Source organism: Allobosea sp. 2KB_26 (assembly GCF_052115715.1).
Classification (GTDB): domain Bacteria; phylum Pseudomonadota; class Alphaproteobacteria; order Rhizobiales; family Beijerinckiaceae; genus Allobosea.
Genome location: NZ_JBFRHE010000002.1, coordinates 57325 through 114608, shown reverse-complemented (window position 1 = coordinate 114608; position 57284 = coordinate 57325). Strand labels below are relative to the sequence as shown.

Sequence of the window (57284 nt, the reverse complement as noted above, 5' to 3'; positions counted from 1 at the left end):
GCGCTTGAGCAGGCTCGCCTCGTCGGTCAGACCATAGGCGGCGAAACCGTCGGCGATCATCCGGTTCATCATCAGCCAGACCGGGCCGCGCCAATAGCGCGTCGCATCGAAACGTCGATCGCGCGGATCGCTGCTGGCGACGGAGAAGCCGGCTGCGGCACGCGTCGCCGCGAGATGGCGCTTGAGCGCGAGCGCATCCTCCTGGCTCGCCGTGCGCGCATAGAGCGGGAGATAGGCGGCGCAGGTGACGGCCTCGCTGAGCCGCCCGCTGCGCAGGTCGAGTGACCGAAACAGCCCATCGGGACCCTTGAGCCGCGACATCGCCGTCTCGCTGCGCGCGATCCAGCCATGCAGGGCAGCGGCCTCTTCGGTGAAGCCCAGCTCTTCCGACAGTTTCAGAAGATCGCGATCGGCGCGCAGCAGGATCGATTGGATGCCGAGATCGCAGACCCGGAAGGAGAGCTTGCGCGCCACGGCCACCCCGTCCCAGTTCAGGGCCTTGGCTTCCTCGACCAGGGTCATGACCCGGTTGTAGAAATCATGTGTCGGGCGGTGGGCCGCATCGACATGGCCGAGATCCTTGCGCAGATGCGCGACATCGACCTGCGGCACGACATTGGCGAGCGGCTCGTCCCAGTCCGGCGAATTGTCCCGCCCCGATTCCCAGGGGTGGACCATGATGACGAGCCCGGTGCCGTCCGGGTCGCGGGTCTCATGCCACCAGCGATGCGAGGCAAAAAGTTTTGGGACGAGAGCCCGGATCCGCACGGCATCGCGGCCGGACAGCCCGTGCAGCACTCGCGCTGCCGTCGCTGCGACGGGGGGCTGCGAGATTCCCGACGTCAGCGGCTGGCGCTGGATGCCCCAGGCCTCGGGGCCGGGATAGTAGCCGTCAGCCGGGGCGCGGAAGACGATATGCGGCACCATGCCGTCGTCCCACTGCCCCTCGAACAGGGTTTCCAGCTCGCGCCAGGCGCGGTCGAGATCGAAGGTGGCAAAGCCGAGCGCGACGAAGGCCGAATCCCAGTTCCACTGGAACGGGTAGACACGGCCATTGGGGACGGTGAAGCCGCCACGGTCATTGCGGCGCAGCACGGCACGCGCGGCCTCATCGTGGTCGGAGGGAGGTGTGGTCGACAGCATGGCTCAGGCTCCGGGATGAGTGCGGCCCGTTTCCGGGTCGATCCAGACAATGCGGGCGGGGTCGAGCGCCAGACCGAGCGTTTCGCCCGCCGCGATCTGGGCGGCAGGGGGAGCAACGACACGGGCAAGGTCATCGCCGATCCTGCCGGTGAGCAGGAGATGCGAGCCCATCGGCTCCGCGACGCGCACGGTGAATGGCGCGCCGCCCGCGGCGTCGGTCAGCTTCGCATCCTCGCCGCGAAAGCCGAGGACGATCGGCCCGTCGACGGGCGATGCCAATGTCAGCCCGCCGAGCCGGGCCTGGCCGGAGGCGGCGACCGTGTTGACGAAATTCATCGGCGGCGAGCCGACGAAGCCACCGACGAAGCGGGTCGCCGGCCGCGAATAGACCTCGGTCGGCGCGCCGATCTGCACGATATGGCCGCCTTGCATCACCGCGATCCGATCGGCCAGGCCCATGGCCTCGGTCTGATCATGCGTGACGTAGATCGTGGTCGTTCCGGCCTCGCGCAGGACGCTGCGCAGCTCCGCCCGCATCTCCAGCCTGAGCAGCGCGTCGAGATTGGAGAGCGGCTCGTCCATCAGGAGCACGGCCGGCTCGACCGCGAGCGCGCGCGCCACCGCGACGCGCTGGCGCTGGCCGCCCGAAAGCTTGGCCGGGAAGCGCTCAAGATATTGCTCGATATGCAGGAGCTCGGCTGCCTTGCGCACCTTTGCCTCGACGCGCGCCTGGTCGGCGCCCTTCATGCGTAGACCGAAGGCGACATTCTCGAACACCGTCATATGCGGGAAGACGGCATAGTTCTGGAACACCATGGCAAGGCCGCGCTGGGCCGGCTTCAGAGACGAAACATCGCGCTCGCCGATCATGACCTTGCCCGAGCTCTGCACCTCCAGCCCGGCGATGATGCGCAGCAGCGTGGTCTTGCCGCAGCCCGAGGGGCCGAGCAGCGCGACGAATTCGCCATCCTCGACGGTGAACGAAATCTCCTGCAGGGCAACCGCATTGCCGAACTGCTTGGCGACCTTGTCGATCAGGATCCCGGCCAACGGTCTCCTCCCTATTTGCTCGAGACGCCCCACATCGCGAACAGGTATTTCCTGACCGCGAAGATGAAGAGCACCGAGGGAATGATGAGAATGAAGCCGCCGGCGAAGCGGTAATGCAGCGGCGACTCGGAGAGCACGGTCAGCAGATAGGCGGTGAGCGTGCGCTCGCGCACGGTCAGGACCGAGGCGGCGAAGACCTCGTTCCAAGAGATGACGAAGGCGAAGATCGCCACTGCTGCGATGCCGGGCAGCGCCAGCGGCAACACCACCTTGCGGAAGGCCTGCCAGCGCGTGCAGCCGAAGACCCAGGCCGCCTCCTCGTATTCGCGGGGAATGCCCATGAAGAGCGACGCGGTCACGAGAGCGGCGAAGGGCAGCGCCAGCGCCGTATGGATCAGCGAGACGCCGAAGGGCGTGTCGTAGAGCCCGACGCGGATGAAGATGACGGTCAGCGGCAGGGCCAGGATCGCCAGCGGGAAGGCGCGCGTCAGCAAGACCAGCAGGCGAAAGGCGCTCTGCCCCCGGAAGGCGAAACGCGCCAGAGCATAACCAGCGGGTGCACCGAGCAGGATCGAGAACAGCATGGTCAGCGATGCGGCGATGAGCGAATTCAGTGCGGCGTTCCAGACGCCTTCGATCCTGAGGAAGGTGGCAAGCGCCGCGAAACTGGCCTCGCCGGGCGCGAAGGCTTTCGGCCATTTGAACACGGCGAGCCGCCCGCCCATGGCGCCAAGCCCGATCAGGTAGATCGGGACCAGCACCCAGACGCAGAGCGCCAGGACGCCCGTGACATAAAGCCATTTGCGGGGCGCGCTCATCCTTGCGTCTCCGGATCGACGCGCAGCGCCTTGAGGTAGACGACCGTCGCCGCGAGCGAGATCGCCATCACGAGGACGGCATAGGCGGCGGCGACGCCGTAATTCTGGTTCTCGTTCTGCCAAGTGTAGGCTTCGCCGACGAGGATCGGGAAATTGCGCCCACCGAGGGCATAGACCACCGCAAAGACCTCGAAGGCCAGGACCGTGCGCAGGATCAGCGCCGATTGCAGGCTGGGCTTCAACAGTGGCAGCGTGATCCTGCGGAACTTGGTCCAGGGGCTCGCGCCAAAGATGTCGGCGGCCTCGCCGAACTCCTTGGGAATGAGCTGAATGCCGGCGACGAGAATGATCAGGACGATCGCGGTCGCACGCCAGATTTCGGCCAGGACGACGGCGAAGAACAGTGCAACCGGCGTCTCGCTGTTGAGATAGCCGGTCGGGCCGCTGATCACGCCGATCTGGAACAGCAGCGTGTTGAGATAGCCGGAATCCTGCAGGATCGCGAGCCAGACAAGGCCGGCGGCAAGGTCCGAGACGCCGAGCGGGATCGTCCAGATCCAGAGCACGAGCTCGCGCCCGCGCGTCATCTTCTGCAGCATCAGCCCCATAACGAGCGCGAGTGCGACCTGCAGCGGGATCACCACCGCGACGAGGGCGAAGGTGTTGCGCAGCGCGGTGGGAAAATTGAGGTCGCCGGCCATGCGGGCATAGTTGGCGAGCGAAAACCCCTGCCCGCCATCGAAGGAGAGCAGGATGGTCTGGCCGAGTGGAACCAGGAAGAAGGCTGCAAGAAAGGCGACCGAGGGCGCAATCAGCAGATAGGGCAGCCAGCGCGGCTGGAGCATGGTCGAAGGCCTCTGCAAGGCGCTCTCGGGCGGCTGCGCTTCGGCCGGGGACCGGGGCGCAGCCGTCCTGAGCTCAGGTGACCGGGCAGGCGCCCTGGCTCGGCTTGTCGGGCGCCCAGCAAGGCGCGGCGGTCTGAATCATCAGGCTGCGCAGGATCTCGGCCTGCGCATCGAGAACCGCGCGGATCGGCTCGTTGCGCAGCACGATGCGCTGGAACGTGTCGAAATAGACCTTGTTGAACTCGCCGCCCTTGTCGCCGAGGCCGATCGGCAGGAGGGCGACGATCGCGTCCTTCGCGCCTTGCGTCTTCGCCACGCCATCGGCGAGCAGCTTGACGCCTGCCGGCAGGTCGGGCGGCAGCGGCGCATCGACGACCGGGAAGAAGCCAACCTCCTGCGCCGCGGCGAGCTGTGTGGCTGGCTTCAGCAGATGCTCGATCACCGCCGCGGCCTGAGCCCGGTTCGGCGCATCCTTGGCGATGGAGAGCCCGGCAATGACCGGCATATAGGCGCGGCCCTTGGCGCCGGCCGGAGGCGGCACGACGAGATACTGGTCGGGCTCGGCCGTCAGGGCGTCCTTGACGCGGGCGATATGGTCCCAGGCGATCCAGACCTCGCCCGCCATCAGCGGCTCCTGCATGAAATTATAATTGTTGGCGTTGGGGTTCACGGTCGCCCAGAGCGCCTTGAAATCGGCCCAGCCCTTCTCGGCCGCTGCCGAGCGGAACTCGGTCACCATCGAGCCGGTATAGGAGGGCACGAGATTGCCCTGCACGAAGCGGGCGAACAAACCCTTCGGCCCGGCCGGGAAGCCGATGCGACGCTGGCCGGTCTTCTCCTGGATCGCCTTGCCCCAGGCCGCGAGCTGCTCATAGGTCAGCGCGTTGACGTCCGCGCCAGCGGGCAGGAACGGCAAGGCCGCCTTCTTGACGACGAGGACATAGGTCGCCTGCATCCAGGGGATGTATTGCTGATTGGGCGTGCCGAGCTTGCCGAGCTCCATCAGCCCGGCTGGAATGCCGCTCGCGCCGAGTTTCGCCGCGATATCGTCGACCGCGTCGAGCGAGCCTGCCGGCACGAGCGGCTGCAATTCGCCATGCAGTGCGCCCATCAGGCTGATCGTGCGCTTGCCCGCCGCCTGTTCCGCCTTCATGCGCACGGCAAATTGCGGCGGCTCCTCGACCACATAGGTGGTCTTCGGCGCCCCCTTGAGCAGGACCTCACGCACCTTCTGCGCCTCGTCGATCGGGCGCAGCTGCGTCGAGAGAAAAACCAGATCCTGCGCCTTCGCAACCGGCGCAGCGAACATGGCGCCCGCCGCGATGGCGGCGATCGCCAGATGATTGAGTGTCTTCATGGGCTCCTCCCTGTCTCGCTTCTTCTGGCTGGCATCGGACGGAGCGGCTGCGAGTGGCCTGCCCTGTCCGCCATCGGATCAGGTTCGCGTCTCCCCGAGCGAGGCGCGTGAAATGAATTCGACGGGCTTGATCTCTGTCAGATCGCGCGGGTCCGCCCCGCCGATGCGCGCCAGAGCCATTTCCGCGAGGCGGCGCCCCGTGGCGGCGATCGGCAGTTCCATCGTCGCCAGCGCCGGATCGGAAAAGGCCGCGGCGGGAATATTGTCATGGCCAATGAGCGCGATGTCGCGCCCGACGATGAGACCGCGCTCGCGGATGGCGCGCATCGCCCCCAGCGCCATGCTGTCGGTGGCACATACCAGGGCGGTGGGCTGCGCCGACTGCGCCAGAAGCAGCCCCGCCGCACGATAGCCGCCGGCCTCGTCGGCACTGCCCTCGATGATCGCGCCAAATATGCCAGCCTGGCGAAGGGCCCGCGCGAAGCCGCTGCGGCGCAGATGCGCGAAGGTGAAGGCCGAGGGCGCCGCAAGATGGCCGATCCGGCGGTGGCCGAGCGCGGCCAGGCGCAGCACGGCATCGTGGAAGGCGGCCTCGCCGTCGCCATCGACGAAGGCATAGGGCTCGGGAAAATCGCTTCGCCCCATCGCGACGAAGGGAAAGCCGACATCAGTGAGGTAGCGCAGGCGGGCATCCTCACGCCGGGTGCGGACGACAATAATGGCGTCGGTGCGGCGGCCGTCGACGAGGCGGCGATAGGTCTTGAGTTCGTCGGGTCCGGGCAGCGCGGCGATCAAGGTCAGATCATAGCCCTGCTCGGCAAGCCGTTCTCCGATCGAGCCCAGGAGCTCGAGGTAGAGCGGCTCATTGAAATGCCCCGGCCCGGCCGGGAGCACCATGGTGACGATCTCGGTCAGCCCGCGGCGTAACCGGCGGGCCGCGGAATTGGGCCGGTAACCGGCCGCTTCAGCTGCCGCCAGCACACGGTCCCGCGTGGCGAGCGCAACATCGCCATAGCCATCGAGCGCCCGTGAAACGGTCGTGATCGACAACCCCAACGTTTGCGCCAGCGCGCGCAAGGAACTCATCGGCGTCTCGGGAACCGGTTTGTGGATATTCGTCGGCATAACGCGTGATCAGGATAACGCGATCCAAAACGTTTTGGGAAGCGCAATCGAGCGTGGAATGCAGGCTTGCGCCCCCCGGCAAGATCGTCACCGCTCCCTGGCGAGCCGGTATTCCAGGTCCCTTCCGCATTCGGGCAAGAAAAATGGCGGCCTGTCGGCCGCCCGCTTTCCTCTCCAGGAGCCTCCCGGCGGATCAGCCTGGCGCATCCGAGCGCCTGGCATCGCGATCAGCGCCCCGCCCGCACTCGCCCTATCGTCGCCAGAAGGGCTTGGCGATTTCCGCCGCGACCTGTCGTCTCGTCAGGCCGATATCATTGATCAAGCGGGGGTTTTCCTGCGCCTTCCGCGCGAGCTCCCAGCGAAAGCGGATGCGCCAGCGCCAGACTGCGAGAAGGCTGCGCCGGGGCGCCGTGCTCTCATGCCCTCGCGACAGGTCTCCCGGTCGCAACGGCGTTCCGGACTGCGTTCCCGGCCGCGCCGCCTGATGCGGAACCGTCGCAAGGGTAGGAGTATCGTACATGACAACCTCGATAGGGTTCGAGGGTGCTGGACGCCCTCGGCCTGGAAGAGGTTGAAGTCTGCGGGAGGCGCGCAGGGCCGTACTTAAGCCTTCCCAAATAGTTCTCAAAAACTTGCAAACGGGCTATCGATGCGCCCTATGCAGGGATCGCGCATCGCCTTTGGTCCGTTCGTGCTTGATTCAGGTGCGGGAACGCTCCTTCGAAATGATGTCCCCGTCGCCGTGGGCCATCGCGGACTGAAACTGCTTGCCGCGCTCGCCGGACGGCCCGGCGACATCCTCGCCAAGGCCGAGCTGATGGACGCGGCGTGGCCGGCCATGGCCGTCGAGGAAGGCAATCTCACCGTCCAGATCGCGCAGTTGCGGAAGCTGCTTGGACCAGCCGCCGACGGCGGGGAATGGATCACCACGGTTCCGCGCGTCGGCTACAGCTTCACCGGCGTCACCGAACAGCTCGGAGCCGCGAAGCGAAGCCCTTTGCCGCTGCCCTTGCCTTTGCCTGGCAAACCATCGATCGCCGTGCTGCCCTTCGTGAATGTCAGCAACGATCCCGAGCAGGAATCCTTCGCGGATGGGTTGACCGAAGACCTGATCACCGACCTGTCCAGGAATTCCGGCCTGTTCGTCATCGCGCGCAACTCGGCCTTTGCCTACAAGGGAAAGGCGACTGATGTGCGCGAGATCGCGCGCGACCTTGGCGTGCACTACCTGCTGGAAGGCAGTGCCAGACGCACGGCGGGCCGCGTGCGCATCAACGCACAGCTCGTCGACGCGGCGAGCAGCAATCATCTCTGGGCGGAACGCTTCGATCGCAGCCTGGACGATATCTTTGCGGTTCAGGACGAGGTCACCGGCAAGATCGTCGAGGCCTTGCTCGGCCGGCTGCGCGCAGTGCCGCCGCGCCAGCGGCCCAAAAGTCTCGAGGCCTATGATCTCTGCGTGCGGGCACGCCGGCTGATCGATGATTCCCCGCAGACGGCGCGCGAAGCCCATCTGATGCTGATGCGCGCGGTTTCGCTCGATCCGGACTATGCCGAGGCCTATCGCTGGCTTGCCATGAACCACTGGACGGGATGGGTGCATTGGGGCGAACCGATCGAACCTGCCCGGAGCATTGCCCTGGACCTGGCACGCAAGGCTGTCGCGATCGACCCCGATGACGCTGGCTGCCACTGGGTCCTGGCCTACCTGCTGGCCTATGACCGCAACTTCGCCGAGGCGGATGCGGAATTCGCCAAGGCGATCGCGCTCGACCCGAACGAAGCCGATATCTGGGCGACCTTATCCGACCTCGCGGTCCTGGACGGCCGGGTCGAAGAGGGCCTCGAGCATATCCGCAAGGCGTTCAGGCTGAACCCGTTTCCGGCGAGCTGGTACTATCTGACGCTCGGCCAGGCGCAATATGCCGCCGGCACGTACGAAGCCGCGGTCGAGACCCTGCGCAGGGACGAGACCTATCGGACGAGCTCACGCCGCTTCCTGGCAGCAAGCCTTGCGCAACTGGGCCGGCTCGACGAGGCGCGCGCCGAGGTCGACCTGTTCCTCGTCAGCAACCCGCACTATACGACCGGCCGCTGGGCCATGACGGAGCCATTCCGCGACGCTGCGACGCTCGCGCATTTCGTCGATGGCTTCCGCAAGGCCGGACTTCCGGAGTGACGTAGCGGGCCGATGCCTTGGCCGGCGCGATCACCGGCCTGGGCCTCCGCCGTGAAAGCTGGCGAGCTACTCCTCAGAGCGCCCCGTGGCGTTGCGATCGCGCTCATATCGTCTCTTCAACGGAAACGGCGGCAACCAGGCCTCGCGCCGGATGGTCCAGCTTTCATAGGTTGGCGTCAGCTGGTCAGGGGCATCCAGGGAGCCGAGATTCACTTCGATTTCGTCGCCGCTGCGTCCGAAAATCGGCGAGCCGCAGCGGGGACAGAAGAACCGCCCGCGGTAGTCGCGTATTTCGCCATCGACCGTCACCGCGCCCTCGGGGAACACCGCGGACGCGTGAAACAGCGCGCCATGATGCTTGCGGCAGTCGAGACAGTGACAAAGGCCGACCCGGTATGGGCGTCCCGACGCCACAAACCGGACATTGCCGCAGCGGCAACCGCCCGTGAAACGGTCCATGTTGCGCCTCTTCTTCAAAATCAAGCGGTCGGAATGCGTATACCGACCAGCGCTGTCCCTGCAATTGCCCGCACCGGGCGCCCCCGGCCTCGCCACTGAAGCCGCTGCGCACGGCCTTCGCGGGATAAGTTCGCCTCAAGCCGCCCGGCTCCGCGAATTCCTCGCAAGCAAGGCTTCCTGGCGCGTCAGAAGCGCATGTCGATCCTGCCTTTGAGCGCGTGGTCTCTCGTCCGCTCACCGAGGCTTGCGGCATAGGTCAGGCCGAGGGTGGTGGTCTGGGTCGCGCGCCAGTCGAGCCCGGCCTCCAGCGCCAGCGCGTTGCGGTCGATGGCAGCGGCGAAGACGCGCGCGGGCGTCGTCCCCGTAGCGAAGGCGGTCAGCGCCTGAGGGGTCAGTTCGCCAAAGCCATGGCGCCAGCCGAGCATGGCACGGGCGAAGAACGGCGTCGGGCCAAGCTGCGCCTCGGCGCGCAGGCCAAGCGTGCTGAAGCCGAGGACCTGCTCGGAGGAGCGCAGTCCCAGCGCCGCCGCCCCGCCCTGCTCGATGCCGGCCTCGCTGGAGACGCGCAGCAGCGCGAGCTGGGCGAAGGGTTCGAGCGCGATGCCCTGCCAGGCAAAGCCATAGCCGAGCTCGGCGAAGGCCTGAGCCAGCGCGCCCGGCCGCTGCGAGCGCAGCAGATCGCCAAAACCGCGGATCGCGACCTGGCGGCGGATGTCGCTCTCGGACCAGGAATAGGCCAGGCCAGCATCGAGGCGGACGGCGCCGAAGCGGCCCCCGGCATAGAGCGCGGCATGGCCGCTCTCGATCCGGCCAGAGGACAGCCTGGCGTCGAGATCGAAGCGCGACTGGGTATAGCCGCCGGCGACGCCGACGCGCAGCGTACCGGAGTCGGTCTCGGAGAGCAGCATGTCGGCGCCGAGAATGGCGCCGCCGGTGCGGCGCGACAGCGAGGCCGCGCTGCCGTCGGCATTCGTGTTCGCCTGGCCGCCGATCGCTTCGCCCCAGAGCGCGTAGCGCGGCTCGCCCCGCGGCGCCGGCATCACGGTCGCGCTCTTGCGCCCCGGCAGATCGGCGCTGAACCCCGCGGCGATCTGCCCGCCTCCTTGCGTCAACAGCGGCCGGCGCAGGCGGGCCAGAATCGCCTCGCGAACGAGCGCGCTTTCGCCGATCGCGGCCGACACCGCCTGGGCATGCGCCTCGCCCGAGAGCAGGTCGAAGCCAGCGCGCGCCTCGGCCGCCGTCGCCGAGAGCAGCGCGTCATGGATCGGATTGCCGACGCTCAGCCGTTCGACCGCGCTCGCGATGAACCCCTGATTGCGTGTCTGCGCGACACCCGCGAACCCGGTCTGGTTGCGCGCCATCGTCAGCGTGACGGTGTTGCTGTCATAGCTCAGCGTCGGCGTCAGGAAGGCCAGGTTCGAGGTGACATTGGCGAAGCGACCGGTCACGCCCGCGCCGGCCGTCAAGATGGTGTAGTGCGTCGCCGCGGCGTAGTTGCCGGTCTCGGCCAGCACCGCAACCGTGCCGCCCGACAAGGTCGCCAGTCCCGAGGCGACGATCCGGTCGCTGCTCCCCGCCGCATTGACCTCGACCTGATAGATCGAGCCCGCCCCGAAGGCGACATTGCCTGCGACCGTCAGCGTGCCGATCGAGTTGCCGGGAGCCGCAAAGCCGCCGTTCTGAACAATGAGCCCGCCGATGGTGCCATTGCCGCCCAACGTCGCGCCATCCTGAACAGTGACGCTCGAGTTCGCCAGCGAGCCATTCACCGCAAGGCGCCCAGCCTGAACCGAGGTCGGCCCCGTCACCGGGCTGTTCCCGGTGAGGTTCAGGCTGCCGGAGCCAACCTTGGTGAAGGGACCGCTGCCGGTGAGCGGAGCGGACATGGTCTCGGCATTGCCGTTGGTGTCGACGGTAAAGCCGCCTGAATCGACGGTAATGGGGCGGTCGAGCGAGCCCGCATAGTCGAACCGGAGGACACCGCCACCGAAGGTGACAGGGCCGCTGCCGAGCGCAGCGGGAGCAGCAATGACCAGGGTTCCGCCATTCACCCGGGTCCCACCCGTGTAGGTGTTGGTCCCGGTGAGCGTCAGAGCGCCGGCGCCGTCCTTCGTGAGCGATCCGGACCCGCTGATATTGCCTGAGAAAGTGCCGTCCACGGGCTGGTTGAACACCAGGACCGCATTGTTGAGAACCGGTCCTTTGAGGCTGGTCGTATTGGCCACCAGGACGCCGCCCGAAATCGTCGTGCCGCCGGCATAGGTATTGGCGCCGGAGAGCGTCAGAGTTCCCGCGCCGAGCTTGGTCAGGCCGCCTGGGCCACCAAGTACTGCTGAAATACCGATATTGTGGCCATTGCTGTCGATGAAGGCGCCGCCAGTGCCGATCACCACATCTCCGGGAGCAAAGCCATAGCGATAATCGGCCTGAGCTGCGAGAAAATTGACCCTGTCGACGCTGGCGCGAAGGATCCCGCCGTCAAGATTGAGCGTGGCATCGCCGGTGCGCCCATCGCCAAGCCCCTTTGCCATCAGGCCGGTCGTCAGCACGCCTCGATTCCCGGCCGTACCGCTCAGGGTCACTATCCCCTGTGCCCCTGGAACCACGCCCATCCAGGTGACGGGGGCGCTGACAGCTCCGCCATTGTCGATCGTTACGGTGCCGTTGCCATACCAGCCAACGACGAGTGTATCACTGTTGGTCCATTGCGAGCCGGAGCCGCTCACGGTCACGATGCCGGTCCCGCCGGCATTGTCGCCGACCTGGCCCGCCGTGTTGCTGACGCTCCCTCCATTCAGGATATTCAGGAAACCAAAACCGGAACTGCCCACGCCGATGGAGATGGCGCCGGTGCTGGTCCATGCCGAATTTGCGTCCCGTACCGTCACCGTACCCGTGACGTTGTCGGAGCCGACGCGGGCCGTGGTGCCGAAGACCTGGCCGCCAGATTCGATGATCAGGCTGCCGCCGAGCAGATTACCAACCATGAGGTTGTTCGGGATGTTCCAGGGCGAGGGCTGGGTACCCGGTACCGTAACGACTGCGCCTTCGACCACGGTATTGAATGATTGGGCTTGAGCAGGGCCGATCAGCAGGACCAGCACCGCTGTCGAGGCTGCCGCCAGCAAGGCGGCATGCGAGGATGGTGCCTTGGGCTGCGCTGTCTGCATCGAGCCCTTGAGACCGGGCTGAACGAGAATATGGGAAGACGGGCGCATGATCTCTCCAGGCGAATCGCAGCACGCGTCAAGCGGCCTGAAGTGTCGGGGCGCGACAAGATCAAGGGCATCGCAATCCACCGGATCGACGGCCCCAGGCGGCTTTCCCTGCAGATGTGACCAGACGGCAACTGTTTCCGGAGCAACAGCGGCCCGCGAGCTCGGAATGAGCCGGACTGGCCCTCCTGCGAGCCTTTCGCGGGTGTCGTCTGAGCCGCGAGCTATCGGGCGTTTGGCGACAAGTCCGGCTCGACGCTGAAGTCCATGTCGGCGTCGTCCGGCCACCAGCTTGCAGCCGATCATTCGCAGCAGGCCTTTCCGCCCGCGATGTCCGCCTCGGCTTAGACACCCAGCGGCGAGGCGCCATCCACCACGCCAGTGAGCGCTCCAGCCCCGGTCGAATACACGACTGCGCGGGGTGTTCGCAGTCTGATTTCGCGCCCTACGACCGACGGGCCCCGGCCGAGAGGCGCACGGCCTCGGCAATCTGCGCAAACTGCTTCGCCAGCGGGCTCGTCTTGCGCCAGACCATGCCGATCGTGCGCGACGGCTGGGGATCCTTGAAGCGCGTGACTGAGACCGAAGCCGAGCGTGTCTCGACCGCGACCGCCATCTCGGGAATCACGGTGACGCCCAGGCCGGCATCGACCATCTGGACCAATGTCGACAGGGAGCTTGCGTCCAGCAGATCGCGTGGCTGCATGGCGCGTGGGGTCTTGTTGCAGAACGACAGAGCCTGCTCGCGAAAGCAATGCCCCTCCTCCAGCAGCAGCAACCGCATTTCGTGAAGATCTTCGCGATTGGGGGCTGGCTTTCCCTCATCCTCGCGCGGCCTGACCAGGACGAAGCGTTCCGTGAAGAGCGCGGCCTCGGTCAGCGAAGGCTCCGATACCGGTAGCGCCACGACCGCCATGTCGAGCCGGCCTTCATTCAGCTCCTGGACAAGTTTTGGCGTCAGCGTCTCGCGGACATGAAGGTCCAGCCCCTCATAGAGGCTGGTCAGGTCGGCGATGAGGCCCGGCAACAGATAGGGCGCGACCGTCGGGATCACGCCGATGCGCAGCCTGGCGACCAGCCCGCCGCGCGAGCTGCGCGCATAGTCTTCAAGCTCATCGACCGAGCGCAGGATGTCCTTGGTCCGAAGCGCGATCTCTTCGCCAAAACTCGTCAGCCGGACCTGGCGCCGGTCCCTTTCGAAAAGCTCGGCGCCGAGCTCTTCCTCGAAGGCCTTGATCTGCATCGACAGAGCTGGCTGGGAGATGGCGCAGCTCTCCGCCGCGCGTCCGAAGTGGCGGTGGCGGCCCAGCGCCTCGAAATAGCGCAGCTGCTTCAGTGTCAGGTTCGTCATAATCTTAGCTTATCGACGCAATCAGAAAATCAGAATTAATATAATGAAACCCTTTTGCTAAGAGGCTCCTTGCGACGACGAGGAGCAGGCAATGCCGAGACCGCCCCGCATGATCAAGACCGGTGGCGTTCCGCTCATGGCCGACCTGGCCCAGTCCAGCCGCCAGCGCCCGTCGATCGTTCCTGTTTCCAGCCACCCGGCTGGCAGGCCTGCCAGGCAGGCCATGAAAGCGGATCGCCTGCCCTGGCACCGACCCGCCCGTGATTGAGAAACGCGCAAGCAGCGTAACGTGAACTGGAGAGAATCATGAATGCGAAATCTGAGGGTGGAGCTGGGAAATGCCCGGTCGCTCACGGGACCAGCGGGACCCAGAGCCGCGACTGGTGGCCCAACCAGCTACGCGTCGACCTGCTGAGCCAGCACTCCTCAAAGTCCGATCCGCTGGACCAGGCCTTCGACTACCGCCAGGAATTCAGCAAGCTCGACTACGAAGAGCTGAAGAACGACCTGCGCAAGCTGATGACCGACTCGCAGGACTGGTGGCCTGCCGATTTCGGCCATTACGGCCCGCAATTCGTCCGCATGTCCTGGCACGCCGCCGGCACCTATCGCCTGAGCGACGGCCGTGGCGGTGCTGGCCGCGGCCAGCAGCGCTTCGCCCCGCTCAACAGCTGGCCGGACAACGTCAATATCGACAAGTCGCGCCGCCTGCTCTGGCCGATCAAGCAGAAATACGGCCAGCGGATCTCCTGGGCCGACCTGATGATCCTCACCGGCAATGTCGCGCTGGAGACGATGGGCTTCCGCACCTTCGGCTTCGCTGCCGGCCGAGCCGATAGCTGGGAGCCCGATCTCGACGTCAACTGGGGTTCCGAGACCGCCTGGCTGACGCATCGCCCGCTCGACACGTTCGATGCGCCGCTCAGCGCCACCGAGATGGGTCTGATCTACGTCAATCCGGAGGGCCCCGGCGCCAATGGCGACCCGCTTTCGGCGGCCCATTTCATCCGTGAGACCTTCGCCCGCATGGCGATGAACGACGAGGAGACCGTCGCGCTGATCGGCGGCGGCCATACCTTCGGCAAGACCCATGGCGCAGCGCCCGAATCCCACAAGGGACCGGAGCCCGAGGGCGCCGGCCTGGAGGCGCAGGGGCTGGGCTGGGCCAGCAATTACGGCACCGGCCATGGCGCCGACACTGTCGGCAGCGGCATCGAGGTCACCTGGACTCAGACGCCGGCGCAGTGGAGCAACCACTTCTTCGAGAACCTGTTCAAGTTCGAATGGGTGCAGACGCGCAGCCCCGGCGGCGCCATCCAGTGGGAGGCGAAGGACGCCGAGGACGTCATCCCCGACGCCCATGATCCGTCGAAGAAGCACAAGCCGACGATGCTGACGACCGATCTGTCGCTGCGCGTCGACCCCGTCTACGAGAAGATCTCGCGCCGCTTCCTGCAGAATCCGCAGGCCTTCGCCGAGGCCTTCGCCCGCGCCTGGTTCAAGCTGACCCATCGCGATCTCGGCCCGCGTTCGCGCTATCTCGGACCGGAAGTGCCCCGGGAAGAGCTGACCTGGCAGGATCCGGTGCCGGCCATCGAGCATCCGCTGATCAATGACGAGGATGTCGCTGCGCTGAAGGCCAAGGTCCTGGCCTCGGGCCTGAGCGTCTCCGAGCTCGTCGGCACCGCCTGGGCCTCGGCCTCGACCTTCCGCGGCGGCGACAAGCGCGGCGGCGCCAATGGCGCGCGCGTTCGCCTCGCGCCGCAGAAGGACTGGGAGGTCAACCAGCCCCTGCAGCTCGCCAATGTGCTCAAGGTCCTCAAGGGCATCCAGTCGGAGTTCAACCTGGCCGCGACCGGCGGCAAGGAGGTCTCCCTGGCCGACCTGATCGTGCTGGCGGGCAATGCCGGCGTCGAGCAGGCGGCGAAGGCTGCCGGCCAGGCCGTGACCGTGCCGTTCGCGCCGGGCCGCACCGATGCCTCGCAGGGGCAGACGGACATCCACGCCTTCAACGTGATGGAGCCGCAGGCGGATGGCTTCCGCAACTACCAGAAGGCGACCCTCAAGGTGCCGGCCGAGGTGGCCCTGATCGACAAGGCGCAGCTGCTGACGCTGACCGCGCCCGAAATGACCGTGCTGGTCGGTGGACTGCGCGCGATCAACATCAATGTCGATGGCACGAGCCACGGCGTCCTGACCGACCGGCCCGGCGCGCTGACGAACGACTTCTTCGTCAACCTGCTGGACATGGGCACGCAGTGGAAGGCGAAGCCTGAGTCCAAGGACGTCTTCGAGGGCACCGACCGCAAGAGCGGCGCCCCGAAATGGACGGGCACGCGCGTCGACCTGGTGTTCGGGTCGAACTCGGTGCTGCGCGCGCTGGCCGAGGTCTATGCCAGCTCGGACGCGCAGGCGAAGTTCGTGAAGGACTTCGTTGCGGCCTGGACCAAGGTGACGAACCTCGATCGCTTCGATCTGGTCTGATCCGGACGAAGAATACATTCAGCGGCCGCTCCCGGGCGGCCGCTGATCCTCTGCCCTTGCGCGCGAGCCAGGGTCTGCTCCTGGCTGGGGGTAAGCGAGAGCCCGGCGCCACGGACGTCCATGGGCCCCGCCCGGCCTTGCAAGATCCGGCTATTCCGGCCATCTGATGCGCCGAGTTCCCCAGCCAGACAGCATGCAGCCATGACAACCCAGACCGCCGAAAGCCGCAGCTTCGAAGCCGATGTCTCCCGCCTGCTCCACATGATGGTGCATTCGGTCTATTCGGACCGGGATGTCTTCCTGCGGGAGCTGATTTCCAACGCCGCCGATGCCAGCGAGAAGCTGCGCTACGAGGCGATCGCCAGGCCAGAGCTTCTCGGCGACGACCTGAAGCTCGCCATCACGATCGCGGCCAACCCGGAGGCCGGTACGCTCGTCATTGCCGATAACGGCATCGGCATGAGCCGCGACGAGATGATCGAGGCGCTCGGCACCATCGCCCGCTCCGGCACGCGCGGCTTCATGGAGCGCATCGCGACCGCCGAGGGCAAGGAAGGCGCGCAGCTCATCGGCCAGTTCGGCGTCGGCTTCTACTCGGCCTTCATGGTCGCGGACAAGGTCGAGGTCGTCAGCCGCCGCGCCGGCAGCGACGAGGCCTGGCTCTGGTCATCGGACGGCAAGGGCGAATTCACCGTCGCCCCCGTCGCGCTGGACGATGCCCCCCAGCGCGGCACGCGCGTGACGCTGCATCTGATGGAGGATGCCAAATCCTATGCCGAGCGCTGGACGCTGGAGCGCATCGTCAGGGATCAGTCCGGCCATGTGCCGGTGCCGATCTCGCTGATCGAGAAGCCGGGCGCGGAGGCAACCACGCTGGCCGACGGCGCGGCGCTCTGGGCCAAGCCCAAGAGCGAGATCAGCGCGCAGGACTACACGGATTTCTATCGCAGCGTCGCCGCGCAATACGACGAGCCGAGCGCGACGATCCATTTCCGGGCCGAGGGCCGCCACGAATACACCGCGCTGCTCTTCGTGCCGGGCGGGCGCCCCTTCGACCTGTTCGATGCCGATCGCAAGGGCCGCATCAAGCTCTATGTGAAGCGCGTCTTCATCACCGATGAGGCGGAGTTCCTGCCACGCTATCTGCGCTTCGTGCGCGGCATCGTCGACACCGCCGATCTGCCGCTGAACGTCTCGCGCGAGATGATCCAGGACAGCCCGCTGCTGAGCGCGATCAAGAAGGGCGTGACCAGCCGCGTCCTCTCCGAGCTGTCGAAGCTCGCCGAACAGGACGGCGATACCTTCGCCAGGATCTGGGAGAATTTCGGCGCGGTCATCAAGGAAGGGATCTACGAGGATTTCGAGCGTCGCGCCCAGTTGCTCGGCCTCGCCCGCTTCAAGACGACGGCCGCAAGCGACGGCCGGCGCAGCCTGAAGGACTATGTCGCGGCGCTCAGGGAGAACCAGACGGCGATCTACTATATCGCCGGCGACGATGCAGGCCGGATCGCGGATTCCCCGCAGCTCGAAGGTTTTCGGGCGCGCGGCATCGAGGTGCTGCTGCTGAGCGACCCCGTCGACAGCTTCTGGGTCTCGGGAGCGCCAGAATTCGAGGGCAAGCCGTTCAAGTCGGTGACGCAAGGCGCAGCCGATCTCAGCCTGATCCCCCTGCTCGACAATGCGACGCCGCCCTCTTCCGAGACGAGCGAGGCGGTTCAGGCCTTGCTCGCGGCGATGAAGGAGGTTCTCGCGGGTGAGATCGCCGATGTCAGGGCCTCCGACCGGCTGACCGACAGCGCGGTCTGCCTTGTCGCTGCGGAAGACGGCCCGGATCGTCAGTTCGAGCGGCTCTTGACCGCGGGCGGGCGCATCGAGAGCGCCAGCAAGCCGATCCTCGAGGTCAATCCGCGGCACGCGATGATCGTCGGGTTGGCCGGCGTCCGGGACGAGGCCGTGCGCAGCGATGTCGCGAACCTCCTGCTCGATACCGCCCGCGTGCTCGACGGCGAGCGCCCCACCGATGCCAAGGCGTTCTCCGAGCGCCTGAGCCGGCTGATCGCGCTTGGCCTGGCAGCCTCGTAAAGACCGCATGCAGCGTGCGTGCCCGTCCGGCACGCACGCCCTCTCGGCTCCAGACGAAGGCGCCGGCCACTATCTCCCGGATTGCTTGCAGGCGTCGAACGAAAGCCGGAGAGCTGGCGGGAGCCGATCCGGCCGCGTCGTTGAAGCGACTTTTCCCACGCAAGACCAAGGAGTTGCGGGAGAACTCTGCAACATTGAATCGTCTGGATGGGCCGGCTTCAGGCGGTGAGCATGAGCCTCAGGCGCCAGTCAGCTGCGCCTGCAGATCGGCGAAATCCGTGAACACCAGATCCGGCCATTGCGCGAGCAACGCCGCAGGGGCGTTGTAGCCGAAGGTCACTGCGCCGCAGGCCATCCCGGCCTTGCGGGCGGCCTCGATGTCGCGAAGCTCATCGCCGATCGCAATCGCGCGCTCCCGGGGGACGCCAAGCCGCTTCGCGACAGCCTTGAACTTGGCGCTCTTTCCCCAGAGCGAGGCACCGCAATCGAAGGCACTGACATGGTCCGCGGCCCTGCCCAGCGTTCGCCGGATCGTCTCCTCCGCATTGGAGCTGACGACGGCGATCCTGATGCCATGACGGGCGAGGTTTGCGAGCGCCTGTTCGACCCCGTCAAAGAGACGAACCTCGCCCTGGCTCTGCGCATTGAGCTGACGCATATGCGCGGCGATCGCGGGGAGTTTCCACAGGGGAACACCGAGATGGGCAACGATCTCGCGGCTGCCAAGGGCCCGCAGATCGTCCCTCTCCTGCTCCTGGACCTCGCGGAAGCCAAATCGCCGGGCGGTCTCGTTCAGCACCGAACAGAACCATGGAAAACTATCGGCAAGCGTGCCGTCGAAATCGAAGATGGCAAGAGAGTAGCGAGGCATGACAGCAGGGGAACGTGTGAGAGCTTTGCCGGCAATACCCTTATTGGCGGCGGTGGAGGACATTCATTCGAATGAGATGCGGCCTGTCCGGTAGCGTTTTGCTGGCGCCAAGGACAGCGGCATTTTGGGGAATGAGCCCATTTTGGGATTTTCACCGGTCAGTCGTCAGCAACATGGTCCGGCCCAGTGCGGGGTCGCGCGCTGACGCTGTGTTACGGAACTCACGATCAGGCGTGACGCAACTGGATCAGGCGGCGCGAGCCCCCGCTCTTCGAGCGTCTCGATGATGAGGTCGCGCGCATCCGATCATCGGACTTGGCAAAGATACCAGCAAGTACGCTCGCGGAGATCCGATCCGGAACAGGACGAGCGGCATTCCGGGCATGTGCGAGGATAGGATCATCTTTAAGCTTCGCCCTCGCGCAGCCGGTACTTTCCCTCCATAGTATGCAGCAACCGGATGCCGATTCGAGAGACCGTGAAGCGCGTCGCCATTTCGCTCGTCCCACTGTCTCTGCTCATCGGCTGCGGCGCGGCACGGGCGGCGTCGGATGCGCGGGACATCGTCAGGCAGAGCATCGGGCGCTGGGATTTGCAGGCCGACATGCCGGCAGAGATCGTCAAGCCGCGGTCCTGGCTCGACTGGCTGAAGCTCGATCTGTCGCCCGAGACGGTAAGGATCATGCTCTGGGGCGCCGTCATCCTGGGCATCGCCGTGACGATCTGGTCCCTGCGCGACAGCCTCCCAGCCTTCAGCAGGTCGCGCAAGATCGCAGCACGGGAGGCGCTGCGCCCCGCCTCCAACCCGTCGAGCCGGATGGAGGACGCGCAGGTCGAGGCCGACGATCTCGCGAGCCAGGGACATTATGGCGAGGCGATGCATGTGCTGCTGCTGAAGAGCCTGGCCGAAATCCGGATGCGTCTCGGCGTCAGCTTCGCGGCATCGTTGACGAGCCGCGAGATCGTGCGGCGGGTACAGCTGCCGCAGGCCGGGCGCGGCGCTCTTGCCGCGATCGTTCATTCGGTCGAGCGAACCTATTATGGCGGCCGGCAGGCGAACCGCGAGGACTATGCCGGCTGTCGCGAAGAATTCGACATGCTGAAACGCTCCCTTGCCGCGGTCCCGGCCTGATGAGCACCGCGACCTTCCAGCCCCGCGTCCTGGCCGCGCTGGCGGCAGCGCTCGGCGCGCTATTTGCCGCGTCGCTCCTGCTGACGGGCGCCGGCGGGCTCAACACCCCGGGCAACGCGTTCGGCGCCAACAGCTATTCCCGCTCGGCGGTCGGTCATCTCGCCGTCTTCGAACTGGTCCAGGCTCTCGGCCATAAGGCCGTACGGGGCGAGCATCAACCGCTCGCCATGCTGGGATCGAACGGCGTTCTCGTCCTGGCCGAGCCCTCCGGCAATCTCAGCGGCGAGGACGATCGCAACAAGGTCCTGAGCGCGAAGACGATCCTGCTCGTCCTGCCGAAATGGAGCGTGCGCGGGGACGAACGACGCCGCGACTGGATCGGCGCAGTGGAGCTTGCGCCCGTGCTGCGCGCCCAAGCGGTTCTCAGCGCCGTGGCCAATGGCGGCGAGATCGTCCGCGTAGCGCCTCCCGCCTCCTCTCAGCCGAACATCGCCTCGGTCGCACCCACGGTGCATGGCCAGATGCAGCTCATCAAGGGCTCGAAGCTAAAGCCCCTGATCGCCTCCAGCGATGGCATCCTGCTGGGGGAACTGCAGGAGGGCACTCGGCGTATCTGGATCCTGTCGGACCCCGATCCGCTCGAAAATCACGGCATCGGGAAGGATCGCAACGCCGATTTCGTCCGGGATATCGTCGCGGCCCTGCTTGGAGGACAGAACGGCACACTGGTCTTCGACGAGACGATCCACGGCTTCCAACGGTCCCCGCCCAATCTCCTGAAATTCCTCTACGAATTTCCGTTCAACCTTGCGCTTCTCCAGTTCATCGCCGGCCTCGCGCTCCTCCTCTTCGCCGCAATGGGCCGCTTCGGCGCTGCGCAGACCCTTCCGCGCCAGGTCGAGGCCGGCCGGCATGCCTTGATCGGCAACGCCGCCTCGCTGATCGACCATGCTGGCCACCATGCCGCGATCCTGCACCGCTATATCGGCCTGGCGCTGCAGGATGCCGCCCGGATCCTCCATGCCCCGCCACGGCTGGCGGGGCCGGAACTCGTCGCATGGCTCGGCAAGACCGCAGCCGAACGCGGCATCGACACGACATCCCTCGAAACACTGGAGCGAGCGGCCAAGGCCAGGCCCCGCGACCTCGCTTCGCTGCTCACCGCGGCGCAGACGATCCATCGATGGCGCAAGGATCTGGTGAATGGAATTCCGCAACGTCTCGGCGATCACTGAACAGATCCGCAACGAGATCCGAAAGGCCGTCGTCGGCCATGACGAGGTCGTCGAACTGATGCTCGTCAGCCTGCTCTGCGGCGGGCATGTGCTGCTGGAAGGCGTTCCCGGCACCGCAAAGACGCTTCTCGGGCAGTCCTTCGCCACCGGCCTGTCGCTGCGCTTCGGGCGTATCCAGTTCACGCCCGACATGATGCCCGGCGACCTGCTCGGCACCAACCTGTTCAACTTCCAGACGAGCAGCTTCACCCTGACGCACGGGCCGATCTTCGCCGACATCCTGCTCGCCGACGAAATCAACCGCACTCCGCCGAAGACGCAGGCCGCGCTGCTGCAGGCGATGAATGAACGCAATGTCACGATCGACGGGGTCACCCATCCGCTGGGCGATGCGTTCATGGTGGTCGCGACGCAGAACCCGATCGAACAGCAGGGCACGTACCCCCTGCCCGAGGCTCAGCTCGATCGCTTCCTGTTCAAGATCAACCTGACCTATCCGAGCAGGGAGGAGGAGTGCGACATCGTGGGTCGCCATGGGCACCGCACCGCCATGCCCAGGCTCTCGGAATTCGGACTGTCGGCCGTCGTGACGGAGGCGCAACTGCTCGCTGCGCGCGACCTTGTCGCCCGGATCAATCTCGGCGCGCCCCTCGTCGCCTATATCGTCGACATCATTCGCGCGACGCGCAGCCACCCTGCCATCGAAACCGGCGCCTCGACCCGCGCCGCAACCATGCTGGCTTCGGCAAGCCGGGCCCGGGCAACCACGCAGGGCCGCGACTTCGTCATTCCCGACGACGTCAAGTTCCTCGCGCTGCCGCTGCTGCGCCATCGGATCGTGCTAGCGCCCAACGCCGAGATCGAGGGCCTGGTCAGCGACAGCGTTGTCAGCGAATTGCTCGACCAGGTCGCCGTACCGCGATGATCAGGCCGACGCTGCGCGCGGTTCTGGTCTTCGGAGCGACCCTCCCGGTCGCTGTCATCCTGCTGGCCTATGACGCGGCGCTCTGGCCGATCTCGCTCGATCTTGCCCTGTTCGTCCTGGCGCTGATCGCGGTCGATGCCGTGCTCTGCGTCCGGCCCTCCCGCCTGGAGATCGCAACCGATGCACCAAGCCGGCTCTTCATCGGCAGCGAGGGCGAGTTGACGGTCAAAATCGGCGTCGCCAGCGCCGCGCGCGGACTCGTTTTCGATGTGCTTGCCGAGCAGCGCGGCGACCTCGCCCCACCCGAACTGCGCCGGCTGCCGGTCACGCCCGGCCAAGCCGGCGAGACGACGCTGCCGCTCTTGCCGCATCGTCGCGGCCGCCTATCCATCGATGCCCTGTGGCTTCGCTGGCAAGGGCCACTCGGCCTGGCCACGCGCGCCCATCGGCGGCCGCTGACTCTGGCACTCGACGTCGTTCCCGACATTCGCGGCATCGCTTCGGCCGGCATACAGTTCTTCAGCCGGGACGCGATCGACGGCATCCGTGTCCAGCGCCAGAAGGGCGAAGGCACCGAATTCGAAGCGCTGCGGGAGCATGTTCCGGGCATCGACAACCGCTTCATCGACTGGAAACGCTCCGCCAAGCATCTCAAATTGCTGTCCAAGGAGTTTCAGGTCGAGCGCAACCACCAGATCATCCTCGCCTTCGACACCGGCTACCTGATGGCCGAACCGATCGACGGCCTCTCCCGTCTCGACCACGCAATCCATGCCGGCCTGCTGCTCGGCTGGGTCTCGCTGCGCAGCGGCGATTATGTCGGCAGCTTCGGCTTCGATGCACGCATCCGGCAGTTCATGCTGCCGTCGCGCGGCATGAGTTCTTTCGCCCGGCTTCAGAACGCCTCCAGCCAGCTCGGCTACCAGACTGAAGAAACCAACTTCACCCTTGGACTGGCCGAGCTCAATGCGCGCCTGAAACGGCGGGCGCTCGTGGTGCTGTTCACGGAATTCATCGATACGACCACCGCCCAACTGCTGCTGGAAAGCCTGCAGCGCATGGCAAACCGCCATGCCGTAATCTTCGTCACCCTGCGCGATCCGCTGCTGCCGAGCATCGTCGAAGCAAAGCCCGAGCGCTTTCAATCGGTCGCCGAGGCGGTCGTTGCCCACGACCTGCTGCGGGAACGTGCCGTCGTGCTGGAGCGGCTGACGCGCATGGGCGTGCATTGCCTGGAGATCCCACCGCGCGGACCGGCCGTCGGCCTCGTCAATCGCTACCTCCAGATCAAGCAAAGGGGGCTGTTATAGACCCGCGCGCGCGCTCGCCCGGCGCCCAGCCGGCTCCCGTACCGACAATCTCGCTACGCAGCAGCGAGTTCCGCAAGAGCCGCGAAACGGCCTGGCGGACGCTCGAAGCCTTGATTTCTCGCGTCGAGAAGAAAGGCATCGCCAGGCTTTCCGCGGAGGAGCTGCAGCAACTGCCGCTGCTTTACCGGACGGCGGCGTCCTCGCTTTCGGTGGCGCGCTCGATCGCGCTCGACCGCAACCTGATCCTCTATCTCGAGGGGCTGGTGCTGCGGGCCTTCTTTGTCGTCTACGGGCCGCGGGCCGGCATTCTGGAGAGCTTCATTCAGTTCCTGAAGCACGGCTTCCCGGCCGCGATCCGCAAGGCCGGCTGGCATATCCTGATTGTGGCTCTCGCCCTTGCGGCCGGTACCGTCATCGGCTTCATGCTCGTAGCCCCCAACGAAGCCTGGTTCAGCTCGCTTGTGCCGGAGGCTCTTGCGGGCGGCCGTGGAGCAGCCAGCACGGCCCAGCAGTTGCGTGAAGAGGAAATCTTCGCGCCCTGGCCTGGCTTCGTGGATTCCTTCGTCGTCTTCGCCAATTTCCTCTTCCGCCACAACGCCACCATCGGGATCATGACCTTTGGGCTCGGCATTCTCGGCGGCGTGCCGACGCTGCTCCTCATCGGCTATCAGGGGGTCGTGCTCGGCGCCTTCTTCGCCCTGCACTATAATCGCGGCCTGCTCTACGATTTCATCGGCTGGGTTTCGATCCACGGCGTCACCGAGATCGGCGCCCTGATCCTGTGCGGAGCGGGCGGCCTGGTCATTGCGGAGAAAATCCTGTTTCCCGGGCGCTATTCGCGCATCGACAACCTGGCACTGGCGGGCAAAGCGGCGGCGGGGCTTGCCGGAGGCGCCGTGCTGATGCTGTTTGCGGCGGGGCTCATCGAGGGCGGCCTGCGCCAGCTGATCGCCTCAACGCCGTGGCGCCTGGCCATCGGGTTTGCGACCGGGCTGCTATGGGCCACCTATTTCCTCTCGAACCGTGGGCGGGTGAGCGATGGCGCAGCGGCTTGACCGGATCAACCGCCTGCTCGATGGCGTCACCCGCAATCGCCGAGAGATCACCAGCCCGGAAGGCATCGTGCTGGAAGTGGACATCGCCAATCCCGGCGAGCGCCTCGTCGCCTTCCTGATCGATTTCCTGTTCTGGATGCTGGGGACGATCCTGCTCTACGTGATCCTGAGACTTATGCTCGCCGAGAACTTCAACGGATCGGTGGCCATCACGATCGTGCTCTTCGTTTCCTTCCTGCTGCGGAACCTCTACTTCATCCATTTCGAGCTGCAGAGCCAGGGTGCGACGCCGGGCAAGCGCATCACGAGCCTGAAGGTGATAGACCGCGGCGGCGGCCCTCTCCTCCCCGGAGCGATCATTGCCCGCAATCTGACCCGCGAGGTCGAGATCTTCCTGCCGCTCGGGCTCTTCTTCGCAGTCCCCCAGATGGATGCGGGCGCGAGCTTCTGGACCGCAGCGACCTATTTCGGCTGGGCGCTTGCCGTCTCGGCCCTGCCCTTCTTCAACCGTGACCGTCTGCGTGCCGGTGACCTGATTGCCGGAACGATGGTGATATCCGTACCACGGCGCGCCCTGCTGGCCGAGCTCGCAAGGGACAGCGCGCGCTATGTCTTCAGCCGCAGCCAACTCGAAGCCTACGGCGCCTTCGAACTGCAGGTGCTCGAGGAATTGCTGCGCCGGCCGACCTCACCCGACACCACGCTCATGCAGCAGCAGGTCTGCACCAAGATCTGCCGCAAGATCGGCTGGACGGAGCCTGTGCCTGCCGCCGAAGCGCTGGACTTCCTGAGGGCCTTCTACACCGCCGAACGCGCCCATCTCGAACGCGAACAGCTGTTCGGCCATTATCGCGCCGACAAGACGGAAGCGGCGGCCACCCGTCGGTAGCCGCCGTCCAGACAGGCGCAGGGGCCTTGCGTGCCCGCTCAATCGAAGACGTTGGCCAATGTGTCGAGATCGATGCCTTCCTTCGCCGCCCGAAGATCGTGGTAGATCACGGCGCTCAGCACGGCGCCAAACGAGGTCGAGACGACCTGCCAGGCGAAGCTCAACAGCGTTCCCGGAATGCTCTCGCCGCCGATCTTGGCCAGCACGAGGCCGCCCATGATCGCGATGACGACCACCAACAGGAACAATCCGAAAATCTGCCAGCGATAGCCCTTGGTCAGCGCGACGCTGCGCTTCAGGCTCGCCATCACGCCGGACTTCTCGATGACGCAGGCAGGGATCGCGACGTAGAGCATGCAGCCGAGGATGATACCCGGCACGATGAAGAGAACCATGCCGAGGACAGTCGCAAAACCGATCAGGATCGAGACGCCAATGACGGGCACCGCGCGCGCCAGGCCGATCCGGAAGGATTCGCCAATCGTGAAGGGCTGGCCCCGCATGTCCTGGAACGCGCCATAGAGGCTCGTCGCCTGCGCAATGCTCTGGAACACTACGGTCAAGATGGCGGTTAGTGCTCCGGCGACGGCAAATTCCGCTCCCGGGGTCCCGGAACCTGACGCAGATACTAGAGTCAGGATGAGCAACGGCGCCATTGGCAGGAGCGCCAGCAGCGTGAACTTCCAGAATTGATGGCCAAGAATCGCGAAGGTCTTATTCATCACGGTGCCCACGCGGAATTGCGCAGGCGCGGCCGAAAGGCCGCCAGCAACGATATCAGTCATTGAATCCCCCGCCTTGCTACAACGAGAGACTGGCATGACGCGTTTGCCAGGGCAAACCAAAGTCGGGACATGTCTCCTCGACTGCTTAACGCAGAGGATCGTGCGGCGCGTCTTCGCTGACCTCCCCAGCGCGCCATTCGATCAAGATCCGTTTCGGTTCTGCAGACTGGGTTAGACTTGCACGGCGGCGAGACAGGAGTGCGCTCAGGCCATGGACACCTGCAACACGGCATGAAACGCTGGGTCAGGCTATGGGGAGCTTGCCGTGAATATGACTTTCGTCGTGGGCGCCGTCCTGTTGGGCGTGCTGGGTTTGGCGTCGGCTGCGTCGGCGCAGTCAGGCGGGACGAGAGCGGAATGCAGGGGCATGAAGAATATGCGGGCCTGCACCGCCGATCCCCATCGCCCGGGCAAGATCAAATGGAACGCAGCGCCCCGGCGCACGCCTGCGCATATGGCCTTCATGAACTGCACGAATCGATCGGGGACATAGTCCCGGGGAATTCTGCGCGAGCCTCTCCGCCTGAATGGACGGCTTCATTCGCCGCCGGCGCCGCAACGCCCTCGCCGCTCCTCCCTGAGCGGCACCGAATGGCCGCTGTCAGGCCGATCCTGATAGCCATGCTTGCCAGGGATCGGGCCTCACGCCAGGTGCAACTCGACGAACTGCCGATCGCACATCGACCAAAGACGCATGGGAACGACCTGGAGCGAACAACCGAGGGTTGCTAGAGGCGTAGCGGATTCCTCCCACGACTGGTTCGCCATGACGAAGCCTGCTGTTGCCGCCCTTCTCGCGTTCGGTCTTTCCGCCTGCGTCAGCACGCTCGATCAAAAAGTCCCAGACACGGCCGATACACCGGCGCAGCGGAAGGCCATTGCCGCCGTGGCTATCGAGAACCTCGGCCGTCATTGGGCCCTCGGCTATCTTCCGCTCAAGGTCCCCAGCATCTCGGGTCCCTTCGCGAGCAAGGGCATAACCGGCAGCACCGTCTTCGCCTACTGCATCAGCGCGGTCTATGACCAAGGCCCGTTCCGAAAAGTCGTGTACGGGAAGGCCCATGTCGGGCAAGCAGGTTCGAAGATCCACGTCAGCTATGCCGCGACGGACCTTATCTACTGCCAGGGTCAAGGCCAACCGTTCACCGAATTGGCTGAGTTGGTCGCCCAGAAGACCGGGGTGAGTATGAAATCCGTCTTTGAACTGCCTCCGCCCGCATTCTAGACGAGCGACGCCGATCGCGGCTTTTCTTGGCAACCCTGCCCGATGCCAAGCGGCAGCTCCATTGCCTTTCTGGTCGACTTGATGCTCAACCGCCATCATCATACCGGGAATCGACCACAAGCGGGGCGTGCAGATGCGGCGATGCCTTCGACCGACCAGAGCAAGACAAAACTCCGCTCGCGGCTCTGTTTCCGCCCTTGCGTCCGGTCTTATCGGGTTCTTCGCGGCCCTGCCCGCCCAGGCACAATGCGCGCCCGATCCGCCCGGAGCCGGGGCGATCGTGACCTGCTCGGGCACGGATGCTGATGGTTTTGCAGCGCCGGCCAACACACCCGTCACCATCACTGTCGCGCCGGGCGCGACCGTCCAGCAGGCTCCGGGGACCGGTCAGGCCATCACCTTCGGGCTGAACACTGCCGGAAACCTGCTCAACAATAATGGCTCGATCATCGCATCCGGAAGCGCTGCCACGTCCCTCACCGGCGTGGCCTTCTCGTCCGGAACCGGGGCCGGGCCGAGCATTTTCAACAATCTCGGCATCATCTCCGCGACGAATGCCGGTGCCGGCAATGCGCTCGGCATGTCCTTCCTGCAGGGCAATGCGGCCTCGACCATCCAGATCGTCAATGCCGCTGGTGCGACGATCGCCGGGACGACGACGGGAGGCGGCGCAGGCATAGGCGTGAACCAGAGTTTTGCCGCCGGCGCTTCGTCGCGCGCGCTGGTGATCGACAATAGCGGGATCATCCGCGGATCGACCAATGGCATCGCTGCCGGCACCGGCGCCTCCAGCGCAGCTCAGACCATCACAGTCAACAACGGCGTCGGCGGCGCGGCCGCGCAGATCAATGGCGGAACCGGCCCCGCCATCACCTTTGCCGGCAACGGCCTCAATACCGTCAACAATCTCGCCACGGGCACGATCAACGGCGATATCGTCAGCACCGGGAACGCGCCCCTCGTCATCGACAATTCTGGCACCATCAACGGCAACGTCAGCCAGGGCAACGGCGCCGACACCTTCATCATGCGCGGCGGCGTGGTGAACGGCACCGTCGATCAGGGCAGTGGCCCCGGGGACGGCGTCGACCGCTTCGTGATGACCGGCGGCACGATCAACGGCAACGTCAACCAGGGCGGCGAACTCGATTTCGCGACGATCTCCGGCGGCGTCATCACTGGTGGCCTGAACGAAGGCGATTTCGTCACGATCACCGGCGGCCAGATCGGCTCGATCGACATGACGCTCGCCAACAACGTGGTAACCATGTCGGGCGGCCTTGTCGTCACGAACGTGCTGGCGGCCCAGAACAACGACACGCTCAACCTGTCCGGCGGGCGCATCGGGGGCTTCGTCAATTTCGGCAATGGCAACAACGTCTTCAACATCTCGGGCGGCAGCGTCGGCGGTTTCCTGCTCAGCGGAAACGGCGCCGACACGGTGAACTGGACCGGCGGCGTGCTCGAATCCGGCTTCCGGCTGGGCGCGGGCAACGACGTCGCGACCTTCACCGGTCTGACCGCCGCGAATATCGTCCCGGCCGCGATCATCGACGGCGGCCCGGGCATCGATCGGCTGACCTGGATCAACACGAGCGCGACCGGCGTCGCCCGTTTCATCAACTGGGAGCTGATCGAGCTCACCAACAACTCGCAGCTGACCTTTGCCAGCACGCTGACGCTCGGCGATGCCGGCACCGGCACGGGCACGCTGTCGATCGACGCGACCAGCACAGTCTTCGCCGGGAATGGCGTGCATGCGATCGCACCCTTCACGCCGGGCCAGCTGGTGACGGTCAGCAATGCGGGCACGATCGACCTGACCAACGGCCCGGCCGCGGCAAGCGACAGCCTCACCATCATTGGCAATTATGCCGGCCAGAACGCCCGGATGCGGTTGCAGACGGTGCTGGGCGACAGCGCCTCGCCATCGGACCAGTTGATCGTCTCCGGCGGATCGGCGAGCGGGCAGACCGGGATCACGATCCTCAACCTCGGCGGAACCGGCGCACTGACATTCGGCAGCGGCATCAAGGTGGTCGACACGCTCAATGGCGCGACGACCGCAGCCGGAGCCTTCACACAGGCTGGGCCGATTGCGGCCGGCGCCTTCGAATACGCGCTCTATCGCGGCGGCATCGCGGCCGGCACCGAGCAGAACTGGTATCTCCGCTCCACCCTACCCCCGCCGACCACCGGGGTGCCGCAACCGCAACTGGCTGTGGGCGCCGAGGGCGCCATCCTGGCGCCGTCGCCAGGGGCGCCGACGATTGCAACCCCGGACGGGCCGGTGGTCGCGCTTTATCGTCCTGAAGTCGCGACCAACGCGATCACGCCCGCGACCGCGCGCATGGTCGCGCTCGGCACGCTCGGAACCTTTCACGAGCGCCAGGGCGACCAGGACCTGCTGCAGGGAAGCGGCATCGCATCCGCCGGATGGGGGCGCATCTTCGGCCAGCAACGCGAACAGCGCTTCTCCGGCGATGTCAGTCCGGAGTTCAAGGGCAGCATCATCGGGCTGCAGACCGGCCTCGATCTCTACGGAATTGACTGGCCAAGCGGCCACCGCGACCGGTTCGGTGCCTTTTTCGGCTATGGACGGGCCGAGGGCGACGTGCGCGGTTTTGCCCTTGGGCAATTGCGCGCCTCCACCGGCAAGCTCGGGCTCGATTCCTACAGCCTCGGCGCCTACTGGACCCATATCGGGCCGACCGGCTGGTATCTCGACACCGTCCTGATGAACAGTTGGCTCGACGGCACGCCCCGTTCCGACCGCGGCATCCGGTCGGACACCGACGGCACTGTCTTCACCGGCTCGGTCGAGGCCGGCTACCCGATCGCGCTCGGCGGCGGCTTTATCCTGGAGCCGCAGGGCCAGCTCATCTGGCAGCGCACATCGCTCGACCGGACGAGGGATCTGTTCTCGGCGATCAGCCAGGACAGCAGCAACGCGCTGACAGGCCGGATCGGCGCACGACTGCGCGGCAGCCTGCTCTGGGGCACGACCGAGATCAGGCCCTATCTTACCGCCAATCTCTGGCGCAGCTTCGGCGGCAGCGACAAGACGCTGTTCGACACCAACCTGATCACGACACAGCGCGGCGCGACCGCCTTCGAAATCGGCGGCGGCGTCACCGCGCAGGTCACGCAAGCCGTCAGCCTCTACGCCAAGGCGAGCTACCTGACGAATGCCGATTCGAACCATAGCCGGGGCTTCGGCGGCAATGTCGGGCTGCGCGTGACCTGGTAGCGGCGCTCGAGGCCTGACATCCGCCGCAGCCCGTGCGCCCGGCCCACCCGGACGTGGACATCACTCGCTCGGCGTCAGCGGAGCCGGGTTCGCCCCATGACCGTCGAAAAGCCCCGCCTGGAGAGGCGGGGCTTCCAGACAGGGCGCAAAGCCCGGGGTGGTGGGCCGTTACATCTTGTAGATGTCGCGATCCTTGGTCTCCGGCAGGAAGATCAGGCCGATGATGAAGGTCATCATCGCGATGATGATTGGATACCACAGGCCCGAGAAGATGTTGCCGGTGGCCACCACGATGGCGAAAGCGGTGGGGGGCAGGAAGCCGCCGAACCAGCCATTGCCGATGTGATAGGGCAGCGACATGCCCGTATACCGAATGCGTGTCGGGAAGAGCTCGACGAGCAGCGCGGCGATCGGCCCGTAGACCATCGTCACGAAGATCACGAGAAGGAACAGCAGGCCGACCAGGGTCAGTGCCCGGCTATCCGAGAACAGGACTCCCAGCGACTGAACCTTCAGGATCGATGCATCGCCGACCTTGGGGTACCCGGCGGCATAAGCGGCATCGACGATGGCCGCCCCTGCCTTCTCCCCGGGATTGGCGACATCGGTTCCATTCACTTTGACGGCGACCGGCGTGCCGGCCGCGCCGGGCTTCAGCTCATAGTGCATCGAGGTCGATGCGAGCGTGCGCCGGACGAGATCGCAGGGCGCCGTGAAGACGCGCACGCCGACCGGGTCGAACAGCGAGCCGCAGGTTGCGGGATCGGCGGTGATGTCGATCTTCACACTCTCCGTCGCAGACACCAGCTTCGGATTGGCAACGGTGGCGATTTTGGTGAAGAGCGGGAAATAGCTCAGCGCCGCGATCAGCAATCCAGCCAGCAGAACCGGCTTGCGGCCGATTTTGTCCGACAAGCTGCCGAAGAAGACGAAGAAGGGTGTGCCGAGCAAAAGCGCCAAGGCCAGGATCAGATAGGTCGTGGTCGCGTCGACCTTCAGCGTCTGCGTGAGGAAGATGAGCGCATAAAATTGCCCGGCATACCAGACGACCGCCTGGCCCGCCGTGCCGCCGAGCAGCGCGATGATCGCGATCCTGGCGTTGGACCAGGTGCCGAACGCCTCGGTGAGCGGGGCCTTCGACTGGCTCCCTTCTTCCTTCATGCGTTGGAAAGCAGGCGATTCAGCGAGCTGCAACCGGATCCAGATGGAAAATCCGAGCAGGATGATCGAGAGCAGGAACGGCACGCGCCAGCCCCAAGCGTTGAAAGCTTCCGTCGACATGCTGAAGCGCAGCCCCAGGATGACCGCCAGCGCCAGGAAGAGTCCGAAGGTTGCGGTGATCTGAATCCAGCTCGTGTAGAAACCGCGTCGGCCCTGCGGGGCGTGTTCGGCGACATAGGTCGCGGCGCCGCCATATTCGCCGCCAAGCGCCAGGCCCTGCAGCAGGCGACAGATGATAAAGGCAATCGGGGCTGCGATACCGATCGTGGCATAGCCAGGCAGGAGGCCGACGAGGAAGGTCGCGAGGCCCATGATCGTCATGGTGACGAGGAAGGTGTATTTGCGGCCGATCAAATCGCCGACTCGGCCGAATACGAGCGCGCCGAACGGCCGCACGGCGAAACCGGCTGCGAAGCTGAAGAGCACGAAGATGAATTTTGCCGTATCGTTGTCGCCGGGTACGAAACTGGCGGCGATGTTCGCGGCGAGCGGGATGGTGAGGTAGAAATCGTACCATTCGAAGACCGTGCCGGCCGACGAGGCGATGATGACCTTGCGTTCTTCCCTGGACATCGGGCGGGGCGCGTCGGCTGCCCCCGGTGTTTGCGCTGCCACGCTCATGACGCAACCTCCCCTGTTCAATCCCCCGCAGCCTGACTATTCGGGCTGGATCAAACGATTGCCTGACATTGGCGCTTGCGCAATCCGGCACTTAGTCTTGCGCCAATTGTCGTACGACTAGGCTCAGATCTCGATGATCAGAACCGCAAGATGACGGCTGCGGCGACACAGATGGCAGAAAGGAAAGTGTGGGCGTATCAAGTCGTAGGCTGTGGCGATGCATCTCCAATCCTTGAGCTTTGCGAAGAGATTCTCGAGCTTGTGGCGCTGACGACAGAGCGCCCTGTCGTAGGGGTACGGGATTTCCGGCTTCGGCTCGACGGAATGCAGGGTCGATGCCTCCAGCGGAACGCGGCGCTATCGTAGCCGCGGCAGCGAGCACGAGGCTTGTGCCCTTCGCGCGCCTTGATGGTTCATCAGGATGCCGCAGCGCGACTATGCAGATCGTTCAAATCCGGTCGCATACGATAGAGAATCTCGCAGCCCTACGTCGCTCGACCATACGGCCGGATCGAGGATTGAGACGGGCTTCTTCGGGACGCCCTGACGCCGATCACGTTCCACCTTCCTGGCTGGTGCCATGCGGCCTAAGCTGCGGCATCGGAGGAGATTGAATGATGGCTACCCTGGAACGAGCGATCGGGATTGCGGCGGAGGCCCATGCCGGCCAACTCGACAAGACCGGCGCGCCCTATATCGCCCATCCGATGCGGCTGATGGCGCGCTTTCTGGCAGGCGGGAACGAAGAATCGGCGATCATCGCGGCGCTCCACGATGTCGTCCAGGATTCGAAATGGACACTCGACGACCTGCATCGCGAAGGCTTTTCACCCGAGATCCTGTCCGCCATCGAGGGCCTGACCCGGCGCGACGGCGAGGAATATGTGGATTATATCCGCCGCGCCGCCGGACACCCGCTGGCCCGCTTCGTCAAGGAAGCCGATATCCGGGACAACCTGGCGGAAGAGCGGATGAACAAGGTCTATGACCGCGAGAGGCTTTTCAATAAATATTCCGCGGGGTTACGCACTATCGCTGAAACACCGCTTAAACGGTAGAACTCCACCCGATCGAGTAGCCGTCGCCCCCGGAGGCGACGACGCCTTGGCGTCTTCGCATCGGCTTTCCCGAAAACCGCAACCCACATTTCGGGCCGAGGCCGGAGCCCTCAGCCATTGCTGGCGAAGCGCGTGCCGCGCGGATCGCCCTCCGGCAGGACCTCGGGTTGCTTCCAGACCACGCCGTTCGGAGTCGGGATCGGCGTCATCGTCAGCTGATATTGCGGCTGGCCCCGGAAATTCGGATCGCCCGGCTGCTCGCTTTGGATCTGGTAGCGCAGCAGCATCGCGAAATCCTCATGCGCCGTGTTGTGACAGTGGCTGACATAAGCGCCGCCGAATTCCCCGAAGCGCACCTGGAACTTGACCCGGCCGGAGGGCCGCAGCCGCCAGACATCCTTGCGCACCAGCCGCTCCGTTGCGGGGATCGGCGCACCGCCGCGATCGATGGTGACGCCTTCCTCGAAATGCAGGTGGATCGGATGATCCCAGCCGCCGCCGCCATTGATCACCGTCCAGTGCTCGACCTCACCCGGTTTCGGGATCAGGAGCGAGATGCGATTGGCATTCAGCGAATGCGCGTTCTCGCCATTGATCTTGATCGTCCAGGGGAAGCTCGCGATGTCGCCGCATTCAGGGATGCACTGGCCATCCGCGCCCCGTGAATCGCCGCTGCCGGAACGTCCGAACTCGATCACCCGTTCGCGCACCGGGGCGACGATCGGGATCTGGGTGGTCAGCGTCTTCGTTCCCGTGCGCCAGTCGGGGTCGGCGAAGTTCGCGCTGCGATCGGCATCGAGCGGGTTGCCGGCGTTGTAGAGCTTGCCGGGATTGTCGACGCTCTGGAGCTGGTTCACCACCCGGAACTCGAGGAAGGGGCCGATGCAGGGGTCGTCGTCGTCGCCCTTGAAGGCCGAAGCCATCGAGACCGGGCCCTTGGGCAGGCGCCCGTCGGTCTGCTTCAGCAGGTTGACGAGATAGACGCTGTCGCCGGGCTCGAAGGCGGCGAAATCGACGACGATGTCGAAACGCTCGGCAACGCCCATCTCGTCGGTCTCGGTCAGGGCAATCGGGTTGACCAGCAGGTTGCCGTCATTGGCGATGAAGTAGAACGGCACATTGGTCATCCGCGCAAAGCGCCGGCTCTTGTTGACGGCGAGCGCCAGCTTCATGAACCGCGCCATCGCCGCATTCAGGATGCGGAAACGATAGCGCCGCGGCAGCACCTCGAAATAGGGGTAATAGATGCCGTTGACGCAGAGCATGTCGCCGAGGAAGCCGTCGGTGTCGAAGATGTCGAAGCGGGCCTGGCCATTGGCGTCGAAGGCGGGGTTCGAGACCGCCAGATTCACGTCGAAGTCGAGATTGCCCCATTTCAGCTGCGAGCCGCTCGGCAGCCGCAGGTTGATGCCGTCGTTCAGATCCTCGCGGCCGCGATCGGGGCCGCTATAGATGTTGCACAGTCCGAAAATGCCCTTGTGCACGTTCTCGGCGGTGAAGAAGAAGCGGTGGTCGTGGAACCAGAGGCTGCTCTGGATCTCGCGGAAATCGCCGGGGACCTGGACCAGGCCCTCGCGATCATCCGGCCCCGAGCATTTGCGAGCATAGTCGCGGTCTCCGGTCGGCCAGACATTCGGCATGTCGCGCCGGGCCATCGCCATGGCCCAGTGGTAATCGTAGAAGGTGCCGGGGAAATGATAGGCGTTGCAGGCGCCGTCGCTTTCAGCGCCGTTATGGGCGTTGTGCAGATGGATCGAGATCTCGTTCCGCCCAAAGCCGCCATTCCTGGTCCGGTCGACCGGCAGGTCGTTATAGATCCGGGTCAGGATCGGCTCGCCATAGCGCGCCTTGATCAGGGTCGGCCGCCCGATGCCGGTGCGCAGGCCGGCGGCCCGCCCCTCGCGGCCAGGTGCGCGCGGCCCGAAGGTCCACATCGAGGTCGCCGCCTGCTCGGGCATGCCGTCGCAGAAATAGCAACCGGCCTTGACCTGTCCGAGCGAGAGCAAATAGCCCTTTTTGGGATAGAGTTCCTCCCAGCGCTGATGCGCGAAGAACTCGCCGGGCGGGCGGCCCTCGAACGGCCCGGCATTGGTCACCGGGTTGCGGTAGAGCCCACCGCCTGAACTGGTGAAATCGGTGTGGTAGGAGAAATTCTTCGCCGGCAGTTCCTGCGCACCCGAGGCCCCGCCCCAGGCCGCATCGCCATTCGCCATGCGCGTCAGCGGCACGGGTTTCAGCACCTCGGGGCGCGGCATCAGGTCATGGAACTTGTCGACACCGAAGGTCGGGCTGCGCGGCGCGCCCGTCGGCACCTGGGCATAAGCGCTCCTGGCGAAGGGGCTCAGCCCGTTCTTGGCGATCAGCAGGCCGCCCGCCGTGAAATAGCCCCAGCGCAGCAAATCGCGCTTGGTGATCTCGCCGACCGACAGCGCCTTGACGATCTCCAGCCGGTTCTCGAGAGCACGCTGCGCCTCCCTCAGCCGCAAACCCTTGGTCAGACGCGGTAGATACATGCCGGCCTCCCCCAATGCCGCAGCTGCGGCAGAATTACCGTACCGGTGATAGCTTGAGGGGGCCGCGAATTGTAGAGAAGATAGTCCGGCGATCCGTGCGGCGAAGGTCAGACCGCGAATCTATACTTACGATGGGGTCGCGACAGCGCTCTGCACAGCACGGCGCCATTCACGGATCGATGCCCGGATTCAGAGCGGGCTTTCTACCCTCGACCGCCGCATCCGCCCCCGTCCCGACGGCGCGCCCGGTCCCGCAGGACAGGTGGTCGGGGCGGCCTCTTCCAGAAGGCGGGCTCCCCGAACACTCCCGTGGCCTGCTCTCAGAGCCTGTCGGCGTCGATCACCGCCTGGGCGAAGGGCTGCGGCGCTTCCTGCGGCGGATTATGGCCGATGCCGCCGGTGAAGAGCCGGTGCTCGTATTTGCCGGTGAAGCGCTTCGCATAGGCCGCGGGCTCGAGATGCGGTGCGCCATTGGCATCGCCTTCGATGGTGATCGTCGGCACGCCGATCGACGGAAACGTAGCGAGCCGCTTCTCGAGCTCATCATATTGCGGCTCGCCCGCGGCGAGGCTGAGACGCCAGCGGTAATTATGGATCGAGATCGCGACATGGTCGGGGTTGTCGAAGGCTGTGGCCGAGCGCGCGAACGTCGCGTCGTCAAAGGCCCATTTCGGCGAGGCCAGTTCCCAGATCAGATGTGCGAAGTCATGCGTGTATTTCGCGTACCCCGCCTGCCCGCGCTCAGTCGCGAAATAATACTGGTACCACCATTGCAGTTCGGCCTTCGGCGGCAGAGGCGCCTTGTTCGCCTCCTGGCTGCCGATGAGATAGCCGCTCACCGAAACCATCGCCTTGCAGCGTTCCGGCCAGAGTGCGGCGACAATATTGGCCGTCCGCGCGCCCCAGTCATAGCCGGCGATCACCGCCTGCTTGATCTTCAGCGCGTCCATCAAGGCGATGAGGTCGCGGGCGAGCGCCGCCTGCTGGCCGTTTCGCGGCGTGCCTTCACTGAGGAAACGCGTTGTTCCGTAACCGCGCAGATAGGGCACGATCACGCGGCAGCCGGCCCCGGCGAGAATGGGGGCGACCTCGACATAACTATGGATGTCATAGGGCCAGCCATGCAGCAGCAGCACCGGCGGGCCGTCCGCTGGGCCGGCCTCGGCATAGCCGACCTCGAGAACGCCGGCCGTGATCCGCTTCAGCGGGGCAAACGAGGCCTGCGCGCGCTGCCCCGTGGCTGCCGCAGGGGCGGCGGGAGACGGGCTGGTCTGGGCGCGGGCGCCGCCGATCGCACCGAACGGGGCAAGTGCTGCGCCGAGCGCCAGGGTGCCGAGAAAACTCCTCCGGGGATGATCGATTTCGTCCGACATGGCTCGCTTCCCGTTTGCCTGAATTGCAGGGAGATGAAGCTGGTCCGCTGTACCCGACTCGTGTCGCCGCGCCCCGCGATTGAAAGCGCGCGTAGGATCAGGCGGTCGCGATACAGAGCGATACAGTTCGCCGCCGGCCGCCATGCGAGGGATACCATAGCCGATGCTCGCAGGCAGCGCGCCCGCGACGGCGACAAGCTCTCCTAGTCGTGCGCGAGCTCCAGGCTCCCGGCCCAAACAGGCCGATGCACGGGATTGGCCTGGCTCCCGATCGTGACCTTGCCGAAATGCCTTTCGTCGGCATCCCCATCGAAACCGCCCCCCCCAGCCATGGCGCATGAAGATCTCCACCGCGTCCAACCGGGAGGTGATCAGGCCGGGAGCGTTGCCGTCGCGATCACCGCTCGAGCCCCTTGGCCACCAGCTGACCTATCCACTTGAGCTCGCATTCACCTCCGGAAGCAAAGCAGCCGCAACCGACCTGCTCCAGCATTTCAAACCGCGTGGGCACCGGCGGCAGCTGGATGGTGCGCATTCCGGATCGCAGAAGACGATGGCGGCGCAGTCAGCGCCATGCGCCGAGCGCGAGGCAATCAGCGGGCAATCCCCCTCTTGCAAGGTGTCCCACGCCGCCCTGCAAGCAACCACGCTCTTGAGAACGGGCATTAAGCAAACGGGCCGCTTCTGGTGAAAAGCAGAAGCGGCCCTTGGGTTCGGAGAACGCCCGTCGTGGTGCTGCGCGTTGCAGCTGGTCGGGCTCAGATCGAGCGCAGCGATGTCACCAGAACCGCGCGACCGATCCGACCGTTGCCGTCCTGCTAGTCTCGTGCCCTGGCGTTCGCTTCCCGCAATCTCCGCTGGTCCGCGGCTGCCAACTGAGAGGGTCCGAGATCGACGGTCAGCCTTTCGATCTTGCCGTCGAATGCAAACGGCACCTGATAGTCGTTGTCATTGACCCCGGTGCGCGTATCGACGCCGACGTCGAAGGTCTCGTCGGAGACCTGCAGGAATGCGATCGAGTTGGCCTGCTTCCCGGTGGCGACGACCTTGCCGTCCACCTTCAGCTCGCCGCTGCCTCCCTTGGCGATGCCGGGACCGGCATAGGTGTATTCGAACACGATCATGTGCTTGCCTGGGGTGAGCACATCCGCGCCCTCCCAGCGATATTGGGCAAGGATCAGCATGTTGTAGTTGAACACCGGCTTGCCATTGAGCAGGTACAGTCCCCATCCACCCCAACGCCCGCCGGTGGTGGCGAGCATGCCGTTGCCGCCGCCCTGGGGAACGTCAACCTCGGCGGTGATCTTGTAGGATCTGCCGATGACGTTTGGCGAATTGGCCGTGGGGATACCGGAGTTCACGCCGGTATAGGTGAACACCGTCTGGCCCGCGGTGGCGCTCGGTCGCGGCTCGACCGCTCGTGCGAAGGATCTGTTGTCCAGCGGCAGCACGTTGTATTTAGCGGCCTCCTGGACGAACAGCTTCTGCATCTCCTTCAGCTTGCCCGGCATCTTTGCGGCGAGATCGTTGGCCTGAGAGTAATCCTCCGCCAGATTGTACAGCTCCCATTTGTACTCGTTGATCGGCGGCAGGGGCGCGTTCAAGATCCAGGGGCCATGAGGTGGTGTCGTATTGGCGTACCAGCCGTCATTGTAGATGCCGCGGTTGGCGATCATTTCGAAATACTGGGTCTTTCGCTTCGAGGGCGCATTCGCATTGGCCTTGTCGAAGGTGTAGGCCATGCTCACGCCTTCGATCGGCTTTTGCTTGATCCCGTTGACCGTCTGCGGCGCCTTGATGCGGGTCGCTTCCAGGATCGTCGGCACGATATCGATGATGTGGTGGAACTGGTTGCGGATGCCGCCGGGGTCGTTGATATGGCCCGGCCAGCTGATCGCCAGGCCTTGACGCGTGCCGCCGAAATGCGAGGCGATCTGCTTGGTATATTTGAACGGCGTGTCAAAAGCCCACGACCACGCGACAGCCATGTGCGGGTACGTGGCCGCCGAGCCCCAGCTGTCGTAGAATTTCATCTGCTCTGCGAGGGGGAAGTCGAGGATGCCGTTATAGGACGTCCACTGGTTGGGCGTGCCGGACAGCGTTCCTTCGGGGCTCGTGCCATTGTCGCCGACGATGTAGATGATCAGCGTATTGTCGAGTTTGCCCATGTCCTCGATCTGCTGGATCACGCGGCCGATTTCGTTGTCGGTATAAGCAGCGTAGCCGGCGAAGACTTCGGCCTGGCGGGCGAACAATTTCTTCTGATCGGGTGACAGGCTATCCCATTTCGGCAGGCTGTCTGGCCAATCGGTGAGCTTCGCATTCGCAGGGATCACCCCCAGGCGCTTCTGATTGGCGAAGATCTCGTCGCGCATGGCATTCCAGCCCATGTCGAACTTGCCCTTGAACTTGTCGATCCACTCCTGCGTCGGGTTGTGCGGCGAGTGGGTTCCGCCAGGGGCGTAGTAAATGAAGAACGGCGTGTCGTGCGCAGCAGCGTCAAGCTGCTTCATGCGCGTGATGGCTTCATCCGCCATATCGGTGATGAGGTTGTAGCCGGGCTTGCCGACCCACGGGAAAATCTGGGTGTGGTCACGGAACAGATAGGGCGTCCACTGGTCCGTCTCTCCGCCCTGGAAACCGTAGAAGTAGTCGAAGCCCATGCCTGACGGCCATTGATCATAGGGGCCGGCAACGCTGTACTGGAAATCCGGCGTGTTGTGGTTCTTGCCGAACCACGAGGTTGGATAGCCGTTACCCTTGAGAATGGCGCCGATCGTCGCGTTATCCGCACCGATGATCGAGTCGTAGCCGGGGAATCCGGTCGATAATTCGGTGATCACGCCGTTTCCCGTCGAATGGTGGTTGCGGCCGGTGAGCAGGGCCGCGCGGGTCGGCGAACACAGGGCAGTCGAGTTGAACTGGGTGTAGCGCAGGCCCGCCTTTGCGACGCGGTCAAGCGCCGGCGTGGGGACGACGCCGCCAAAAGTCCCGCTGACGCCATAGCCCTGATCGTCGGTCATGATCAGCAGCACGTTGGGTGCGCCCTTGGGCGGGGCCACGCGCGGCGGCCACCAGACCTTCGATCCCTCGAGGGTTTCCTTGATCACACCGCCGAACTTGGGAGGCGGCGCCGGGAGTTGCTTGCCATCGAGGGTGATCGTCGCGCTCGGCTGGCCAAGCGTGCCGTTGATCTGCTGGGCCGTCGCCCTCGACAAGTAACTTGATCCAATCAGGAGGCTCAATGCACTCGCTATTCCAGTGCCGATCCGCAAATAGTGACCCGTCTTCATGATCTGCCACTCCAGAATTTGGGAGCCACGATGCGGCTTGCTTTCGAAGCGCAAAGAGGCCTAACAATTTTAGGTCAATCTCTTGATTTCGCCCATCCATCACTCAGAAATCGAACATTTTCACGATTGAGACAATCAGTCTACGGACCTGCCACCAGATCACCTTTAAATGATCAATATGCCCCGGCGAGAACGCTGTTGATTGAATGCGATATAAAGGCCCGGGTTCGCAAATCTTAAATTCCTTGAAAAATTTGATTGGAACCGACCAAATACTTCAAAATAAGCAAATCGTGACAATCCAGGAATAAATTCAGAGATGAACGATATACCTGCATCGACGAAGCCGGATGCCACGAAGAGCGTCTTGCTCAGCGTGACTTCACTCATCGAGGCGATTGCAGGTTTCGCTCTCCTGGTCTCGCCGTCATCAGTCGTCATGATCTTGCTCGGAGCGCAGCCCCAATCTCCCTCCGAGCTTGTCGTTGCCCGCATTGCCGGAGCGGCCCTGCTGGCGCTGGCAGTGGCCTGCTGGCGCGCGCGCCCTGATGCGAGCAGCCGTTCGGCGGCGGGCTTGATCGCAGCCATGCTGGTGTACAACAGCGCAACGGTCCTGATCCTCACGGTTGCCGGGCTCAGTTCCGGGCCGCTTGGCATCGCCTTGTGGCCGGCTGTTGTTCTTCACGCCGCGATGGCCGTCTGGTGCATCACCTGTGTCCGGAAGTAGCTTTCCGCAGCCGGAAATCAGGTGACTGCGGTCGGCCGATCCGAGCAAGCGGGACGCCAAACGGCCCGCGCCCAGCCATCGGCTGCTATTTCTTCTCGGGCGCCTCGACCTCTGTCGCGCGCAGCGCCTGGACACCGACCGCCGCGACAAGGCCGGTCAGCACGATGCCGGCGAAACCGATGATCACGGCAAGCAGGCGCGAGCTCAGATGCGTCGGCGTGAAATCCCCGTAACCGATCGTGAAGCCGGTGACGAAGGTGAAGTAGAGAGAGTCGCCGATGCTCCAGTCCTCGATGCGTCCGATCAGGAAACCCGGCACGATCATCGCCGCCAGCACGCCGGAGAGGACCGGCCACATCACGCGGAAATGTCCGATGAGCGCGAAGAAGAAAGCGCGCCGCTTCTGTCTGGCGTCCATGGATCGAGACCCGCTTCAGCTTTCGCGAGGACAAGGATAGCGTTGGCCCGCTGCTCTTGCCAGTTTCGGGGGAACGCCGCGTTTGGTGCCTGCGCCAGGCGCTTCGAATGCGCATTTCGCGGCGTTGCATGCTGTTGCCCGGCTCCACGCGAAACCTGACAGGGTACGTCAGGCAAATGTCAGCTTCACCGGCGTAGGGTTTTCCCGTCGCCGCGCCTGCACGCCCCAGAACCCGGTCGCGGACCGGCAAAGAAAACTGCGAACGCTCCGTCATCCCCCGCGTAATCCGCCCGGGCGCACCGGCCGGACAATGCTGCGGCGAGCTGAATGCGCCTCGTTCCGAGTTCAGACTGTCGATCACGAGAATTTCCCAGGGAGGATCATCATGGTGACGCGCCGTGTCTCGCCTTTCCCCGCGATGTCCGGAGTAAAACGCCGGCTGACCAATCCATTCTGCCGCACGGGAGGCTATCTCGGGCTGGCGATCCTTGCCGTGTTACAGGTGAGCCTGACGGCAGGGCGCGCCGATGCCGCGTCCTCGGAGGGTTGCGAGGGCGGCGGCTTCACCGTGCTGGGACGCAGCCAGAACGCCACGATCCCCGCCAGCGCCCTTGGGACGAGCTTTCGCGTGCAGGGCAAATATGCCCAGTTCGATGTCGACTCGGCGACCTTGGGCATCCGCAACTTCACGCTGACCGGCGCGCCAAACCCGCTCGACATCACGGGAGGAGTGCCGACGCCGGTCTTCGCCAGCAAGCTCCCCGACCATCGTGGGCTGTCGCTGACCAGTTCCCTCACCGTCGAGATCAAGGAGACCGAGATCGAGATCGGGCGAACCGGCCGCGACCTCAGCATGAAGATCCAGGCCAAGGACTGCGCGACTGGCGGCATCTTCCAGATGGAGGCGGAGCGCGAGGACGGAACGCCGACGCTGTTCACTCATGTCCTGGCCGAAGGGACTACCCCCCAACTGAAGGCGTTCTATTTCGACAACCGCAACTTCCGGAAGCGGGAGGGCGACGAGGTTCCCTACAAGGAGATCACGGTTATCGTCCCGGCACGCGTCAATTTCGGCAATAACTTCTCCCGCAAGTTCGTCGGCAGGGACAGCCCGCAGGTGGCCACGCGCAGAGCGGAGCCGGGCTGCGTGAACCTGATCGCCACACGCTTCCCCGATCCCGCGACGGTGCGGCATTGCGGCGGCGTTTCCCGCTGGGACGTGGCGAGCGGTGGCCGCATGGGCCAGGTGATGGGCGAGGATGCCGTCGAGGTCGCCCCGTCGGCCACGGATTGCGTCAAGAAGTGCCAGGCGCAGAACCGGGTTCGCGGCCGGTCCACGGTCCTTGGCTTCCCCTTCCCTGTCGATCCGGCAGACCAGCTCAAGCCGCGGTCCCCGCCGCAACAGCAGTCCGGCGCAGCTCAGACGGTTGCAACGAATCCGTGAGGGCTTTTCCAGCGAGCGAACGGCTGATGCGCGATGACCGACCGGTGCCCCGCCGTTCGAGGGCGAGCGGCGGGGCTCCAGGCGGTGATGGCGTCGGAAGGGGATTACGGCGCCAAGCCCGACAACCAACGCGTTGCGACTCTTCTGGTTCCACAGCTTGCGCGGCATTCCTCAGGGAATTCGCGGCAAGCGAAACACATCAAGCGAAACACATGGGGCTCCCGCGGCCCCTCAGTACCTTGCGTCTTCGGGCCGATGCTTCAGGCGTGCGCCCTGAACTTCTCCAGAGCGCGCCGCGTCAGGTCCTCGTCATCGATGGCGATCATCACCAGGTTCGCCACGATATAGGCCAGCCGCTGTCGTTCGCGCTCGAGGTCCTGCCCCTCGTCGAGGCCAGGCCTGATCTTGTCCCAGGCCGCATCCAGCGCCGCCTGGGCGCGGGCAATGTCCACTGGATCCGTGAGCGATGAGAACGGCATCGTCTCTCCCCCCAAGACCTGACTGCATTCCCTGACAGCCTCGAAAATCCGGCCATCCCGCTCAAAATGCAAGCTCTCCGGCCGCGGAAGAAAGCCCGCCCCTTTCGGAGCGGCGGGCCAGTGTCGTCGGGTCTCGAGGAGATACCGGGTTAACCCGCAGCGTCGGCACTTGTTCCCACCACGTCAGCCCCCCTGCAGGCGCGCCCGAGCCTCGGCCTCGGTGCAGGAGCTGGGGAACGCAGAGGCGGGCTGGCAGTTGATCTCCGTCCAACGATCACAGGAGGTCCATCATGCCGGCGAAATCCAAAGCCCAGCAAAAGGCCGCGGGAGCGGCGCTCGCAGCCAAGCGCGGCGAGATCAAGACCAGTGAACTGCAGGGCGCGTCCAAATCGATGGCGAAGTCGATGAGCGAAAAGGAACTGCACGACATGGCTTCGACCAAGCGCAAGGGCAAACCCGAGCACGTGTCCAAGTCGCACTGAGTCTCGCTCGCCATCCCTGAATGTGACGGGCGGAAACCGATAGCCCCGGCGCAGGCGGAGCGATCGGCAGAGGCTGGCCATGAAGCCACTGGATGAAGACCTGTTTTCTTTCACCGACCCAAGGGAACATCGCCTTGGGATGAGCGTTACGCGCGCGGCCGCAGGAGGCGTCCGTGAAAACGCTGGTGTCGTGCTGCCTGGTCTTCCTCGTCGGCGGGTTGTGGTCGGTCGTGACCGGCACCGGCCCCGCCCGCGGGGCAACCTCCGAGTTGTTCTGGACTGCGATGGCGCTGGCCGCAACCGTCTCTGTCGCGGGCTTGGATGCGATCGACGACTGAGGGCTGAGGCCTTGCGTCCAGCGACCCTCACCCGGGACCTTGGCACCCCGCGGGGCGCGGCGGCGTGTTCAGCGTGATGGTATGGAATTGCTGGACGGCCCGACGGTCCGGCCGTTGCGAGGGGGCCCCGGTCGGTGCGAATGGCCTGTCGAGCGCCTCAGCGCGACCGTGCGGGCGCGCGCCTGGCACTCCGTCCGCGTCGGTCCATCGCGAGTTTGGCGAGTACGCAGCCGAACACCGCGATCATCAGGGGTGGCGTCCGCAACCGCGCGATCAGGAATCCCAGCGGAACGGCAAACTGCTTTGGGTATCGTCCTTCGGCAATGTCTCGAGCCATCCATAACCCGACGAGGTGAACGAGGGCGCGCATGCATCTTCCCTTCTGCAACCGATGAGATGACGGGACAGGGGCAGTTTCGCCCTGTGCATTGAACGGTGTTACTGCCGCCGCTTGTAGGGCGCCCCCGGTTTCGCCGGCCTCTGGACGGCAACCGGATCGCTCGCCGGAAAGGTCTCCTTCAGGGCATTGTCGAGCCGCTGATCGTCAGCGCGTTCGCGCCCGGCCCTGCGTTGGGCCTGCTGCTCCGTTCGGAGGCTCTCAATCGCCGGGTTCGTGTCTGGGCGCATCGCTCAACTCCATTGCGTGTCGTCGACAAAGGTCCGGGGGTAACGTTGCGCGGTTCGATCCGTTCCACCGCGATCTCCGTCGAGGACGCGGCCCGAGCGATCGCGAACCAAGCGATCGCGAACAAGTGACGGGGTTTGACGTTCCTCCCATGATGCGCGCGGGTCAGCCGCCCCTCAGCCGGAGAACCGCATATGGCGATCAAGCGCCCCGTCATCCTCATCGCCGGCGTCGCGGCCTCAGGCCTCATGCTCACCGCTTGCGACAGTCGCCCCACCTTGCCCGAGGAGGCTGGCTACGGCCCCAACCCGACATTGCCCGAGCCCAGGACGACATGGTTTCCGACCGTGAAGATCGCCGATGCCGTCGGTTGGAAACTGGGAGAGAAGCCGACCACGCCCAGCGGCGGCCAGGTGAGCGCATTCGCCAGCGGATTGCAGCATCCGCGCTGGCTCTATGAATTGCCCAATGGCGATGTGCTCGTGGCTGAAAGCGACGCGCCACCGAAGCCCGCGGACACAAGCGAAGGCATCCGTGGCTGGGTGCAGGGTCTGTTCATGAAAAAGGCCGGATCGCAGACACTGAGCGCCAATCGGATCATGCTGCTGCGGGACGGTGATGGCGACGGCGTCGCCGAGACGAAGAGCATCTTCCTGGAGAACCTCAACTCGCCATTCGGCATGGCCCTGATCGGCGACCAGCTCTACATCGCCAATGCCGATGCGCTTGTCCGCGTCGCCTACCAGCCAGGTGAGACCAGGAGCGCGGGCGCGCCGGTGAAGGTCGCCGATTTGCCCGCTGGCCGGAACCACCATTGGACCAAGAGCCTGACCGCCAGCGCCGACGGTGCGAGGCTCTATGTCGGCGTCGGCTCGAATTCCAATGTCGCCGAAAACGGCATGGCGGAAGAGGAGCGGCGCGCAGCCGTGCTCGAGATCGACCCGGCAACGGGATCGACGCAGGTCTTCGCGACGGGCTTGCGCAACCCTGTCGGGATCGACTGGAACCCTGCCACCAAAGACTTGTGGGTGGCGGTCAACGAGCGCGACGAGATCGGCGACGACCTGGTGCCGGACTACATGACCTCGGTGAAGCGCGGCGGCTTCTATGGCTGGCCCTACAGCTATTATGGCCAGCATCTCGACAGGCGCGTCGAGCCCCAGAAGCCGGAGCTGGTCGCCAAGGCGATCAAGCCGGATTATGCGCTGGGTTCGCATACTGCCTCGCTCGGGCTGGCCTTCGTGCCGGAGGGTCGGCTCGGACCGAATTATCAGGGCGGTGCCTTCGTCGGCCAGCACGGTTCATGGAACCGCTCGCGCCCGGTCGGCTATCGCGTGATCTTCGTCCCCTTCAGCGACGGCAAGCCTGCCGGCATGCCGAAGGAGATCCTGACCGGTTTCCTGAACGAGAAGGGCGAGGCGCGCGGCCGTCCGGTCGGCGTGCTGGTCGACCGGCAGGGCGGCCTGCTGGTCGCCGACGACGTCGGCAACACGATCTGGCGCGTTGCGCTGGCAAAATACTGACTGTGCGCCTTTCGGGTGGCCGAGGGGCGAAACCAGCCATCGCGGCCCGCGATCGCGACGCGCGGCGAGGTCCAAAGAGAAAGGGCCCGCAAGCAGCGGGCCCTTCCTGAATTGATGGATCATTCGATGATCTGAACGATCCTGCGGGTCTTCGGCTCGACCAGCACCGTCTGATCGTTCACGACGGTGTAGCGGTACTCAGTCTTGCCGTACCGCGCCGGAACTTCGCGGTAGGTGACGGTGTCGGGAAGGGTCGCACCGACGACAACCTTCTCCCGATAAGCCACTGACGGGACCTTCTGCTCCCTGACATAGGTGCGGAATTCGGTGCGCTGGTCGGCCGCAATGCCACCGACGATCGCACCGGCCGCGGCACCACCGACGGCACCGACGGCAGCGCCCGCCGGGCCGCCGACAATCGCACCCCCCACGGCTCCGGTCGCGGCGCCAGAGGCGGCCCCGCCTGCAGCGCCGGAATTGGACTGGGCAAACACGGTCGCCGGCATGACTGCAAGCACAGTCACAAGGACAATCTTCTTGATCATAATCGATCTCCCATTAGCCCCCATCCGGCTAGAGGAACCACCTGCTAAATCATTGGTTCCATGAATAAATATTCATAAACGAGGTATCCGACCCGTGTTTCTCGGGCCAGGCGGGCACGGCGCCTCGGCGGTGTTCTTCCCGGACGCGCGAAACCAATCGCGTCTGCTCGGCGTTATCAGCTTGACTTGACTGAGCACCAACCAACGGGTGCAATGCGATGCATTTCCAGTCTTGAAACGGGCGCCCGGGATTGACGATGATCTCGCTGACACTGTCTGACGGATCTCAGGTTCCACTTCTGGCGCGCCGGGTCGCCCGGATCAGGCGGGCGCTTCCCGGTGATGGCGACCCGTTGGCCAAGACCCGTATCGACTGCGTCGATGTCCTGCTGGTGATCGAGCTGCCGGACTATGTCGCCGCTGTCGTTGGCGAGAAACTCCCGACGCTCGCAGAGCTCACCCTGCCGGACGGATCGCCGGTCTGGTTCGACGCCGAGAAGGCAGCGGGGCCGCTTCCGCTCGATTCCAGGCACCAGGCGGATGGAATCCTGTCGTCGCTTGAGATCAGCGGCAAGCGGCAGTTCGTCGGCAGCTCCCATGACGACGTTGCCGAGGTGATATCCTCCGCCGGTGGCGCGGCGCTCCCGATCCCGAGGGCGGGTCTCTTCAGTAAAGCGATCGGTCTTGTTCAATCGATACGCGACATCCGCTCTCACGATCGCGAATGGGACTAGATGCGCGGTTCGACCTTGGTCCGATAGTGGCTTCGACGAGTCGCAAGACCTTTGGCGCTATCTCGGATTTCAAAACGGCTTCATGATTGTCCTTCAGCCGGATGAGGCGGGACAAGAGTTGATGATCAATCCTTGGCTCATATCGGAGCAGTTCGAGTCCGTGAACTGCACGGTTGCTGTCTGGACGGGAGAGAGCCCCACGGCAACCTTCCCCGGCATACGCGCCGCTGCGCGTTATGCAAACGCGGCCTTGCTCGGTGGCTCGATCGTCGAGATCATCATCGATCACGCCAATGGTTGCGCCATCATCATTCGGGATGATGATCTGATTGCGCTCCTTGAATACGCTGCCTTCAACTAGGTTCCAGGTTGGAGCGCGCCATCGGCGGCCGACCACTCCCCCTGTTGTCTGCAACATCAGCGCCTCGAAGCCCACGCGGCACAATCAATGACACGTGAATCGGACGACGTGGAGCGCGCCACCCGTTGATGGGGATGCCTGGGAAAGTCGAGGATGGGCTTGATCGTTCGACTTGCCCAGTTCGACATGCGCCGGGACACACTAGCAAATGACATTGAGATAAGTCCGGTTCGGTGCTCAAATGATCAGCTCGCCAGACGGGACTTTTCGTGGTGGGAAGCTCCGGATTGGCGGCGCCGCGAGGCCGTCCATGCAGCGAACCACAAGCGGTCATGCCGCGGTATCCCCCGCTGACGCGGCTCGCCAGGCACGCGAGCAGACCACACTTTTCCGGTTCACCGATCGGTTGTTTCGAGCCCGTACGCTTGCCGAGACCTACGAGGCTGCGCTCGACGCCATTTGTGAAGCGCTTGCGACCCTGCGAGCCTCCATCCTTCGCTTCGACGAGGGTGGGACAATGCGTTTCGTCGTCTGGCGCGGGCTTTCAGACGAATACCGCGCAGCTGTCGACGGCCATGCGCCTTGGAATCGTAGCGACCGCGAGGCCGATCCGATCTTCGTTTCGGACATCGCTCTCACCAGCGAACCGCGGCGGCTCATCGAGAGCATCATCGGCGAAGGCATCCATGCCCTGGCCTTCATTCCGCTCGCGGGGGCCGACGAACTCACCGGCAAGTTCATGGTCTACTATGACACGCCGCGGGTTTTCACCGAGCACGAGCGCGACATCGCCCTGGTGATCGCGCGCCAGCTTGGCTTTGCCATCGAACGCCATACGGGCGATGCCTCCGCCCGCCGCCTGGCAGCGCTCGTCGAGTCGTCCGATGACGCCATCATCGCCAAGGATCTGAACGGTCTGATCACCGACTGGAACCCCGGTGCCGAGCGCCTTTTCGGATATCGGCGGGAGGAGGTTCTGGGCCAGCCGATCATGCTGCTCATTCCTGAGGACCGGCGTGACGAGGAGCCACGGATCCTGGAGCGCATTCGCGCCGGGGAGCGCATCGAGCACTACGAGACCATGCGCCGGCGCAAGGATGGAACCCTTGTCGCGATCTCGCTGAGCATCTCGCCAATCAAGGATGCCAGGGGCGAAATCATGGGCGCCTCGAAGATTGCCCGGGACATCTCGGAGCGGCGACGTGCCCAGGACCAGCAGCAGCTGCTGCTTCGCGAGATGAACCACCGCGTCAAGAACGTCTTCGCTCTCACGAGTGGGATCGTCAATCTCAGTGCGCGCTCAGCCGCAACCCCGGCGGAGCTTGCGTCCACTGTTTCCGAGCGCCTTGCCACCCTGTCACGCGCGCACGCGCTGACCATGTCATCCGTGGCCGCGGGGCTGGAGCCGGCGGCAACCACGCTGCACGCCCTGATCGCTGCAATCCTGGAGCCCTATCGAGCCGGAGAACGGTCGCGCAGCGAGATTCGCGGCGCTGACATACCGGTGCCCTCCACCCTGGTCACATCGCTGTCGCTCCTGCTTCATGAGTTCGCGACCAACGCCGCCAAATACGGCAGTCTTTCCACCCCGGACGGCATTGTCGAGATCACGTGTTCGGATCGATCGTCCGAGTTCGTGATCGTCTGGTGCGAGCGCGGCGGTCCATCGCCCGAGAGCACGGGAAGCGAAGGGTTCGGGAGCCGGTTGGTCAAGGCGACGGCAAGTCAGCTTGGCCGGGTCAGCAGAGTTTGGGACCCGGCGGGCGTGATCATCGAACTCGTTATCGAGCGTGACAGGCTCGGAGCCTGACGCGCTCTTCCAGCGCAGCCACAACCGCCCTCGCCGCTCCCAACAACCGCGCCGACAGGGCTGGCGCGTGCCGACGCCGGTGTCCTCCGGATCCACGTCTTGGTCGTGTGGAAGGCGCTGGCCTCACGAGCATCCCGGGCGCGGACGGCCCGCCTGCACAGCAGAACGCCTCAAACAGCACCCGCCCCACGTCACCGATGAGCCGATCATCGCTCAGATGAAGAAGATTGGGATCGAGCCCGGCAAGAACCTTGACGACATCGTGCGCCTTCGACCGCGAGAGCCGCGCTTCCGGTCGTTTGTCGTGCCTCGCCTCAGGGCGTCAGCGGCAACGCCTTCAGTTCCTTCCGCGCCGTGCCAAAGGTGCCGAGCTGATAGACCGATGCGCCGGTCGGCGAGAACGTGAACGCGTCGAATGGCTCGGCCAACATCGTCTTCAAATAGGTTTCCGTTCCGACGCCGATCGTCACATGCGGATTGAAACCCTTGCCCGCCGCGATCGTGACGAAGTTGGAGACGTACTCGATCAGGGATTCTTGAATGTCGCGTCCGCCATCCCCGCTGAAGAACGCCGCCGGGGTTCCGGTCTTGGCGGTGTAGGGCGCAACGGCCTTGATGAGTTCATCCTGGAGCCGATGCAGGTCTCCAGTCGGTTCGACGACGATCCCCGCGAGGCCGACCGGCGGAGCAGGGATGTAGTAATATTTGAATGCCTTCAGCGCCCATGACGTCGGCTTTTCCTTGGTCAGAACCGCATTCGCCGCGGCGAATACCTTATCGAGGTCGGCCGTGCGGACGAACTGCTGCACCATCGTGACATGCGGGTGGTGCGTCTCATCCAAAGCAAAGCCCTTCGGGAAAGACTTGAGCAGTCGCGCGTTGGCGTCCTTCGCGTGCTGAAGCATCGTCGCGTCGGGTTCGAGCGCGATGTCGATCGCTGTCAGGGGATTTTGTTGCGCGACGGCGCCTTGGGCGAAGCCGAGCACCAAGGCCAGCCCGAGGCCGATGGCTGCAAGAACGCGCGCGCGTGGACGACCCCGGCAATCCAGAGGGGCAGGAATACTTGCAAAGACGGAAGTCTTCATCGCTGTGCTCCCTGAATGTTCAGAAGACAGGTATAGACCAGGGGAGATTAGTCGAAAGCGGCCTGGCGCGCGATGCGCTTTTGGCGGCCTGCAAGTGGTGGTTCGGTGCCTTGGAGGACCGCTCAAAGCTACAGCGATCAGTTGCAGAGGGGGCCTTTTGGGTCATTTGTGACCAGGCGAGCCAGCAGGCGTCAGTTCACTGCTTTGGGTCGGCCGCAGATCGGGGTTTTCAGGAATCGCAAGTTACCCGGAGGAAAAATGCCGGCCAGCGCAGCGGCCAAGGCCGCGCCGACCGGCGCGCCCGCAGTGGGAGGGGAAAGCGAGCAATAGTTAGCTTATCTCGCTCGATGACCAAGAGAACAGCGACAAATGCATCTTCGCTATGCGTTCATCATTTCAAATTTGTAAGCAATTCTGATTTTTCAACTATAATACACGAGTATAATTGCCTCGATATCGACTTGTAAAACCGGCCTCGCGCAGCGCTGAACGACCAGCCCGACTGGACCTGACCATCCCGCGCATCCGTTCATCGCGGCGGTCCGATTGACCGTCATGCTGAAAGGAACGCGCGTTGGGGCACTCCGGAGAGCCGGTCCGGACCGACCTCATCCCCCCGAAAGCAGCGAGGCTCCGACATTGATACCGAAGGCCAGAATGGTGGTGTTGAAGAAGAACGAGAGGATGGAATGGGCGAGCACGATCGTCCTGACCTCGCGCGTGGTGACACCGATGTCAGACGTCTGCGAGGTGCAGCCGATCGTGTAGGAAAAATAGAGGAAATCGACATAGTCAGGCTCGCCCTTCCCTGGAAAATCCAGGCCGCCCTCGGCGCCGTCATCACTGTAGAAATCATGCGCGTAATGCAGCGTGAAGAAGGCGTGCACCAGCGCCCAGGAACTGACGATGGTGACGGCGCCGAGCGCCAGGTGCAGCGCCTTTTCGTCAGGCGGCACGCTCTTCAGGCCGGCGAGCTGAATGCCGATGGCCGCGACGCTTGCGGCGGCGGCCAGGCAGGCGATGACCAGGATGGCGAGCGCACCTTCATCCTGCTCGGCGGCGCGCGCCTTGATCTGTTCGACGCTCTCGCCAAAGATCATCGTCGTCAGCATGCCGAGATAGAGGATTGCGCCGGCGTCCCACGCCACCAGGAGCCGCGTCACCCACCCCCAATCGCGCGGCAGCAGGATCGTCAGCAGCGCCACCGCAGCCAGCGCGATCAGAAGGCGAGGTCGAATGAGCAGGGATCGCGGAAGCAGCCTCATCGGGTCTGACGCCTGCCGCCGGGGAATCCGTCCAGGACGGAGCAGTGTCGGCTATTCCCGCGTGACGACATGGTCTGGCGCATCTCGGACGGCTGGGGAAGAAACCGACCAAGACTGCGTCCACGTCTCGGAGAGGGTGCGGTTTCGTGACTTGAGATAGGCCCGCAAGTCGGCAGTCTGCCCTACTGGCAGGGTCGCGTCGAGGATGACCCGAAAGCCTTTCGTGGCGGGATTGGCAGCGATGATGGTGTTGGTGATCACACCGGCCGTTGTCGAGGCGACGATCTCGACACGCTTGGGATCGCTCAGGAAATAGGCCAGATCGCCATCCCCAAAATCGATGATGAAGCGCTGCTTGCCGGTGCCTTCGGCGTCGGCCTCGCGGCTGTCCCAGCCGCTGAAGCTGTTGCGGACCTGCCCCATGGGATGGAGCTCGTTCGTCGTCGACAAGGCCGTGATGCGATAGCTGAATTCGCTGGTCTTGCCGGTCTCGAGCGGTTGAGCCGGCGTCCAGCACGCCACGATATTGTCGAATGCCTCGTTGTTGGTCGGGATCTCGATCAGGTCGACGCGGCCCTCGCCCCATTCGCCGATGGGCTCGACCCAATAGCCCGGCCGGGCGTGATACTGCGCTTCCAGGTCCTGGTAATGCCCATATTCGCGATCGCGCTGCATCAGGCCGAAGCCGCGCGGGTCGCGGTCGCCAAAACTGGAAATCCGCAGGTTCTTGGGATTGCGGATCGGTCGCCAGATCCATTCGCCGGAACCGGCCTGCATCAGGAGCCCGTCGGAATCATGGACCTCCGGCCGGAAATCTGTCCGGTGTCCAAGGTCCCCCTCGCCCGCGAGAAACATCGACGTCAGCGGAGCGATGCCGAGCCGCGGGATCTCGACGCGCGGCAGGATCGTGGCCGTGACGGTCATCGTGGTTTCGCGGCCGGGCGACACGACATAGCGGAACGCGCCGGCTACGGAGGGCGAATCCAGGAGGGCGTAGATCACCAGATCGAGACTGTCTGCCTTCGGTTCTTCCAGCCACAGGGCGCGGAAGAACGGAAACTCCTCGGGCTGCTTGCCGCCGACGTCGATCGCAAGGGAGCGGGCAGAAAGCCCGTAGCGATGGCCCCGGCCGATCAGCCTGAAATAGCTCGCCCCCAGAAACGAGATCACCTCATCCTGGACCTTGGGATCGTTGAGCGTGGTCGTCACCGCAAACCCGGCAAAGCCAAGCGACGGTGAAAGCTGCTTGGGAACCGGCACCTTGCCGTATTCGAAGAGGCCGGTGGTGAACGGGATCGGTATGGCGTTGCCATCCCTGACCACATGCAGCTGCACCGGCTTGTCATGGAGAAAGCCGAGATGAAACGGCAGCAGGCGAAAATCGGAACCGCTCTCCTGCCACAAGGCCTTTTCACGGCGGAAGCGGATCTCGCGATAGCCGTCATAGGTCAGCTTCGACAATTCCGCGGGAATGGTCAGGCCGCCGGGATCGAAGGGCCGCTCACCCAGCACGCGCGCCTGCCTGACGACATCGTCGTAACCAAAGCGGCTGGCGCCAGGTTGAGGCGTCGGAGCGGCCTGCGATACCGGCGCCCTCGCCAGGAAAGCCGTCGAGGCCAGCGCCGCCAAAGCGGAACGACGTGTGAGGGAGTGGCTGCCGCCTGCGGTCATCATGATGGTCCCGTCATTCCAATACGAGCCTAACCCTCCCTCACTCCCAAGGTTCCCTGCGTTCACCGGACGAGGATTTGGCGGTCCGACGCCGGACCGGCTCGCCTTGGGCCAAATCCACGAAGCGCGTCGGGCAAGCCCGCCAGAGCCACCGCTGCAGCCGCAGCGTCCGGGCAGCTCGGGCCTGATGTCAGAGCCCATGAAACGGCCGCAACCCGTTGCCTATGCGGAATTTTCGTCCTGATTTCTGTCCGGATGCCGTTGCCTGCGCGTCGCCAGCGCACGCTCGAGCGATCTCGCCTTGCGCCGGGCGTCCCGCAATTCCTCGATCGTCGGCTGCCACCAGCCCCGGGCCAGCTCTGCCCCGGGTGCCGGCTGCCGTGCCGGCCATGTCCGCACCAGCTCATCATGACCGGGCCTGCGCCAACTCGCCCAGACGAAATCGCCGGTGGCGCCGGCACTCCAGGGGTAATGCTGGCGCAGGCTTTCCCCGTCGACGAGCTCACCCGTGACCTCGGTGAAGACCAGCGCGCCGACGTGAGACATCAACGGGCGGTCGCCGGGCGGGAGCTGATCGGCAAGGACCGGGTAGCGATGGCGTTGCCGCTCCCTGGCACGTGCGCTCAGCTCGCGATGCTCGGCGGAGCCCTTCAGCTCGTCTCGCCGGCGCTTCCGCTCCGCCGGCTCGTTGCGGCGCGCGGCCTCCTCGATCGCCGGCCAACGACGCCGGAGTTCCCCCAGCGAGCGATAGGGAATGCGCCAGAGTTTTTCATCGCCATCCCACCAGGCCCAGGGCACGGCGCGCAATTCCGCGACGACGGTCCTGGAGTAAGGCGTCCGGAGCAGCAATTCTTCGGCCGGAACGAGATAGTCGCTCGTGATCGGGTCGAATGCGAAGGCGTCCCTGCCGCGCGCATCGGCATGGGCGAGGACGCCCGAAAGCTCCCGCTGCAGCCAGCGATCAAGCCGCCTTTCGGCCGTGCTCCCCGGTACGAACCAGGCGCGGCGATCATCGCGCCAACGCGCCCGGGGAAAGGCCGCGCGGAAGCGCTCGACGAGCCCCGCGTCATAGGGGAAGGACGCGGTCGCGCCCACCCTGCCCTCGACAGTCGGTTCGACGCTGATGCTCTCTAGCGGGGATGGCATCGTCGATCCGCCCTTGCCCTCTCCGACGGTCGGAATGCGAGCATGACGGATCGTGGCGCGCGTGGCACCCCTGCCGATCACTCAGAATGTGATCTTGACCGAGGGAGCGCTGCGCTCGGCCTCGCCATGGAAGACGGCCTCGATATTGTTGCCGGCGGGATCGAGCAGGAAGGCGGCGTAATAGCCGGGGTGATAGGGGCGCTCGCCCGGCGCACCGTTATCCCGGCCCCCGCTTTCGAGACCGGCCTTGTGGAACGCGTCGACCATGGCGCGATTCCTGGCCTGGAAGGCGATATGGTGCCGGCCCGTGAGCTCGCCCTGCGCGGCCTTGCTCTGCGCGCTCGAGACGAAGAGCTCGTCCACCCAGAAGTAATCCTCCGCCGTCCCGCCGATCGGAACGTGGAGTTCGCGCAAGATCGCCTCGTAGAACCGGCGGCAGGCGGCGAGGTCTGCGACGACGAGCTGGATGTGATCGATCAGCCGGCCGCGATGCAGTTCCTGCGTTTCCATCTCTTCCTCCCGTTTCGATTGCCCGCACCAACGCGGACGAGGCGCAGTCGTTCCCTGTCCACCATGCGCCTACCACTTGTTGTCAGCAGCGTCGGCGCCTCGAAGCCCGATCGGCGTCCGAGGGCCGCGCCTCCCGCCCCACAAGGTCTGGCGTTCGGCTTCCGAATTCTGTTCGTCGCCGACAGACTCATCCACATCAGGAGCGCGATGACCGCGCCAGCCGGTCCGCCGAAACTGGCACCGTCGAGATCACCTGTTCGGAGCGAGAATCCGGCTTCGTGATCGTCTGGCACGAGCGCGGGGGCGCAGCCGCCGAAGGTTTCGGAAGCCGGCGGCTCAACGCGACAGCGAGCCAGCGTGGCCGGGCCAGCAGGGTTTGGGATCCTTCGGGCGTCGTCATCGCACTAGCGATCGAACGAAACGGGCTCGAAGCCGGACGCACGAAACCTTGGCGGACGCCGGCCGGATTCGCCGCGGTTCCGCCTGCGGAACGACAACCCCGCGATCCGCACTTGCAGCGCTTCCCACTCCGGCAGCCCCGGCCGGGAACGCTCCTCAAGCCAGGTCGACCCATGCTGGCGCATGATCGCTGGCATTCGGCAGCCCGCGAATGTGGCGGTCGACACCCGCGGCGACAAGCCGCTTTGCCGTGACCGGGTTCAGCAGAAGGTGGTCGAGGCGCAAGCCAGCGTCGCGCTCCCAACGGCTGCGCATATAGTGCCAGAACGTGTATATTCGCTCGTCGGGGTAGAGCGCGCGCAGGGCATCCGTCCAACCCTGCTCGATGATGCTGCGATAAGCGGCACGGCTCTCCGGCTGCACGAGCGCGTCGTCATCCCAGGACGTGGTGGGGTAGATATCGAGCGCTGTCGGCGCGACATTGAAATCACCGGCCAGGATGATCGGCACCTGGTTGGCCAACAGATCGGCGGCATGGCCGCTCAGGCGCTCGAACCAGGAGAGCTTGACGTCGAATTTCGGCCCCGGTTGCGGATTGCCGTTCGGGAGATAGAGCGAGGCGATCAGGATGCCATTGACGGCCGCCTCGATGTACCGGGCCTGCTGGTCGGAAGGGTCGCCGGGAAGGCCCCTGCGCGTCACAATCGGGGTCGTGCCCTTCGCCAGGATCGCGACCCCGTTCCATGTTCGCTGCCCCCACCAGACGGCGCCATATCCAGCCTTCCCGATCTCGACCTCGGGAAATTCACGATCGCAGGATTTAAGCTCCTGCAGGCACACGACATCGGGCTCTGTCGT

At 65.0% G+C, this 57284-nt stretch carries 48 protein-coding genes (2 of these 48 only partly in view); 21 read left to right on the top strand and 27 right to left on the bottom strand.

What is annotated here, in order from left to right; genetic code table 11:
- The 7 genes from AB4099_RS08780 to AB4099_RS08750 all read right to left on the bottom strand — a co-directional run.
- Positions 1-1143, bottom strand: partial view of an MGH1-like glycoside hydrolase domain-containing protein gene (locus tag AB4099_RS08780; RefSeq protein WP_441477776.1) — the 5' portion only. 156 nt of this gene lie to the left of the window's left edge; the window shows 1143 of its 1299 coding nt (coding positions 1-1143); the start codon lies at positions 1141-1143; its stop codon lies beyond the left edge, outside the window.
- Between the two features lie 3 nt (positions 1144-1146).
- Complete coding sequence (locus AB4099_RS08775) at positions 1147-2193, bottom strand: ABC transporter ATP-binding protein (protein WP_441477775.1); 1047 nt, start codon at positions 2191-2193, stop codon at positions 1147-1149.
- 11 nt (positions 2194-2204) lie between these two features.
- Positions 2205-3011 carry a carbohydrate ABC transporter permease gene (locus AB4099_RS08770; RefSeq protein WP_441477774.1) on the bottom strand — a complete coding sequence of 269 codons (807 nt, stop codon included), beginning with the start codon at positions 3009-3011 and terminating at the stop codon, positions 2205-2207.
- Positions 3008-3856, bottom strand: coding sequence for a carbohydrate ABC transporter permease (locus AB4099_RS08765; protein ID WP_441477773.1), 849 nt, complete (start codon positions 3854-3856; stop codon positions 3008-3010). Before AB4099_RS08765 ends, AB4099_RS08770 begins: the two co-directional genes overlap by 4 nt.
- A 73-nt stretch (positions 3857-3929) precedes the next feature.
- Positions 3930-5213 carry an extracellular solute-binding protein gene (locus AB4099_RS08760; RefSeq protein ID WP_441477772.1) on the bottom strand — a complete coding sequence of 428 codons (1284 nt, stop codon included), beginning with the start codon at positions 5211-5213 and terminating at the stop codon, positions 3930-3932.
- Between the two features lie 78 nt (positions 5214-5291).
- Positions 5292-6299: a LacI family DNA-binding transcriptional regulator gene (locus AB4099_RS08755; RefSeq protein ID WP_441477771.1), complete on the bottom strand. Its 1008-nt coding sequence runs from the start codon at positions 6297-6299 to the stop codon at positions 5292-5294.
- A 289-nt stretch (positions 6300-6588) separates the two neighbouring features.
- Positions 6589-6858 carry a DUF1127 domain-containing protein gene (locus AB4099_RS08750; protein ID WP_441477770.1) on the bottom strand — a complete coding sequence of 90 codons (270 nt, stop codon included), beginning with the start codon at positions 6856-6858 and terminating at the stop codon, positions 6589-6591.
- Positions 6859-6996: 138 nt separating this feature from the next.
- On the opposite strand from AB4099_RS08750, the gene AB4099_RS08745 reads away from it, so the two are divergent.
- On the top strand, positions 6997-8517 hold the full coding sequence (locus AB4099_RS08745) for a winged helix-turn-helix domain-containing tetratricopeptide repeat protein (RefSeq protein ID WP_441477769.1): 1521 nt from the start codon (positions 6997-6999) through the stop codon (positions 8515-8517).
- 66 nt (positions 8518-8583) lie between these two features.
- Here the strand turns inward: AB4099_RS08745 and AB4099_RS08740 are convergent, their stop codons facing one another.
- The 3 genes from AB4099_RS08740 to AB4099_RS08730 form a co-directional block, all read right to left on the bottom strand.
- On the bottom strand, positions 8584-8976 hold the full coding sequence (locus AB4099_RS08740; protein WP_441477768.1) for a GFA family protein: 393 nt from the start codon (positions 8974-8976) through the stop codon (positions 8584-8586).
- A 185-nt stretch (positions 8977-9161) separates the two neighbouring features.
- Positions 9162-12194 (bottom strand): autotransporter outer membrane beta-barrel domain-containing protein, encoded by a 3033-nt coding sequence (locus AB4099_RS08735; protein WP_441477767.1) that lies wholly within the window; start codon positions 12192-12194, stop codon positions 9162-9164.
- A 442-nt stretch (positions 12195-12636) separates the two neighbouring features.
- Positions 12637-13542 carry a hydrogen peroxide-inducible genes activator gene (locus AB4099_RS08730; RefSeq protein ID WP_441477766.1) on the bottom strand — a complete coding sequence of 302 codons (906 nt, stop codon included), beginning with the start codon at positions 13540-13542 and terminating at the stop codon, positions 12637-12639.
- 306 nt (positions 13543-13848) lie between these two features.
- On the opposite strand from AB4099_RS08730, the gene katG reads away from it, so the two are divergent.
- Together katG and htpG are read left to right on the top strand one after the other, a co-directional pair.
- Positions 13849-16026: a catalase/peroxidase HPI gene (katG, locus tag AB4099_RS08725; RefSeq protein WP_441477765.1), complete on the top strand. Its 2178-nt coding sequence runs from the start codon at positions 13849-13851 to the stop codon at positions 16024-16026.
- A gap of 201 nt (positions 16027-16227) precedes the next feature.
- Entirely contained in the window at positions 16228-18108 is a 1881-nt protein-coding gene (gene htpG, locus AB4099_RS08720; RefSeq protein ID WP_441477764.1) for a molecular chaperone HtpG, read from the top strand.
- Positions 18109-18346: 238 nt separating this feature from the next.
- Here htpG and AB4099_RS08715 read toward each other — a convergent pair whose 3' ends face one another.
- Complete coding sequence (locus tag AB4099_RS08715) at positions 18347-18979, bottom strand: HAD-IA family hydrolase (protein WP_441477763.1); 633 nt, start codon at positions 18977-18979, stop codon at positions 18347-18349.
- Positions 18980-19439: 460 nt separating this feature from the next.
- On the opposite strand from AB4099_RS08715, the gene AB4099_RS08710 reads away from it, so the two are divergent.
- The 6 genes from AB4099_RS08710 to AB4099_RS08685 all read left to right on the top strand — a co-directional run bounded on the left by AB4099_RS08710 (position 19440) and on the right by AB4099_RS08685 (position 25525).
- Complete coding sequence (locus AB4099_RS08710) at positions 19440-20111, top strand: DUF4129 domain-containing protein (RefSeq protein WP_441477762.1); 672 nt, start codon at positions 19440-19442, stop codon at positions 20109-20111.
- Entirely contained in the window at positions 20111-21346 is a 1236-nt protein-coding gene (locus AB4099_RS08705) for a hypothetical protein (RefSeq protein WP_441477761.1), read from the top strand. The genes AB4099_RS08710 and AB4099_RS08705 overlap by 1 nt, the downstream gene beginning before the upstream one ends.
- Complete coding sequence (locus AB4099_RS08700; protein WP_441477760.1) at positions 21315-22271, top strand: AAA family ATPase; 957 nt, start codon at positions 21315-21317, stop codon at positions 22269-22271. The genes AB4099_RS08705 and AB4099_RS08700 overlap by 32 nt, the downstream gene beginning before the upstream one ends.
- Positions 22268-23581, top strand: coding sequence for a DUF58 domain-containing protein (locus AB4099_RS08695; protein WP_441477759.1), 1314 nt, complete (start codon positions 22268-22270; stop codon positions 23579-23581). The genes AB4099_RS08700 and AB4099_RS08695 overlap by 4 nt, the downstream gene beginning before the upstream one ends.
- A gap of 110 nt (positions 23582-23691) precedes the next feature.
- Complete coding sequence (locus tag AB4099_RS08690) at positions 23692-24636, top strand: stage II sporulation protein M (protein WP_441477758.1); 945 nt, start codon at positions 23692-23694, stop codon at positions 24634-24636.
- On the top strand, positions 24620-25525 hold the full coding sequence (locus AB4099_RS08685; protein WP_441477757.1) for an RDD family protein: 906 nt from the start codon (positions 24620-24622) through the stop codon (positions 25523-25525). The genes AB4099_RS08690 and AB4099_RS08685 overlap by 17 nt, the downstream gene beginning before the upstream one ends.
- Positions 25526-25563: 38 nt before the next feature.
- On the opposite strand, the gene AB4099_RS08680 is transcribed toward AB4099_RS08685, so the two are convergent.
- Positions 25564-26310 (bottom strand): hypothetical protein, encoded by a 747-nt coding sequence (locus AB4099_RS08680; protein ID WP_441477756.1) that lies wholly within the window; start codon positions 26308-26310, stop codon positions 25564-25566.
- A 766-nt stretch (positions 26311-27076) separates the two neighbouring features.
- Here AB4099_RS08680 and AB4099_RS08675 point away from each other — a divergent pair.
- Both AB4099_RS08675 and AB4099_RS08670 read left to right on the top strand, forming a co-directional pair.
- Positions 27077-27535 carry a hypothetical protein gene (locus AB4099_RS08675; protein WP_441477755.1) on the top strand — a complete coding sequence of 153 codons (459 nt, stop codon included), beginning with the start codon at positions 27077-27079 and terminating at the stop codon, positions 27533-27535.
- Positions 27536-27815: 280 nt separating this feature from the next.
- Entirely contained in the window at positions 27816-30785 is a 2970-nt protein-coding gene (locus AB4099_RS08670) for an autotransporter family protein (RefSeq protein WP_441477754.1), read from the top strand.
- 168 nt (positions 30786-30953) lie between these two features.
- On the opposite strand, the gene AB4099_RS08665 is transcribed toward AB4099_RS08670, so the two are convergent.
- Positions 30954-32627: an MFS transporter gene (locus tag AB4099_RS08665; protein WP_441477753.1), complete on the bottom strand. Its 1674-nt coding sequence runs from the start codon at positions 32625-32627 to the stop codon at positions 30954-30956.
- A gap of 614 nt (positions 32628-33241) precedes the next feature.
- Here AB4099_RS08665 and AB4099_RS08660 point away from each other — a divergent pair.
- Positions 33242-33685, top strand: coding sequence for an HD domain-containing protein (locus tag AB4099_RS08660; protein WP_441477752.1), 444 nt, complete (start codon positions 33242-33244; stop codon positions 33683-33685).
- Positions 33686-33795: 110 nt separating this feature from the next.
- Here the strand turns inward: AB4099_RS08660 and AB4099_RS08655 are convergent, their stop codons facing one another.
- Both AB4099_RS08655 and AB4099_RS08650 read right to left on the bottom strand, forming a co-directional pair.
- Positions 33796-36198, bottom strand: a complete 2403-nt coding sequence (locus tag AB4099_RS08655; RefSeq protein ID WP_113516659.1) for a multicopper oxidase family protein — start codon at positions 36196-36198, stop codon at positions 33796-33798.
- 320 nt (positions 36199-36518) lie between these two features.
- Complete coding sequence (locus AB4099_RS08650; protein ID WP_113516658.1) at positions 36519-37571, bottom strand: alpha/beta fold hydrolase; 1053 nt, start codon at positions 37569-37571, stop codon at positions 36519-36521.
- 337 nt (positions 37572-37908) lie between these two features.
- On the opposite strand from AB4099_RS08650, the gene AB4099_RS08645 reads away from it, so the two are divergent.
- Positions 37909-38262 carry a hypothetical protein gene (locus tag AB4099_RS08645; protein ID WP_441477751.1) on the top strand — a complete coding sequence of 118 codons (354 nt, stop codon included), beginning with the start codon at positions 37909-37911 and terminating at the stop codon, positions 38260-38262.
- Positions 38263-38389: 127 nt separating this feature from the next.
- Here AB4099_RS08645 and AB4099_RS08640 read toward each other — a convergent pair whose 3' ends face one another.
- Positions 38390-40864: an arylsulfatase gene (locus AB4099_RS08640; protein ID WP_441477750.1), complete on the bottom strand. Its 2475-nt coding sequence runs from the start codon at positions 40862-40864 to the stop codon at positions 38390-38392.
- Between the two features lie 165 nt (positions 40865-41029).
- Positions 41030-41452: a hypothetical protein gene (locus AB4099_RS08635; RefSeq protein WP_441477749.1), complete on the bottom strand. Its 423-nt coding sequence runs from the start codon at positions 41450-41452 to the stop codon at positions 41030-41032.
- On the opposite strand from AB4099_RS08635, the gene AB4099_RS08630 reads away from it, so the two are divergent.
- On the top strand, positions 41451-41591 hold the full coding sequence (locus AB4099_RS08630; protein ID WP_441477748.1) for a hypothetical protein: 141 nt from the start codon (positions 41451-41453) through the stop codon (positions 41589-41591). The two genes, AB4099_RS08635 and AB4099_RS08630, sit on opposite strands and share 2 nt — an antisense overlap.
- A gap of 85 nt (positions 41592-41676) precedes the next feature.
- Here the strand turns inward: AB4099_RS08630 and AB4099_RS08625 are convergent, their stop codons facing one another.
- The gene (locus AB4099_RS08625) at positions 41677-42009 is read right to left on the bottom strand and encodes a potassium channel family protein (RefSeq protein WP_113516655.1); all 333 of its coding nucleotides are present in this window, start codon (positions 42007-42009) and stop codon (positions 41677-41679) included.
- 385 nt (positions 42010-42394) lie between these two features.
- On the opposite strand from AB4099_RS08625, the gene AB4099_RS08620 reads away from it, so the two are divergent.
- Positions 42395-43453: a hypothetical protein gene (locus tag AB4099_RS08620; protein WP_441477747.1), complete on the top strand. Its 1059-nt coding sequence runs from the start codon at positions 42395-42397 to the stop codon at positions 43451-43453.
- A gap of 260 nt (positions 43454-43713) precedes the next feature.
- Here the strand turns inward: AB4099_RS08620 and AB4099_RS08615 are convergent, their stop codons facing one another.
- Positions 43714-43932, bottom strand: coding sequence for a hypothetical protein (locus AB4099_RS08615; RefSeq protein ID WP_113516654.1), 219 nt, complete (start codon positions 43930-43932; stop codon positions 43714-43716).
- A gap of 290 nt (positions 43933-44222) precedes the next feature.
- On the opposite strand from AB4099_RS08615, the gene AB4099_RS08610 reads away from it, so the two are divergent.
- Entirely contained in the window at positions 44223-44414 is a 192-nt protein-coding gene (locus tag AB4099_RS08610) for a DUF3008 family protein (protein ID WP_113516653.1), read from the top strand.
- 173 nt (positions 44415-44587) lie between these two features.
- Positions 44588-44752: a hypothetical protein gene (locus AB4099_RS08605; RefSeq protein WP_162768261.1), complete on the top strand. Its 165-nt coding sequence runs from the start codon at positions 44588-44590 to the stop codon at positions 44750-44752.
- Between the two features lie 438 nt (positions 44753-45190).
- Here AB4099_RS08605 and AB4099_RS08600 read toward each other — a convergent pair whose 3' ends face one another.
- Positions 45191-45379, bottom strand: a complete 189-nt coding sequence (locus AB4099_RS08600) for a hypothetical protein (protein WP_441477746.1) — start codon at positions 45377-45379, stop codon at positions 45191-45193.
- A 192-nt stretch (positions 45380-45571) separates the two neighbouring features.
- Here AB4099_RS08600 and AB4099_RS08595 point away from each other — a divergent pair, with 192 nt between their 5' ends.
- Positions 45572-46900, top strand: coding sequence for a PQQ-dependent sugar dehydrogenase (locus AB4099_RS08595; protein WP_441477745.1), 1329 nt, complete (start codon positions 45572-45574; stop codon positions 46898-46900).
- 119 nt (positions 46901-47019) lie between these two features.
- Here the strand turns inward: AB4099_RS08595 and AB4099_RS08590 are convergent, their stop codons facing one another.
- Positions 47020-47445, bottom strand: a complete 426-nt coding sequence (locus AB4099_RS08590; RefSeq protein ID WP_113516649.1) for a DUF1236 domain-containing protein — start codon at positions 47443-47445, stop codon at positions 47020-47022.
- Positions 47446-47702: 257 nt separating this feature from the next.
- Here AB4099_RS08590 and AB4099_RS08585 point away from each other — a divergent pair, with 257 nt between their 5' ends.
- From AB4099_RS08585 to AB4099_RS08575, 3 genes are all read left to right on the top strand, one after another.
- Positions 47703-48179 carry a hypothetical protein gene (locus AB4099_RS08585; RefSeq protein ID WP_113516648.1) on the top strand — a complete coding sequence of 159 codons (477 nt, stop codon included), beginning with the start codon at positions 47703-47705 and terminating at the stop codon, positions 48177-48179.
- Between the two features lie 121 nt (positions 48180-48300).
- Positions 48301-48540 (top strand): hypothetical protein, encoded by a 240-nt coding sequence (locus AB4099_RS08580; protein ID WP_162768260.1) that lies wholly within the window; start codon positions 48301-48303, stop codon positions 48538-48540.
- Between the two features lie 310 nt (positions 48541-48850).
- Positions 48851-50350, top strand: a complete 1500-nt coding sequence (locus AB4099_RS08575) for a PAS domain S-box protein (protein ID WP_441477744.1) — start codon at positions 48851-48853, stop codon at positions 50348-50350.
- Positions 50351-50664: 314 nt separating this feature from the next.
- Here the strand turns inward: AB4099_RS08575 and AB4099_RS08570 are convergent, their stop codons facing one another.
- From AB4099_RS08570 to xth, 6 genes are all read right to left on the bottom strand, one after another.
- The gene (locus AB4099_RS08570) at positions 50665-51435 is read right to left on the bottom strand and encodes a 2'-5' RNA ligase family protein (protein ID WP_441477743.1); all 771 of its coding nucleotides are present in this window, start codon (positions 51433-51435) and stop codon (positions 50665-50667) included.
- Between the two features lie 608 nt (positions 51436-52043).
- On the bottom strand, positions 52044-52700 hold the full coding sequence (locus tag AB4099_RS08565; RefSeq protein WP_441477742.1) for a DUF1345 domain-containing protein: 657 nt from the start codon (positions 52698-52700) through the stop codon (positions 52044-52046).
- Between the two features lie 51 nt (positions 52701-52751).
- Positions 52752-54374 (bottom strand): OpgD/OpgG family glucan biosynthesis protein, encoded by a 1623-nt coding sequence (locus tag AB4099_RS08560; protein WP_441477741.1) that lies wholly within the window; start codon positions 54372-54374, stop codon positions 52752-52754.
- Positions 54375-54593: 219 nt separating this feature from the next.
- On the bottom strand, positions 54594-55517 hold the full coding sequence (locus AB4099_RS08555; RefSeq protein WP_441477740.1) for a hypothetical protein: 924 nt from the start codon (positions 55515-55517) through the stop codon (positions 54594-54596).
- Positions 55518-55598: 81 nt separating this feature from the next.
- Complete coding sequence (locus AB4099_RS08550; protein ID WP_441477739.1) at positions 55599-56027, bottom strand: VOC family protein; 429 nt, start codon at positions 56025-56027, stop codon at positions 55599-55601.
- A 555-nt stretch (positions 56028-56582) separates the two neighbouring features.
- Positions 56583-57284, bottom strand: the 3' portion of a protein-coding gene (gene xth / locus AB4099_RS08545; protein WP_441477738.1) for an exodeoxyribonuclease III. 99 nt of this gene lie beyond the right edge of the window; 702 of the gene's 801 nt are visible here — the last part of the coding sequence; the start codon falls outside the window, past its right edge — the gene reads right to left on this strand; its stop codon occupies positions 56583-56585.

Coding starts and splice junctions, on each gene's coding strand:
- AB4099_RS08770 (WP_441477774.1), bottom strand. CDS start 3,011: ATGAGCGCGCCCCGCAAATGGCTTTATGTCACGGGCGTCCTGGCGCTC.
- AB4099_RS08765 (WP_441477773.1), bottom strand. CDS start 3,856: ATGCTCCAGCCGCGCTGGCTGCCCTATCTGCTGATTGCGCCCTCGGTC.
- AB4099_RS08760 (WP_441477772.1), bottom strand. CDS start 5,213: ATGAAGACACTCAATCATCTGGCGATCGCCGCCATCGCGGCGGGCGCC.
- AB4099_RS08755 (WP_441477771.1), bottom strand. CDS start 6,299: ATGAGTTCCTTGCGCGCGCTGGCGCAAACGTTGGGGTTGTCGATCACG.
- AB4099_RS08750 (WP_441477770.1), bottom strand. CDS start 6,858: ATGTACGATACTCCTACCCTTGCGACGGTTCCGCATCAGGCGGCGCGG.
- AB4099_RS08745 (WP_441477769.1), top strand. CDS start 6,997: ATGCAGGGATCGCGCATCGCCTTTGGTCCGTTCGTGCTTGATTCAGGT.
- AB4099_RS08740 (WP_441477768.1), bottom strand. CDS start 8,976: ATGGACCGTTTCACGGGCGGTTGCCGCTGCGGCAATGTCCGGTTTGTG.
- AB4099_RS08735 (WP_441477767.1), bottom strand. CDS start 12,194: ATGCGCCCGTCTTCCCATATTCTCGTTCAGCCCGGTCTCAAGGGCTCG.
- AB4099_RS08730 (WP_441477766.1), bottom strand. CDS start 13,542: ATGACGAACCTGACACTGAAGCAGCTGCGCTATTTCGAGGCGCTGGGC.
- katG (WP_441477765.1), top strand. CDS start 13,849: ATGAATGCGAAATCTGAGGGTGGAGCTGGGAAATGCCCGGTCGCTCAC.
- htpG (WP_441477764.1), top strand. CDS start 16,228: ATGACAACCCAGACCGCCGAAAGCCGCAGCTTCGAAGCCGATGTCTCC.
- AB4099_RS08715 (WP_441477763.1), bottom strand. CDS start 18,979: ATGCCTCGCTACTCTCTTGCCATCTTCGATTTCGACGGCACGCTTGCC.
- AB4099_RS08710 (WP_441477762.1), top strand. CDS start 19,440: ATGCCGATTCGAGAGACCGTGAAGCGCGTCGCCATTTCGCTCGTCCCA.
- AB4099_RS08705 (WP_441477761.1), top strand. CDS start 20,111: ATGAGCACCGCGACCTTCCAGCCCCGCGTCCTGGCCGCGCTGGCGGCA.
- AB4099_RS08700 (WP_441477760.1), top strand. CDS start 21,315: ATGGAATTCCGCAACGTCTCGGCGATCACTGAACAGATCCGCAACGAG.
- AB4099_RS08695 (WP_441477759.1), top strand. CDS start 22,268: ATGATCAGGCCGACGCTGCGCGCGGTTCTGGTCTTCGGAGCGACCCTC.
- AB4099_RS08685 (WP_441477757.1), top strand. CDS start 24,620: ATGGCGCAGCGGCTTGACCGGATCAACCGCCTGCTCGATGGCGTCACC.
- AB4099_RS08680 (WP_441477756.1), bottom strand. CDS start 26,310: ATGACTGATATCGTTGCTGGCGGCCTTTCGGCCGCGCCTGCGCAATTC.
- AB4099_RS08675 (WP_441477755.1), top strand. CDS start 27,077: ATGACGAAGCCTGCTGTTGCCGCCCTTCTCGCGTTCGGTCTTTCCGCC.
- AB4099_RS08665 (WP_441477753.1), bottom strand. CDS start 32,627: ATGAGCGTGGCAGCGCAAACACCGGGGGCAGCCGACGCGCCCCGCCCG.
- AB4099_RS08660 (WP_441477752.1), top strand. CDS start 33,242: ATGATGGCTACCCTGGAACGAGCGATCGGGATTGCGGCGGAGGCCCAT.
- AB4099_RS08655 (WP_113516659.1), bottom strand. CDS start 36,198: ATGTATCTACCGCGTCTGACCAAGGGTTTGCGGCTGAGGGAGGCGCAG.
- AB4099_RS08650 (WP_113516658.1), bottom strand. CDS start 37,571: ATGTCGGACGAAATCGATCATCCCCGGAGGAGTTTTCTCGGCACCCTG.
- AB4099_RS08645 (WP_441477751.1), top strand. CDS start 37,909: ATGAAGATCTCCACCGCGTCCAACCGGGAGGTGATCAGGCCGGGAGCG.
- AB4099_RS08640 (WP_441477750.1), bottom strand. CDS start 40,864: ATGAAGACGGGTCACTATTTGCGGATCGGCACTGGAATAGCGAGTGCA.
- AB4099_RS08630 (WP_441477748.1), top strand. CDS start 41,451: ATGCTGGTGTACAACAGCGCAACGGTCCTGATCCTCACGGTTGCCGGG.
- AB4099_RS08635 (WP_441477749.1), bottom strand. CDS start 41,452: ATGGCTGCGATCAAGCCCGCCGCCGAACGGCTGCTCGCATCAGGGCGC.
- AB4099_RS08625 (WP_113516655.1), bottom strand. CDS start 42,009: ATGGACGCCAGACAGAAGCGGCGCGCTTTCTTCTTCGCGCTCATCGGA.
- AB4099_RS08620 (WP_441477747.1), top strand. CDS start 42,395: ATGGTGACGCGCCGTGTCTCGCCTTTCCCCGCGATGTCCGGAGTAAAA.
- AB4099_RS08615 (WP_113516654.1), bottom strand. CDS start 43,932: ATGCCGTTCTCATCGCTCACGGATCCAGTGGACATTGCCCGCGCCCAG.
- AB4099_RS08610 (WP_113516653.1), top strand. CDS start 44,223: ATGCCGGCGAAATCCAAAGCCCAGCAAAAGGCCGCGGGAGCGGCGCTC.
- AB4099_RS08600 (WP_441477746.1), bottom strand. CDS start 45,379: ATGCGCCCAGACACGAACCCGGCGATTGAGAGCCTCCGAACGGAGCAG.
- AB4099_RS08595 (WP_441477745.1), top strand. CDS start 45,572: ATGGCGATCAAGCGCCCCGTCATCCTCATCGCCGGCGTCGCGGCCTCA.
- AB4099_RS08590 (WP_113516649.1), bottom strand. CDS start 47,445: ATGATCAAGAAGATTGTCCTTGTGACTGTGCTTGCAGTCATGCCGGCG.
- AB4099_RS08585 (WP_113516648.1), top strand. CDS start 47,703: ATGATCTCGCTGACACTGTCTGACGGATCTCAGGTTCCACTTCTGGCG.
- AB4099_RS08580 (WP_162768260.1), top strand. CDS start 48,301: ATGATCAATCCTTGGCTCATATCGGAGCAGTTCGAGTCCGTGAACTGC.
- AB4099_RS08575 (WP_441477744.1), top strand. CDS start 48,851: ATGCAGCGAACCACAAGCGGTCATGCCGCGGTATCCCCCGCTGACGCG.
- AB4099_RS08570 (WP_441477743.1), bottom strand. CDS start 51,435: ATGAAGACTTCCGTCTTTGCAAGTATTCCTGCCCCTCTGGATTGCCGG.
- AB4099_RS08565 (WP_441477742.1), bottom strand. CDS start 52,700: ATGAGGCTGCTTCCGCGATCCCTGCTCATTCGACCTCGCCTTCTGATC.
- AB4099_RS08560 (WP_441477741.1), bottom strand. CDS start 54,374: ATGATGACCGCAGGCGGCAGCCACTCCCTCACACGTCGTTCCGCTTTG.
- AB4099_RS08555 (WP_441477740.1), bottom strand. CDS start 55,517: ATGCCATCCCCGCTAGAGAGCATCAGCGTCGAACCGACTGTCGAGGGC.
- AB4099_RS08550 (WP_441477739.1), bottom strand. CDS start 56,027: ATGGAAACGCAGGAACTGCATCGCGGCCGGCTGATCGATCACATCCAG.